Origin of the sequence: Streptosporangium sp. NPDC051023, from assembly GCF_040689595.1 — a bacterium.
GTDB lineage: Bacteria > Actinomycetota > Actinomycetes > Streptosporangiales > Streptosporangiaceae > Streptosporangium.
In genome coordinates this window covers 57,672-115,342 of sequence record NZ_JBFBCE010000024.1, presented here as the reverse complement: position 1 = coordinate 115,342, position 57,671 = coordinate 57,672, and the positions used below count along the sequence as shown (strand labels likewise).

General features: G+C 69.7%; 49 protein-coding genes and 1 pseudogene (1 of these 50 only partly in view). 26 read left to right on the top strand and 24 right to left on the bottom strand.

From position 1 onward, the window contains the following. Positions 1-6 precede the first annotated feature (6 nt). The 3 genes from AB0395_RS18190 to AB0395_RS18180 form a co-directional block, all read right to left on the bottom strand. Positions 7-891 (bottom strand): glycoside hydrolase family 16 protein, encoded by an 885-nt coding sequence (locus AB0395_RS18190; RefSeq protein ID WP_366281902.1) that lies wholly within the window; start codon positions 889-891, stop codon positions 7-9. Then, positions 888-2,960, bottom strand: a complete 2,073-nt coding sequence (locus AB0395_RS18185; protein WP_366281900.1) for an acyltransferase family protein — start codon at positions 2,958-2,960, stop codon at positions 888-890. The genes AB0395_RS18190 and AB0395_RS18185 overlap by 4 nt, the downstream gene beginning before the upstream one ends. 100 nt (positions 2,961-3,060) lie before the next feature. Further along, positions 3,061-4,440 (bottom strand): glycosyltransferase, encoded by a 1,380-nt coding sequence (locus tag AB0395_RS18180; protein WP_366281898.1) that lies wholly within the window; start codon positions 4,438-4,440, stop codon positions 3,061-3,063. Positions 4,441-5,264: 824 nt separating this feature from the next. Here AB0395_RS18180 and AB0395_RS18175 point away from each other — a divergent pair. Continuing rightward, positions 5,265-6,362 (top strand): ring-opening amidohydrolase, encoded by a 1,098-nt coding sequence (locus AB0395_RS18175; protein ID WP_366281896.1) that lies wholly within the window; start codon positions 5,265-5,267, stop codon positions 6,360-6,362. Here the strand turns inward: AB0395_RS18175 and AB0395_RS18170 are convergent, their stop codons facing one another. Continuing rightward, positions 6,363-6,572, bottom strand: coding sequence for a hypothetical protein (locus AB0395_RS18170; protein WP_366281894.1), 210 nt, complete (start codon positions 6,570-6,572; stop codon positions 6,363-6,365). Between the two features lie 165 nt (positions 6,573-6,737). Here AB0395_RS18170 and AB0395_RS18165 point away from each other — a divergent pair, with 165 nt between their 5' ends. From AB0395_RS18165 to AB0395_RS18140, 6 genes are all read left to right on the top strand, one after another. Continuing rightward, positions 6,738-7,292, top strand: a complete 555-nt coding sequence (locus AB0395_RS18165; protein WP_366281892.1) for an SseB family protein — start codon at positions 6,738-6,740, stop codon at positions 7,290-7,292. Between the two features lie 7 nt (positions 7,293-7,299). Continuing rightward, positions 7,300-8,256, top strand: a complete 957-nt coding sequence (locus tag AB0395_RS18160) for an A24 family peptidase (protein WP_366281891.1) — start codon at positions 7,300-7,302, stop codon at positions 8,254-8,256. Positions 8,257-8,344: 88 nt separating this feature from the next. After that, a complete protein-coding gene (gene aroC, locus AB0395_RS18155; RefSeq protein ID WP_366281889.1) occupies positions 8,345-9,523 on the top strand; it encodes a chorismate synthase in 1,179 nt (392 codons plus the stop codon). A gap of 67 nt (positions 9,524-9,590) precedes the next feature. Then, positions 9,591-10,094, top strand: a complete 504-nt coding sequence (locus AB0395_RS18150) for a shikimate kinase (protein WP_366281887.1) — start codon at positions 9,591-9,593, stop codon at positions 10,092-10,094. Further along, entirely contained in the window at positions 10,091-11,167 is a 1,077-nt protein-coding gene (gene aroB, locus AB0395_RS18145; protein ID WP_366281884.1) for a 3-dehydroquinate synthase, read from the top strand. Before AB0395_RS18150 ends, aroB begins: the two co-directional genes overlap by 4 nt. Positions 11,168-11,222: 55 nt before the next feature. After that, complete coding sequence (locus AB0395_RS18140; RefSeq protein ID WP_366281918.1) at positions 11,223-12,014, top strand: SGNH/GDSL hydrolase family protein; 792 nt, start codon at positions 11,223-11,225, stop codon at positions 12,012-12,014. A gap of 72 nt (positions 12,015-12,086) precedes the next feature. On the opposite strand, the gene AB0395_RS18135 is transcribed toward AB0395_RS18140, so the two are convergent. Next, entirely contained in the window at positions 12,087-14,084 is a 1,998-nt protein-coding gene (locus AB0395_RS18135; protein ID WP_366281916.1) for an ATP-dependent DNA helicase, read from the bottom strand. 309 nt (positions 14,085-14,393) lie between these two features. Here AB0395_RS18135 and AB0395_RS18130 point away from each other — a divergent pair, with 309 nt between their 5' ends. The 3 genes from AB0395_RS18130 (at position 14,394) to AB0395_RS18120 (ending at position 19,420) form a co-directional block, all read left to right on the top strand. After that, the gene (locus AB0395_RS18130; RefSeq protein WP_366281882.1) at positions 14,394-15,779 is read left to right on the top strand and encodes a hypothetical protein; all 1,386 of its coding nucleotides are present in this window, start codon (positions 14,394-14,396) and stop codon (positions 15,777-15,779) included. A 148-nt stretch (positions 15,780-15,927) separates the two neighbouring features. Next, positions 15,928-17,511: a Na+/H+ antiporter gene (locus AB0395_RS18125; protein ID WP_366281880.1), complete on the top strand. Its 1,584-nt coding sequence runs from the start codon at positions 15,928-15,930 to the stop codon at positions 17,509-17,511. A gap of 319 nt (positions 17,512-17,830) precedes the next feature. Then, on the top strand, positions 17,831-19,420 hold the full coding sequence (locus AB0395_RS18120) for a glycosyl hydrolase family 18 protein (protein WP_366281878.1): 1,590 nt from the start codon (positions 17,831-17,833) through the stop codon (positions 19,418-19,420). A gap of 68 nt (positions 19,421-19,488) precedes the next feature. Here AB0395_RS18120 and AB0395_RS18115 read toward each other — a convergent pair whose 3' ends face one another. Beyond that, positions 19,489-19,746 carry a UBP-type zinc finger domain-containing protein gene (locus AB0395_RS18115; protein ID WP_366281877.1) on the bottom strand — a complete coding sequence of 86 codons (258 nt, stop codon included), beginning with the start codon at positions 19,744-19,746 and terminating at the stop codon, positions 19,489-19,491. A gap of 312 nt (positions 19,747-20,058) precedes the next feature. Here AB0395_RS18115 and AB0395_RS18110 point away from each other — a divergent pair, with 312 nt between their 5' ends. From AB0395_RS18110 to AB0395_RS18090, 5 genes are all read left to right on the top strand, one after another. Further along, positions 20,059-20,460 (top strand): hypothetical protein, encoded by a 402-nt coding sequence (locus AB0395_RS18110; protein ID WP_366281875.1) that lies wholly within the window; start codon positions 20,059-20,061, stop codon positions 20,458-20,460. A 132-nt stretch (positions 20,461-20,592) separates the two neighbouring features. Then, positions 20,593-20,934 (top strand): DUF202 domain-containing protein, encoded by a 342-nt coding sequence (locus AB0395_RS18105; RefSeq protein WP_366281873.1) that lies wholly within the window; start codon positions 20,593-20,595, stop codon positions 20,932-20,934. Further along, positions 20,931-21,254: a DUF202 domain-containing protein gene (locus AB0395_RS18100; RefSeq protein ID WP_366281871.1), complete on the top strand. Its 324-nt coding sequence runs from the start codon at positions 20,931-20,933 to the stop codon at positions 21,252-21,254. Before AB0395_RS18105 ends, AB0395_RS18100 begins: the two co-directional genes overlap by 4 nt. A gap of 123 nt (positions 21,255-21,377) precedes the next feature. Next, the gene (locus AB0395_RS18095; RefSeq protein WP_366281869.1) at positions 21,378-22,112 is read left to right on the top strand and encodes a hypothetical protein; all 735 of its coding nucleotides are present in this window, start codon (positions 21,378-21,380) and stop codon (positions 22,110-22,112) included. Positions 22,113-22,193: 81 nt separating this feature from the next. Then, a complete protein-coding gene (locus AB0395_RS18090; RefSeq protein WP_366281867.1) occupies positions 22,194-22,952 on the top strand; it encodes a rhomboid-like protein in 759 nt (252 codons plus the stop codon). Between the two features lie 116 nt (positions 22,953-23,068). On the opposite strand, the gene AB0395_RS18085 is transcribed toward AB0395_RS18090, so the two are convergent. Then, entirely contained in the window at positions 23,069-23,725 is a 657-nt protein-coding gene (locus AB0395_RS18085; protein ID WP_366281866.1) for a lytic transglycosylase domain-containing protein, read from the bottom strand. A 324-nt stretch (positions 23,726-24,049) separates the two neighbouring features. Next, positions 24,050-24,340, bottom strand: a pseudogene (locus tag AB0395_RS18080) (lytic transglycosylase domain-containing protein); the annotation flags it as partial. 348 nt (positions 24,341-24,688) lie between these two features. Between AB0395_RS18080 and AB0395_RS18075 the strand changes: the two are divergent. After that, positions 24,689-25,174: a glutathione peroxidase gene (locus AB0395_RS18075; protein WP_366281864.1), complete on the top strand. Its 486-nt coding sequence runs from the start codon at positions 24,689-24,691 to the stop codon at positions 25,172-25,174. Here the strand turns inward: AB0395_RS18075 and AB0395_RS18070 are convergent. Next, positions 25,146-26,144 carry a LacI family DNA-binding transcriptional regulator gene (locus tag AB0395_RS18070; RefSeq protein WP_366281863.1) on the bottom strand — a complete coding sequence of 333 codons (999 nt, stop codon included), beginning with the start codon at positions 26,142-26,144 and terminating at the stop codon, positions 25,146-25,148. The two genes, AB0395_RS18075 and AB0395_RS18070, sit on opposite strands and share 29 nt — an antisense overlap. Before the next feature lie 177 nt (positions 26,145-26,321). Here AB0395_RS18070 and ugpC point away from each other — a divergent pair, with 177 nt between their 5' ends. Then, the gene (gene ugpC / locus AB0395_RS18065) at positions 26,322-27,542 is read left to right on the top strand and encodes a sn-glycerol-3-phosphate ABC transporter ATP-binding protein UgpC (protein WP_366281861.1); all 1,221 of its coding nucleotides are present in this window, start codon (positions 26,322-26,324) and stop codon (positions 27,540-27,542) included. Between the two features lie 167 nt (positions 27,543-27,709). On the opposite strand, the gene AB0395_RS18060 is transcribed toward ugpC, so the two are convergent. Further along, complete coding sequence (locus AB0395_RS18060; protein ID WP_366281859.1) at positions 27,710-28,462, bottom strand: SDR family oxidoreductase; 753 nt, start codon at positions 28,460-28,462, stop codon at positions 27,710-27,712. A 109-nt stretch (positions 28,463-28,571) separates the two neighbouring features. Here AB0395_RS18060 and AB0395_RS18055 point away from each other — a divergent pair, with 109 nt between their 5' ends. The 5 genes from AB0395_RS18055 to AB0395_RS18035 all read left to right on the top strand — a co-directional run bounded on the left by AB0395_RS18055 (position 28,572) and on the right by AB0395_RS18035 (position 33,049). Then, positions 28,572-29,717 (top strand): PQQ-dependent sugar dehydrogenase, encoded by a 1,146-nt coding sequence (locus tag AB0395_RS18055; RefSeq protein WP_366281857.1) that lies wholly within the window; start codon positions 28,572-28,574, stop codon positions 29,715-29,717. A gap of 463 nt (positions 29,718-30,180) precedes the next feature. Next, a complete protein-coding gene (locus AB0395_RS18050) occupies positions 30,181-30,357 on the top strand; it encodes a hypothetical protein (RefSeq protein WP_366281856.1) in 177 nt (58 codons plus the stop codon). Further along, positions 30,354-30,515, top strand: coding sequence for a hypothetical protein (locus AB0395_RS18045; protein ID WP_366281854.1), 162 nt, complete (start codon positions 30,354-30,356; stop codon positions 30,513-30,515). The genes AB0395_RS18050 and AB0395_RS18045 overlap by 4 nt, the downstream gene beginning before the upstream one ends. Continuing rightward, the gene (locus AB0395_RS18040) at positions 30,505-32,283 is read left to right on the top strand and encodes a DUF4012 domain-containing protein (protein ID WP_366281853.1); all 1,779 of its coding nucleotides are present in this window, start codon (positions 30,505-30,507) and stop codon (positions 32,281-32,283) included. The genes AB0395_RS18045 and AB0395_RS18040 overlap by 11 nt, the downstream gene beginning before the upstream one ends. A gap of 178 nt (positions 32,284-32,461) precedes the next feature. Next, on the top strand, positions 32,462-33,049 hold the full coding sequence (locus AB0395_RS18035) for a hypothetical protein (protein WP_366281851.1): 588 nt from the start codon (positions 32,462-32,464) through the stop codon (positions 33,047-33,049). On the opposite strand, the gene AB0395_RS18030 is transcribed toward AB0395_RS18035, so the two are convergent. From AB0395_RS18030 to AB0395_RS18010, 5 genes are all read right to left on the bottom strand, one after another. Next, on the bottom strand, positions 33,027-34,385 hold the full coding sequence (locus AB0395_RS18030) for a polysaccharide biosynthesis tyrosine autokinase (RefSeq protein WP_366281849.1): 1,359 nt from the start codon (positions 34,383-34,385) through the stop codon (positions 33,027-33,029). The two genes, AB0395_RS18035 and AB0395_RS18030, sit on opposite strands and share 23 nt — an antisense overlap. Before the next feature lie 5 nt (positions 34,386-34,390). Further along, on the bottom strand, positions 34,391-35,479 hold the full coding sequence (locus AB0395_RS18025; protein WP_366281848.1) for an MraY family glycosyltransferase: 1,089 nt from the start codon (positions 35,477-35,479) through the stop codon (positions 34,391-34,393). Then, positions 35,476-36,429, bottom strand: a complete 954-nt coding sequence (locus AB0395_RS18020) for an NAD-dependent epimerase/dehydratase family protein (RefSeq protein WP_366281847.1) — start codon at positions 36,427-36,429, stop codon at positions 35,476-35,478. The genes AB0395_RS18025 and AB0395_RS18020 overlap by 4 nt, the downstream gene beginning before the upstream one ends. A gap of 177 nt (positions 36,430-36,606) precedes the next feature. Next, on the bottom strand, positions 36,607-37,608 hold the full coding sequence (locus AB0395_RS18015) for an NAD-dependent epimerase/dehydratase family protein (protein WP_366281845.1): 1,002 nt from the start codon (positions 37,606-37,608) through the stop codon (positions 36,607-36,609). A gap of 37 nt (positions 37,609-37,645) precedes the next feature. Further along, on the bottom strand, positions 37,646-38,809 hold the full coding sequence (locus AB0395_RS18010; RefSeq protein WP_366281844.1) for a glycosyltransferase: 1,164 nt from the start codon (positions 38,807-38,809) through the stop codon (positions 37,646-37,648). A gap of 528 nt (positions 38,810-39,337) precedes the next feature. Between AB0395_RS18010 and AB0395_RS18005 the strand changes: the two genes are divergently transcribed. Further along, the gene (locus tag AB0395_RS18005; protein WP_366281842.1) at positions 39,338-40,597 is read left to right on the top strand and encodes a hypothetical protein; all 1,260 of its coding nucleotides are present in this window, start codon (positions 39,338-39,340) and stop codon (positions 40,595-40,597) included. Here AB0395_RS18005 and AB0395_RS18000 read toward each other — a convergent pair. The 3 genes from AB0395_RS18000 to AB0395_RS17990 are packed head-to-tail and all read right to left on the bottom strand — an operon-like array spanning position 40,581 to position 44,104. Further along, the gene (locus AB0395_RS18000; RefSeq protein WP_366281841.1) at positions 40,581-41,891 is read right to left on the bottom strand and encodes a hypothetical protein; all 1,311 of its coding nucleotides are present in this window, start codon (positions 41,889-41,891) and stop codon (positions 40,581-40,583) included. The two genes, AB0395_RS18005 and AB0395_RS18000, sit on opposite strands and share 17 nt — an antisense overlap. Positions 41,892-41,900: 9 nt before the next feature. Continuing rightward, positions 41,901-42,989 (bottom strand): glycosyltransferase, encoded by a 1,089-nt coding sequence (locus AB0395_RS17995; protein WP_366281839.1) that lies wholly within the window; start codon positions 42,987-42,989, stop codon positions 41,901-41,903. After that, positions 42,986-44,104, bottom strand: coding sequence for a glycosyltransferase family 4 protein (locus tag AB0395_RS17990; RefSeq protein WP_366281837.1), 1,119 nt, complete (start codon positions 44,102-44,104; stop codon positions 42,986-42,988). The genes AB0395_RS17995 and AB0395_RS17990 overlap by 4 nt, the downstream gene beginning before the upstream one ends. Before the next feature lie 517 nt (positions 44,105-44,621). On the opposite strand from AB0395_RS17990, the gene AB0395_RS17985 reads away from it, so the two are divergent. After that, positions 44,622-46,835, top strand: a complete 2,214-nt coding sequence (locus AB0395_RS17985; RefSeq protein WP_366281835.1) for a hypothetical protein — start codon at positions 44,622-44,624, stop codon at positions 46,833-46,835. A gap of 140 nt (positions 46,836-46,975) precedes the next feature. After that, positions 46,976-50,581, top strand: a complete 3,606-nt coding sequence (locus AB0395_RS17980) for a DUF4082 domain-containing protein (protein ID WP_366281833.1) — start codon at positions 46,976-46,978, stop codon at positions 50,579-50,581. 94 nt (positions 50,582-50,675) lie between these two features. Here the strand turns inward: AB0395_RS17980 and AB0395_RS17975 are convergent, their stop codons facing one another. The 5 genes from AB0395_RS17975 to AB0395_RS17955 form a co-directional block, all read right to left on the bottom strand. Further along, on the bottom strand, positions 50,676-52,805 hold the full coding sequence (locus AB0395_RS17975) for a DUF4082 domain-containing protein (RefSeq protein WP_366281832.1): 2,130 nt from the start codon (positions 52,803-52,805) through the stop codon (positions 50,676-50,678). Positions 52,806-52,998: 193 nt separating this feature from the next. Beyond that, positions 52,999-53,697: a class I SAM-dependent methyltransferase gene (locus tag AB0395_RS17970; RefSeq protein WP_366281830.1), complete on the bottom strand. Its 699-nt coding sequence runs from the start codon at positions 53,695-53,697 to the stop codon at positions 52,999-53,001. An 87-nt stretch (positions 53,698-53,784) separates the two neighbouring features. After that, entirely contained in the window at positions 53,785-54,762 is a 978-nt protein-coding gene (gene rfbB / locus AB0395_RS17965; protein ID WP_366281828.1) for a dTDP-glucose 4,6-dehydratase, read from the bottom strand. After that, entirely contained in the window at positions 54,759-55,826 is a 1,068-nt protein-coding gene (locus tag AB0395_RS17960; protein WP_366281826.1) for a glucose-1-phosphate thymidylyltransferase, read from the bottom strand. The genes rfbB and AB0395_RS17960 overlap by 4 nt, the downstream gene beginning before the upstream one ends. 135 nt (positions 55,827-55,961) lie before the next feature. Beyond that, on the bottom strand, positions 55,962-56,363 hold the full coding sequence (locus AB0395_RS17955; RefSeq protein WP_366281915.1) for a GtrA family protein: 402 nt from the start codon (positions 56,361-56,363) through the stop codon (positions 55,962-55,964). A gap of 139 nt (positions 56,364-56,502) precedes the next feature. Here AB0395_RS17955 and AB0395_RS17950 point away from each other — a divergent pair, with 139 nt between their 5' ends. After that, the gene (locus AB0395_RS17950) at positions 56,503-57,510 is read left to right on the top strand and encodes a glycosyltransferase family 2 protein (protein WP_366281824.1); all 1,008 of its coding nucleotides are present in this window, start codon (positions 56,503-56,505) and stop codon (positions 57,508-57,510) included. Here AB0395_RS17950 and AB0395_RS17945 read toward each other — a convergent pair. Then, positions 57,404-57,671 carry the 3' portion of a GNAT family N-acetyltransferase gene (locus AB0395_RS17945; RefSeq protein WP_366281822.1) on the bottom strand. 584 nt of this gene lie beyond the right edge of the window, so the window shows 268 of its 852 coding nt (coding positions 585-852); the start codon falls outside the window, past its right edge — the gene reads right to left on this strand; the stop codon is at positions 57,404-57,406. The two genes, AB0395_RS17950 and AB0395_RS17945, sit on opposite strands and share 107 nt — an antisense overlap.

The window sequence follows — 57,671 nt, the reverse complement described above, 5'->3', positions numbered from 1 at the left end:
GGCTCCTCACCCCCGTCCTGCGGTCCTGGTCGCCACGGAGACGTAGTCGACCAGCATGGGCCTGCCGGAGACGGTCGCGGCCGTCGGCCCGCCGCCGAAGGCCGAGGGGAGGCCGCCGCCCATGGCGACGTTCAGGATCAGGAAGAAGCCGTGCCCGGTGGCCGCCTGCCAGGTCGCCGGGTCCATCCGGGTGGCCGCGACGGCGAGGACCTGGACGTCGTCGAGGTACCAGCGGATCTCGGTCGCGCTGATCTCGACGCCGTAGCGGTGGAAGCCGCCGTGACAGGTGGGGCACGGCCGCTCGCCGGAACCGATGCCGGAGGGCTCGGCGCACGGCCCGCCGGGCGTCACCCCGCAGTGCATGGCGGACATGACCGAGGGGCGCCCGTTCACCGCCTCGACGACGTCGATCTCCCCGACACCGGGCCAGCCGGTGTAGCCGTCGCGCAGCCGGGCGCCCAGCATCCAGAACGCGGGCCAGTAACCCGCGCCGTCCGCCTCGGTCACCCCGGGCAGCTGGATCCTGGCCTCGACCCGCAGCACGCCTCCCGGCGGGGGCCTGAAGTCGGACCGAACGGTCTCGACCCGGCCCGAGGTCCAGGACCCGTCGCGCAGCAGGGGGGTGACGGCCAGGTTTCCCCGGCCGTCGAGGGAGACGTTCTCCGCCGAGTCGGTCATGGTCTCGATCTCCCCGGTGCCCCACCGGGGCGCGGGGCACCCGGGATAACAGGTGCCGACGTCGTGCCGCCAGCCCGCGGGCAGCGGCGATCCGGCCGCGCCGTCGAAATCGTCGCGGAACACCTCGGTCCACCCCGGGGGCTCCTTCTGGCCCGGCCCCGAGCACCCGGCCAGAAGGACGATCATGGCGAGGATCGCCTGGGCGAGCCTCACAGCACGGTGGGGATGAGGTCGAGATCCTCCAGGTCCTGCTCGATCCGTGGTGCGAGCCGTGCCGCGAGGGTGTCGGTGATGTGCGCGTCGTCACGGTAGAGCACGATGCCGTCGAGCGCGGCGGGACAGGTGTCCCCGCTGTCCGGGCACAGGAGCGGGACCATGTCGAGCAGGCGGACGCCTGGACGTTCCCCCGCGACGATCTGCTGGGCCAGCGGGTCGGGGCGCAGGCCGTCGCGGCGCGGGAACGCGCAGTCCTTGACGGGCCTGCCCGATAGGCAGGCGGGCACGTCCTTGCCGGGCAGCGGGGTGTCACGCAGGTAGACCAGCGAGGCGCCGAGCCGCGACAGCGGAGTGAGCGTCGCGTCCCAGGCACGGGTCAGCGCCGCCGTGTCGCTCGCGTACGCGTTGAGCGAGGCCACCAGGATCATCCGGGGCGGCGACTCGCCGGCCAGCCGTTTCAGGGCGTAGTCCCGCCAGGCGTTGCACTCTCGGTACTCCCGGCCGAGGCGTGGATCGACGACCGTGAGCCGGGGCAGCGGGCAGCCGGGCTTGGTGAGGACCTCCAGCGCCCACCCCCTCCGTACGGCGATGCGCTCCGCAACGGCGAACCACTGGCCCGCGTGGGAGTCGCCGATCAGGACGATCCTGTCCTTCGAGGCGGGGTTGCCGAACAGGCACGGCGGACTCGTCGTCGCGGTCAGTGCGATCTCACAGCCCGCCGACTTGGGGAAGTCGGTCCTGGCCTCTGCGGGCGTCGGGTGCAGCGCCGTACCGGGAGCACCCGCGGGACCCGAGGCGTCGACGGTTCCGGCGACGGTTCCGGCCACGGTGACCCGGGTGGCCGTCGCGCCCTGCACCACCCCGCCGTTGAGCAGGAGCGCGGCGGCCACCGGGACGGCCATCGCGCTGGTGCCGAGGGCCAGGCCCCGCCTGGGCAGCGCGGAGACGACCTCCGACAGTCGCAACGGCCGCTCGACCAGCCTCAGCGTCAGGAACGCGGGCAGCGCGGAGGCCAGGATCAGCGCCAGCCGTACCGGCCACGGCTGTGTGCCGAGCGCCGCCTCGGTGAGGACCAGGACCGGCCAGTGCCACAGATACCAGGAGAACGAGAGCCGCCCGATCGCGCGGACCGGGGCCCAGGAGAACGCCGCGGAGACCGGTGAGCGGAACAGGATGACCGCCGCCGTGCCCAGCGTGGGCACCAGGGCGGCCGTCCCGGGGTAGGGGGTCGCAGGGCCGATCCCTGCGATTGACCAGGCGATCGCGGCGGCCCCCGCCAGGCCCAGAGCCCCTCCGGCGACCCGGAAGGTGAAGCGCAGGCGCCGCTCGGGCCCGCCCCGTGCGTCCCCGGCGTCCTGACGGCCCTCGCCGCCGTCGGGACGCGCGCTGTACGGCATGAGCAGGGCGGCCAGGGCTCCCACGCCGAACTGCCAGGCCCTTGAGGGGGAGGAGAGATAGGCGAGAGGGGCGCTGACGCCGGTCCACCACAGGGACAGCGCGAACGAGACGCCGGTCAGCGTCACGACGGCGACCGCGATCGCGGGAAAGGGGCTGCGGCCGAGGCGGCGGGCCAGCAGGACCAGCACCAGGAGCAGCGGCGCCCACAGCAGGTAGAACTGCTCCTCGACGGCCAGCGACCAGTAGTGCAGCAGGGGGCTCGGGTCCCGCTCCGCGGCCAGGTAGTCGGTCTGGCCCGCGACGAACCGCCAGTTGGCGATGTACAGGGCGGCGGTGACCACGTCACCGGCGACGTCGCCGCCGCGCAGGGGCGGCAGCAGCAGCCAGGCTCCGGCCGTCGTGGCGAGCAGCACCACCCCGGCGGCGGGCAGGATGCGCCTGGCCCGCCTGGCGTAGAACTCGGCCAGCGAGAAACGACCGGTGGCGGAGACGTCGCGCAGCAGCAGGCCGGTGATCAGGAAGCCGGAGATGACGAAGAACACGTCGACCCCGACGAACCCTCCGGCCATGCCGGGCACGGTCGCGTGAAAGGCGAGCACGGCCAGGACGGCCACCGCTCGCAGCCCCTCGATGTCCGGCCTGAAGCCGAGACGATAGCGGGAGGTCACGGCAGCAGCGGTGGCAGTACGGCGAAGCCCGAGGCGAGCAGGACGCCGAGCAGCAGCAGGACGGTGATGGCCAGGGCCTCTGGCCAGCGCAGACGGTGGTTCAACGGAGGATCCTCCACAGGTCACGGATGAGGGGGAGGGCGATGTACGTGGTGCCTACGGCGAACAGGGTCAGTGCCCAGTACTCGCCCCAGCCGTAGACGGGGGCGCGCAGCGCGATGCCGATCCAGGTGGCGGCGGTGGTGACGGTCAGCCAGACAAAGGCCATGCGGGCGACGGAGGAGACCAGCGTGCTCTTGCCCGCTGCGGCGCCGCTCGGCACCCACGCCGCGGCCTGGTTGCGCACCGCGTGCACGATGGAGATCAGGTGGCAGTAGGCGTACAGGGTCTGGGCGCGGGTCACCTCGAAGCGCCAGCGGCTCACCGAGACCGCGGGCAGCAGCACCAGCGCGACCCAGAGCGGCCCCACGAACGGGATCATGTGCCATGCCCTGACCTCCTGTGGGTAGAAGGTGAGCATGACGAGCCCGGGGAGCGGGACCGCGGCGATGTTGGCGGCCGAGACGAAGTAGCTCAGGAAGCCGCTGTAGTAGGAGAGCCGTACCCGCCACGCCATCGGCGTGCGATGGAAGTCGCGGTCGAACAGCAGGCTCATGCAGCCCATCGCCCACCGGTACTGCTGGGCGATGTAGGAGGCGACGTTGTCAGGGGACAGCCCCTTCGCCAGCAGCACCGGGACGTACTTGGTGCGGTAGCCGTGCTTCATCAGCTCGACGCTGGTGTAGATGTCCTCGCTGTGGTCGATCCTGGGGAAGCCGCCGATCTCCTTCAGCGTTGAGCGCCGGTAGACCACGTTCGTGCCCACGCAGATGGCGCCGCCGTCGGCGTCCCTTGAGGGCTGCAGCCACCGATAGAACATCTCCTGCGCAGCTCCGGCCGTTCGCTGCAGCCAAGGCATGTCCGCCGTGGTGTCGAAGTACTGCGGCGACTGGGCCACGGCGATTTTCGGGTCCTCGAGATAGGGGACCAGATGGGACAGGAAATCGGGCCTGGGGCAGAAATCGGCGTCGAAGACCGCGACCACCTCTCCCGAGCTGATCGAGAGGCCGTGGTTGAGGTTGCCCGCCTTCTTCATGTGCCCTAGGTCGGAACGGGAGCTGTAACGGAAGCCGTGGTGCCCGGCCAGTTCTGCGACCTCGGGACGCGCGGCGTCGTCGAGCACCCAGACCGTTACCGGACCGTTCCACAGCAGTGCTGACACATGGTTGAAGGTGTTGTCCAGGATCTCCATGGGCTCGCCCCTTGTCGGCAGGAACACGTCCACAGACGGGAACCGGGCGGGCCGCCACGAGCGGACGAGCAGCTCATGGGACTCCCAGGTGGTCAGCCGCTGGCGCTGCCCGTCGACGAACGACATCGTCCAGCCTGTGAGATTCAGCGCCAGTGCGGCGAAGAACGGCCACAGCGCGGGATGGCGCATGGAGAAAAGGAAAAGCGTCCCCGCGGTGAATGTCAGGGAAAGGGGTACCGACAAGAGTACCCAGCGCTTTTGTGGTCCGAAATAGAGCTTTAGTTCGTCGTCCGACGGAGGCTGTGGAAGATATTGAACGGCCTTGTCGGGAGGTGATTCGAGTACTGCGAGCATGCGGAGAACCCCGATTTCTCAGCTGCGTGGGGCGGCTCGTTTCCCGCCGCGACCCCAACTGTAAACAAAGTTATTGGTGTCGCGTGCGCCGTCGGATGATCTAGAAGGAAACGCCGCGTTAACTGAGTGCGATTCCGTGCTGTGAAATATCCGTTGATGTTCCATCAAATAGTGATATGTCCAACTCATTGGGCATGTGGGTGTGTTGCAGATCACAGGTTGACTCGGTGTGAGGGACGGCGATTCCTGTCGAAGAAAAGTGCCTCGTTGGGTGAAAGATGCCCGTGAGTCGGGTGAGGGGGACCGTTAGCGTCCCCATGCGGGAGAACGATTGCCGATCATGATGGGCGGTGGAACCACGGCCACTCGCGGCATGCGCGACATGTCCATCACCGGTAACAACCTCCACATACGTCCGTCTTATCCCTTCCCGGGCTGTGATGTGCCCTTCCCTCCGTGTCAGGTCTCGTCCTCGTCTCCGCAACCGTTCTTCCGCCGGCGCGTCTCGTCGGCCGGCGCGACGTCCGGAGGCGGTCGTCCCGCTCGGGAGCGCCGGAGCGCCGGAGCCCGGGACGCCGGAGCGGCGGTCACCGGAGAGGCGGGCACCGTGGTGCGAGAGTGATTGACGTGTTGCGTCGAAGGATCGAAAGGTGACAGGGATGCCCGAACCGATTGAAGTGCGCAAGGTGCCGATCGAGAGCGTGACCGACGCCTCGGGACTGGCCCGGCTCATCGACGACGGGGTGATCGAGGCACACCGGGTGCTCGCGGTGATCGGCAAGACCGAGGGCAACGGCGGGGTGAACGACTACACGCGCATCCTGGCCGACCGCGCCTTCCGCGAGGTGCTCGCGGCCAAGGGGCACCCGGCTCCGGAGAACGTCCCGCTGGTGTGGTCCGGGGGCACCGACGGCGTTCTCAGCCCGCACGCGACCATCTTCGCAACCACGGCGAACGCCGAGCCGAGCGGGGAACCGCGCGTCAGCGTCGGCATCGCGATGAGCGACGTCATCCTCCCCGAGGACATCGGCCGTCCGGCCATGGTGGAGAAGGTCGCCGCGGGTGTCCGGGAGGCCATGAGGATCGCCGGGATCGACGACCCCGCCGACGTTCACTACGTCCAGACCAAGACGCCCCTGCTGACCCTGGCCACCATCAACGACGCCAGGTCCCGGGGCAAGGACGTGGTCGTCGAGGACACCGGCCCCTCCATGGACATCTCCAACTCGACCACCGCGCTCGGCATCGCGGTCGCGCTCGGCGAGATCGAGATGCCCGCCGCCGAGCAGATCCACCGTGACCTGTCGCTCTACTCCTCCGTCGCGTCCTGCTCCTCCGGTGTCGAACTGGACCGGGCGCAGATCGTCGTCGTCGGCAACGTCCGCGGTATCGGCGGACGCTACCGGATCGGGCACTCGGTCATGAAGGACGCGCTGGACGCGGACGGCATCTGGGAGGCCATCCGCTCAAGCGGCATCGACCTGCCGGAACGTCCCCACCCCTCCGACCTGGACGGCAGGCTGGTCAACGTCTTCATGAAATGCGAGGCGGATCCGTCGGGCAGCGTCAGGGGGCGCCGCAACATCATGCTCGACGACTCCGACGTGCACTGGCACCGCCAGATCAAGGCCGCGGTCGGCGGCGTCGCGGCCAGCGTCACCGGAGACCCCGCCGTCTTCGTCTCGGTCGCCGCGGTCCACCAGGGCCCCAGCGGCGGCGGCCCGGTGGCCGCCATCGCCGACCTGGGCCAACGTTGATCAGTGTCGTAGTGCGTAGACGGTCCAGAAGATGCCGACGGTCAGGGCGAAGCACAGGATCTCCACCGCGCGGCGGGCCACGCGCGAGGCCCGTGCCTCCCCGGCCTGAGACTCCGGGACGTGCGATGGCGACGTTCGCGAGACCCCGGTCTCGCATGTCGTCGTCTCCGGCTGCCCGGTCGTTGAATCGCGCTCGGCCGTGTCCGGCATGATCCGCCCCTCTTCCCGCTCTCGCGATCTCCCGTTCTCGCGTCCGGTGCGGGCATCGTGGCCCGCCATGGGACCCGGGGACATGAGGCCGGTGTCCTGGTTCGCCCGGGACACCGGGCCGTGGCGTTCCTGCCTGTCCGGTCGTCGCGGGTAGGCTCCGGGTTCGTGCCGAGCATTCCCCAACCTCTGGTCCCCGGCGACGACGGTTCCGCCGACGCCGCCGTCTCGTCCGCGCTCGCGGCCTTCTCCGCCGGTACGGCTGACGCGGGCGCGGTGATAGCAGCCCTCGGCGGCGCGCGGCTGCTCGTTCCTGTGGTCGCCCTGCTGACGGAGTCCGAGGTCGGTGAGCACGGGCTGCGGCAGGAGAAGGAGAGCGAGATGGCTCTGCCGAAACTCGTCGGCAAGGACGGGCGGGAGGCGGTGCTCGCCTTCACCGGGACCGAGTCCCTGAAGCTCTGGCGCCCCGACGCCCGCCCCATCCAGGCGACCACCCCGCAGGTCTGCCAGGCGGCGGTGCACGAGAACGCGGCCGCGGTGGTGATCGACGTCGCGGGACCGGTGTCCTTCGTGATCGAGGGGGGCGTCCTGCGGGCGTTCGCCGCGGTCGAGTCGGGAACCGTCGACCAGTTGGGGCCCGAGGTCACCGTGGCGCGGATGGAGCAGGCCCCCGCCGCCCCCCGGCGCCGCCGGTTCGGCTGGCCGCTGCGCGGACGAGGCTGATCTCCGCGTGAGCCTCCTGCCCGTCGTGGCGGCTTTCGCCGGTTCGCCGCTCGGGTTCTGGACGAGGACCCTGGTGGTCCGCCATTCGGTGGCCGAGAGAGAACCGCTCCGATACGCCTGCCCGCGATGCGAAACCCCGCTGCCCAGAATCGCGCTCCGGAGACGCCCTGAGGAGACGGGGGCGCCGGAAGGGACAGGGACACCGCCGGAGATCGTGAGCGGGGGCCGTTCCGAGAGGGACGGGGCGTCCGGTAGGCAGGACGGAGGCTTCGCGGGGGCGGGGGCGCGCCTGGGCGCGGGCACGGCGAGGTGGGGGCGGCTCGCGCCGTTCGCCTCGCTGGCCGCAGGGCGTTGTCCCGGGTGCCGCCGGCGGATCGGGCCGCCCCCATTGACGGTCGAGTTCGTCACCGCCGCGCTGCTGACCGCCCTCGCCCTGCGCGCCCCGTCACCCGTGTGGCCCGGCGCCGTCCGCGTGACGCCACGGCCCGAGGTGGCGTCGGCGGGGGAGTTGCTGGCCTACGGATGGCTGGCCGTCGTCGCCGTCGGCCTCGTCTTCGTCGACGTCGCCGTTCACCGCCTTCCCGACCGGCTCACCCTCGCCGCCTGCCTGGGGACGGCGGCGCCGCTCACGGTGACGGCCCTGCTGGAGGGCCGCCCCGGCGACCTGCTCAGGGCCCTTTTCTGCGGACTCGCCCTCGCGGCCTTCTACCTGCTGCTTTTCGTGATCAATCCGTCCGGGATGGGGCTGGGCGACGTCAAGCTCGCGGTGAGCCTGGGCATCGCGCTCGGCTGGCTCGGCTGGAACGCGCTGGTCACCGGGGCCTTCCTGGGCTTTCTCGCAGGCGGTCTCTACGGCGGCGCGCTGCTGGTCGCGCGCAGGGCGAGACGCGGCAGCGAGATCCCCTTCGGCCCTTTCATGATCGCCGGAGCCTTCGCGGTCATCCTGACCGGCATGGGCGGGTGACCGCGGGAGGCGAGGAGGACACGCCGTCACCGTCTCAGCCAGTGAGCTTCGGCCATTCCAGTGGGCGGCACGTGGAAGACTTGTCATCATGTTGCGCTGGTTGACCGCCGGGGAGTCCCACGGCCCCGAGCTCGTCGCGATCTTGGAAGGCCTGCCCGCCGGAGTGGAGGTGACCACGGCCGATATCGACCGAGCGCTGGCGAGACGCCGCCTGGGTTACGGCCGCGGTGCCCGGATGAAGTTCGAGCAGGACGTGGTGAACGTCGTCGGCGGCGTGCGGCACGGCCGTACGCTCGGCAGTCCCGTCGCCATCCGGGTGGGCAACACCGAGTGGCCCAAGTGGGAGACCGTCATGGCGGCCGACCCGGTCGATCCCGCCCTGCTGGAGGGCCAGGCCCGCAACGCGCCGCGTTCGCGTCCCCGCCCCGGCCACGCCGACCTCGCGGGCATGCAGAAGTACGGCTTCGACGACGCCCGTCCCGTGCTCGACCGGGCCAGTGCCCGCGAGACCGCCGCGCGGGTCGCGCTCGGCCAGGTCGCCCGAAGCTTCCTCAAGCAGGCACTCGGCGTCGACATCGTCAGCCACGTCGTCTCGATCGGCGGAGCGCAGACCACGCCGGGCGTCGTTCCCGGCCCCGATGACATGGACGCCGTCGACGCCGATCCGGTGCGCTGCGCCGACTCGGCGGGCAGCGCCGCCATGGTCGCCGAGATCGACAAGGCGCACAAGGACGGCGACACCCTCGGCGGCGTCGTCGAGGTGCTCGCCTACGGGTTGCCGCCGGGGCTGGGCAGCTACACCCACTGGGACCGCCGCCTCGACGCGCGCCTCGCCGCCGCGCTGATGGGCATCCAGGCGATCAAGGGGGTCGCCGTCGGCGACGGCTTCGAGACCGCCCGCCGCCCCGGTTCCCGGGCTCATGACGAGATCGAGAACACCGCGGACGGCGTCCGCCGCATCACCAACCGCGCGGGCGGCGTCGAGGGCGGCATGACCAACGGCGAGCCGCTGCGGGTCAGCGCGGCGATGAAGCCGATCTCCACGGTGCCCAGGGCGCTGGCCACCGTCGACGTGCTGACCGGAGAGGCCGCGAAGGCCCACCACGAGCGTTCCGACGTGTGCGCCGTCCCGGCCGCCGCGATCGTCGCCGAGGCGATGGTCGCGCTGGTCCTCGCCGACGCCGCGATCGAGAAGTTCGGCGGCGACTCCGTCGAGGAGGTCGCCCGCAACCTGTCCGGCTACCTTTCCTCGATGGTGATCAAGTGAGCGTGCGAACCGGCGGGCGGAGCCGATCCGGCTCCCGAGCCGCCGGGCCGCGGGCGGAGGAGGCACAGTGAGTCCCCGCGTAGTCCTGGTCGGCGCCCCTGGAGCGGGCAAGTCGACCGTCGGCAAGTTGCTGGCCGAGCGGCTGGGGGTCGCCTTCCGCGACACCGACGCCGACGTTGAGGCCACGGTAGGCAAACCGGTCGGCGACATCTTCGTCGAGGACGGCGAGGAGCGCTTCAGGGAGCTCGAGGCGCAGGCCGTACGGCTGGCGCTGGCCGAGCACGGCGGCGTGCTGTCCCTCGGCGGTGGCGCGGTGCTGGCCGAGGCCACGCGGGAACTGCTGGGCGGTCACTCGATCGTCTACCTGGAGGTCGGCCTGTCGCAGGCCGTGCAGCGGGTCGGTCTCGCCTCGGCGCGGCCGCTGCTCGTGCTCAACCCGCGCAGCCAGCTGAAGAAGCTGATGGACGCCCGCCGCCCGATCTACGAGGGACTGGCCAAGATCACCGTGGCCACCGACGAACGCGACCCCGACGAGGTCGTCGAGGAGATCGTGAAGGGACTCGAACCGTGACGACCTCCAGGATCAAAGTCGGCGGGGAGGCCCCCTACGACGTGGTGATCGGCACCGGCGTGCTCGGAGAGCTTCCCGGGCTGCTCGGTCCCGCTGTCCGCACCGTCGCCGTGGTCCACCCGGTGAGCCTGCCGGAGATCGCCAGGCCCGTGTGCGGCGCGATCGAGGCGGCCGGATACCAGGTCGTCCCGCTGCCGGTGCCCGACGCGGAGCAGGCCAAGACGGTCGAGGTCGCCGCTGCGCTCTGGTCGGACTTCGGCCGTCACGGCGTCACGCGGTCCGATGCCGTGGTCGGCGTCGGCGGGGGAGCGACCACCGACCTGGCGGGCTTCGCCGCCGCCACCTGGCTGCGCGGTGTCAAGGTCGTGCAGGTGCCGACCACGCTGCTCGGCATGGTCGACGCGGCGGTCGGCGGCAAGACCGGGATCAACACTCCCGAGGGTAAGAACCTGGTCGGTTCCTTCCATCCTCCGGCGGGCGTCCTGTGCGACCTGGCCACGCTGGTCTCCGTGCCTCGGGACGACTACGTCGGCGGCCTCGCCGAGATCATCAAGGGCGGCTTCATCGCCGACCCGGTGATCCTGTCCCTCATCGAGGAGGCCCCGCAGGAGGCCAGGCACCCGGAGGGGCGGCACACCCGCGAGCTCATCGAGCGGAAGGTCCAGATCAAGGCCGACGTGGTCGGCGCGGACCTGCGCGAGGGTGGTCTGCGGGAGATCCTCAACTACGGCCACACCCTGGCCCACGCCATCGAGCGGGTCGAGCGCTACCGGATCCGGCACGGCGAGGCCGTCGCCATCGGCATGGTCTACGCCGCCGAGCTGTCCCGCCTCGACGGGCGGATCGGCGCCGCGGTTGTCGAACGCACCCGGTCCATCCTGACCTCCGTCGGACTGCCCACGGCCTACCGCCGTGACGCGTGGCCCGAGCTGCGTGAGCACATGCGCCTGGACAAGAAGAGCCGCGGCGCCAAGCTGCGCTTCGTCGTCCTGGACGACCTGGCGAAGGTGTCCCCGCTCGAGGACCCGCCGGAGGAGCTGCTCGAGGCGGCGTACGAGGAGATCGCCCGATGAGAAGGGCGGCCCTGTCGGCGCGCGCGGTCGCGCCGCGGGCCGTCACGGAGACGCCATAGTGGGCTACCGCTCCTTCGTCGCTCTGGGCGACAGCTTCACCGAGGGCCTGAACGACCCGGGCCCCGCGGGCGCGCACCCCGCGGAGGCCGGGCCCTACCGGGGCTGGGCCGACCGGGTCGCCGAGCGGCTGGCCGCGCTCGACCCGGAGTTCCGCTACGCCAACCTCGCTGTGCGGGGCAGGCTCATCGACCAGATCGTCGAGCACCAGGTCCCGCGCGCCGTCGCGATGCGGCCCGACCTGGTCAGTCTCTGCGCCGGAGGCAACGACCTGCTTCGCCCGGGCAGTGACCCCGACAGGATGGCCAAGAAGCTGGCGGGAGCCGTGCGGGACCTGCGGGTCACCGGCGCCGAGGTGCTGCTGTTCACCGGCGTCGACCCGCGTGACACCCCGATCATGCGCCGGGCTCGCGGTACGTTCGCGATCTTCTACATGCACGTCAGGTCCATCGCCGACCTGTACGGCTGCCACCTGGTCGACCAGTGGTCGATGCAGGGCCTGCGCGACTGGCGCGCCTGGAGCGACGACCGCCTGCACATGAACGAGGAGGGGCACCGGATGGTGGCCGCCAAGGTGTGCGACGTGCTCGGGATCGAATGCGACGACGACTGGCGCAGGGTTTGGCCGCCGCGTGAGCGGGCGGCGTCCGGGGTCAGGCGCCGCGAGGACGCCCAGTGGGTGCGCGAGCACCTCGGTCCCTGGGTCGTCCGCCGTCTACGCGGGCGCTCCTCGGGCGACGGCCTCGCCCCCAAGCGCCCCGATCTGGGCCGCTTCCCTGACCGCGACTGACCGCGACGTCCTTCCTCCGGGGCGGGGCCCTTGCCCCGGCTGCGGTGTCTTCCCCCGCGCCCTCGGCCCCGGCTAGGCCTTCCCGAGGCGCCTGAGCGCGTCGCGGACCTTGAGCGGGTCGTTCGTCGGCCAGAAGGGCGGCAGCGAGTCGCGGAGGAAACCGGCGTAGCGGGCTGTGGCGAGGCGGGGGTCCAGGACCGCGACCACCCCCTTGTCGTGCTGGCTGCGCAGCAGGCGGCCCGCGCCCTGGGCGAGCAACAGGGCGGCGTGGGTCGCGGCGACCGACATGAAACCGTTGCCACCCTTGGCGGTGACGTGGCGCTGGCGAGCCGAGCTCAGCGGGTCATCGGGACGCGGGAACGGGATGCGGTCGATGATCACCAGCCGCAGGGACGGCCCCGGCACGTCCACGCCCTGCCACAGGGACAGGGTGCCGAACAGGCAGGTCGGCTCGTCCTCGGCGAACTGCTTGACCAGCAGCATCGTGGAGTCGTCGCCCTGGCAGAGCAGCGGCACGCTGAGCCGCTCCCGAAGCGCCTCCGTGGCGGCCTTGGCGGCGCGCATGGAGGAGAACAGGCCGAGGGTCCGGCCTCCCGCGGCCTCGATCAGCTCGATGATCTCCTCGAGGTAGGCCTCGGGCAGGCCGTCGCGTCCCGGCTGGGGCAGGTGCTTGGCGATGTAGAGGATGCCGCTGCGCGGGTGGTCGAACGGGGAGCCGACATCCAGCCCCGCCCAGCCGGCCTTGGCGTCCTTGCCGTTCCCGAGGCCCCACTGGCGGGCCAGGCCGTCGAAGGCGCCGCCCAGGGCCAACGTCGCCGAGGTCAGGACCACCGTACGGTCGCCGAAGAGCTTGTCACGGAGCATTCCGGCCACGGTGAGCGGGGCGATCCGCAGCAGGGGCGGGCGCCGGTCGGTCGCCGCCTCAAGCCAGACCACCTCGGCCCTGTCCACCTCCTCCGCGTGACCGAAGGCATCCAGCATCCGCTGCGCGGTGTCGTGGACCTCGTCGAGGGCGGTGAAGGCCGCCTTGCGCAGCCCGGCGCTCTCCGGGTCGTCCTTGTCGCCGCCCGACCTGGGGCCCATCGCGGTGATGCAGGCCCAGGCCGCGTCGCGGACCAGGGCCAGCGTCATCCCCAGCACCTGGGGGAGCTCGTCGAGGCGCCCCGCGGGCGCGGCGGCGAGCAGGGCCTTGAGGTCCTCTCCCGCCTCCATGAGGCGGTCGGAGATCGCCTGCTCGATCAACCGCCCGACCCGGCGCACCGTCACCGCGACCATGGCCTCCGACAGCTCGCCGCTCACCACCGACGTGACCCGGTCGACCAGCTCGTGAGCCTCGTCGACCACGACCACCTCGTGCTCGGGCAGCAGCGGGAAGTCCTCCATGGCGTCGATGGCCAGCAGCGCGTGGTTGGTGACGACGATGTCCGACTCGCCCGCGCGGCCCCGGGCCAGCTCGGCGAAGCACTCCATACCGCTCGGGCAGCGCGCCACGCCCAGGCACTCCCGCGAGCTCACGGAGAACTGCCGCCAGGCCTGCTCGTTGACGCCCGGGACCAGCTCGTCGCGGTCACCGGTCTCGGTCTCCTGGGCCCACTCCTGGATGCGCTGGACCATCCGCCCGGTCGCGTTCACCTCGCGCGGGTCGAAGAGCTGGTCCTGCTCCTCGTCGGGCCAGCCCGCACTGGCCTTGTAGCGGCACAGGTAGTTGCGGCGGCCCTTGAGGATGGCGAACGTGGGCTGGTGCGGAAGCTGCGGGGTGAGCGCCTCGGAGAGCCTGGGCAGGTCGCGGTCGACGAGCTGGCGCTGCAGCGCGATGGTCGCCGTCGAGACGACCACGGCGCCCTTGGAGGTCATCGCGTGCCGGATCGAGGGGATCAGATAGGCCAGGGACTTGCCGGTGCCGGTGCCCGCCTGGACGGCGAGATGGTCTCCCGAGCTGATCGCGTGCTCGACCGCCCGCACCATCTCGATCTGGCCGGGGCGCTCGACCCCGCCGACCGCCGCCACGGCGGTGCTCAGCAATTCCTCGACCGGGGGCAGATCCACCGCGGGGGAGGCGGCGGAGGACACCGTCGAGGAGACGTCTTCAGCGGGAGCGATCGAGTCGGTCGGCACGACAGCCAACCGTACCGGCTCCCCCTGACAACCGAGGCTGGCTCCGGGGAGTCATCTCATGGACGCATCCCGGTATTCCGGAACGTGAGCCTCGCACCGCGTGGCAAACTGGCTGGATCATCCGGATCACCGACCTCGTAAGGTCAAAGAAGATCGTCCATCTCGGTGTCGCCGAGACGGAAGGTGGGGACGGAAAGACCGGTTCGGTAGGGTTTCCCGAGGTTGAGTGGACGAATAAAGGCTGGTTAAAGCACTATGTCCTCCATGTCGGAAGTTGTCCCGTTGCCGTCGTTCGGCGAGGTGTTCTTTGACGAGCGTGGCCAGGAGCGGGTGCTCCGGGTCACATGGCACGAAGGCACCCTGGTGCTGAGCCTGTGGCGCGGTGAGATGTGCACCGCGAGTTTCCGCATGCCCATGAACGACGTCGGGCGTCTGGTCGACACCCTTGACCAGGGTTTCGTCGAGGCGGGGGGGCAGTACCCCGACGAGGTCGGCGAGCCCGTCCACCAGGCCGACCACGCCGGCTACCAGGACCACGGGGAGTTCCCCGGCACCGGGCAGTACGCCAGGCCTCGGCCTGAGGACTACGCGAGCCCGCAGCAGTACCCCGACCCGGCGGCGACTCAGGTCGTCTCCGCGGAGGAGCCGCGCCCGGTCGCCGCGCTCAGCCCGACCGACGTGCTCGTCGCGAGGGGAGCGGTCCCGCCTCCGGACCGGTCCCAGGAGCGCCCGGTCGCCGGGTACGGCCCAGCCGACGTGGTGCCGCGCGAGAACATGATCGTCAACGACTCCCTGTCCTACGGGCAGCCGCAGCCCGCCGAGCCGCTCGGGCTCGGCGCGGGAGAGCCCGCGTACCAGATGCCCGGCGACCTCTACGCGTCCCAGCAGCCCGATCCCTACGGCGTCTCCCCCCAGCAGCCGGACCCGTTCGCCCCGCAGGGACACCGCCCCGACCCGTACGGCACGCCCCAGCAGCCCGATCCGTATGGCGCCCCGTCCCGCCAGCCCGACCCGTACGGCGCACCCTCCGCGCAGCCCGACCCGTACGCGCCGCAGGGCCAGCAGCCCGACCCGTACGGCGCACCCTCCGCGCAGCCCGACCCGTATGCCCCGCAGGGACACCGCCCCGACCCGTACGGCGTGCCCCCCCAGGCCCAGCAGCCGGATCCGTACGGCGTGCCGTCCCAGCAACCCGCCGACCCCTACGCCACCCAGGCCGTCAGGCAGCGCCCCGTGGATCCCTTCACGCCGCACGCCGACCAGTTCCCCACCTCTGGCCACCCGGCGGGCCCCGACCCCTATGCCTCCCCCGGACACTCGACCGACCCCTCGGGCTTCCCGGCCCAGCAGTCGCCGTACACGACGGGCCAGCCCGACTCCTACGGCTACCCGGCCCCGGCGCAGCCAGACCCCTACGCGTTCGGCGGCCAGCAGGCGGGCCATCCGGCGGACCTGCGCGACCTGTACGGCTCGCCGCCCGCCTATCAGGAACAGGACGTGGACCCCTCCGACCCGCTGGGCATCTTCGGAGGACAGCAGTCCGACCAGAGGCGGTCGCGTTCTCGCGCCCAGGATCCGTCGCACTCGACCGGCGAGCGGCTCCGCCCTGAGCGGCACCGCGACGACCGGGAAGAGCGCCGCGACTGGTGACCCTCGACCGGTGAGACGCTGAGACGGCGGGAACGGCCGGCGCCGTGGTGGACATCGCCGCTCCCTGTACCGCTCGCAGGGTTGGGCACGCGCTGGGCGATGAAGGCCGTCCCGTAGTCTGATCACCCATAAGCGGGCGAGGAGTGGGATGAATCAGGCGTCAGCCGTACAGCTTCTGGTTGTCCCGATCATCGCGATCGCGGTGGCCGCCGTGGCCAGGCGCAGAGGATGGCCCTCCCCCCTGCTTCTGGTGCTGGCAGGACTGGTGCTCTCGCCGTTCGTGCCGGGCTACGAGCTGGACCCCGAGCTGATCCTGCTGGTCTTCCTGCCGCCCCTGCTCTACTCCGCCGCCATAGACAGCTCCTACCTGAGGCTCAAGGCGGTGCGGCGCCCGGTCGCGCTGCTGTCGATCGGGCTGGTGCTGTTCACCACACTGGTCATCGGCTGGGTCGTCCATCTGCTGCTGCCGTTCCTGCCACTGGCCGCCGCCTTCGCGCTGGGCGCGATCGTGGCGCCGCCAGACGCGGTCGCCGCCGTCGCGGTCGCCCGCAGGCTCGGGCTGCCCCGCAAGGTGGTCGCCATCCTGGTGGGGGAGAGCCTCTTCAACGACGCGACCGCGCTCACCGCCTACCGGGTCGCCATCGCCGCCGCGATGGGGGAGGGGATCAGCTGGCTGGACGCCGTGGGCAGGTTCCTCTACTCGGCGGCGGGCGGTGTGGTCGTCGGGCTCGTGCTCGCCTGGTGCCTGACCCGGATACTGCTCAAGTTGCGGGACGCGCTGGTCGAGAACACCGTCATGCTGCTCATCCCGTTCGGTGTCTACCTGGCGGCGGAGGCCGTGCACGTCTCCGGTGTGATCGCCGTGGTGATCGTCGGCCTCTACATCGGCCACCACATGCCCAGGGCGGGCTTCGGCACCCGTCTGCTGTCGGACGCCGTCTGGCGGGTCGTGGACTTCTTCCTGGAGACGATCGTCTTCGCCCTGATCGGCCTGCAACTCTGGCCGATCATGACAGAGCTGCGGGGCGAGAACCCCTGGCAGCTCACCGGCATGGCACTGGCGGTCTTCGCCGCCGCCGTGCTCTCCAGGATCGTCTGGGTCGTGCCCAGCATCTACCTTCCCAGAATCCTGTCCGGCGGGGTTCGCAGGCGTGAGCCGCATCCGCCGCCCTGGCAGAACGTGGTCATCGTCAGCTGGGCGGGCATGCGCGGGGTGGTCTCCCTCGCCGCGGCCTTCGCCATCCCATCCGGGTTCCCTGGCCGGGCAACGCTGCTCTTCCTCACGTTCGTCGTGGTGATCGGCACCCTGCTCGTCCAGGGGATGTCCTTCCCCGCGCTCATCAGGCGGCTGCGGATCTCCAACCAGGAGGAGATCTTCAACGACAACCTCTCCGAGGCCGCGGCCCAGCAGGCGGCGGCCGACGCCGAACTGGCCCGGCTCGACGAACTGGTCGCCGAAGACGTCGCCGACGTGCACCAGGAGGTCGTGGAGCAGCTCAGGTCACGGGCGGAACGCCGGGCGCTCACCGCGTGGGAACGTCTCGGCGGCGGAACGGGGCCGCAGGGCGAGGAGACGCCGAGCACCGTCTACCGGCGGCTGCGCAGGGAGATGCTCGCGGCGGGTCGCGAGGTGTTCGTACGGCTTCGCGACGAGGGCCGCATCGACGACGAGGTGCTCAACAGGGTCATGCACGAGCTCGACTTCGAAGAGGCCACCCTGGAGCGGGACTAGGGCGTGCTTGTTTGCGACGCCTGGCGGCGTCGCGGGCTTGGGCGCCCCAGTGCCGGTGCCTTCCCTCGTCGCTCATCCGCTGCGGGCTGGGAGACGCGAGCGTACGGGAATCTGGACGGCCTGGAGAAAATCGGGCACGGAGCTGCAGATGTTGACATTGTCGGAATTGAACATGTCATGGACATTGACCTAATTTGTCTCGATAATTCCTTGAACCTGTTGCTCGCGAGTCCCCCCACCGCGGCCTCGCAACCCTCCGCTGCGTCGTCAATGCCCGGTGACTTTTCGTGTCCGGGCGACAGAAGGGTTGTCACCCCCCATGAAGCGAATCCCCCGCCTGATGGCGCTGGCAGTGTCATTACTGCTGGCCACCGCGGGCGTCCTTATCACACAGACATCCGCACAAGCGGCCAATCTGCTGGTGAATCCGGGTTTTGAAACCGGAGCCCTCTCGCCCTGGTCCTGTACCGGCGGTTTGGGGTCGGTCGTCAGCTCCCCGGCTCACTCCGGCACACAGGCACTCGCCGGTGCGGTGAGCAACTCAGACACCGCCCAGTGCACCCAGTCCGTGAGCGTCCAGCCGAACACCGCCTACACACTGAGCGCCTGGGTCCGCGGCAGCTACGTGTACCTCGGCGTGAACGGCGGCTCATCCCGCTGGACCTCGTCGGCGACGACGTACACGCAGCTCACCGTCTCCTTCACCACCGGGGCCAACCAGACCAGCGCCGTGGTCTACCTGCACGGCTGGTACGGGCAGGGCACCTACTACGCCGACGACGTCAGCTTCGACGGACCCGGCGGACCCTCGCCGTCGCCTTCCCCCACCCCGACGGTCTCGCCCACGGTCTCGCCCTCGCCGACCGTTTCGCCCTCGCCCACGGTCTCGCCCTCCCCGACGGTCTCGCCTTCGCCGACCGTCTCCCCCTCACCGACCGTCTCGCCGACCGATGGCACGTGCGCGGTGAAGTCGAGGCCCGCGGGCAAGGTCATCCAGGGGTACTGGGAGAACTGGGACGGCGCGATCAACGGTGTGCACCCGCCGTTCGGCTGGACCCCGATCAACGACCCCCGCATCCTGCAGCACGGCTACAACGTGATCAACGCCGCGTTCCCGGTCATCCGCTCCGACGGCACCGTCCTGTGGGAGGACGGGATGGACGCCACCGTCAAGGTCTCCACCCCGGCTGAGATGTGCGCGGCCAAGGCCGCCGGTGCCACGATCCTGATGTCGATCGGCGGCGCGACGGCCGGCATCGACCTCAGCTCCAGCACCGTCGCCGACAAGTTCGTCGCGACCGTCGTGCCGATCCTCAAGCGGTACAACTTCGACGGCATCGACATCGACATCGAGACCGGTCTGTCCGGCGCCGGCAACATCAACCAGCTGTCGGCGTCCCAGTCCAACCTCATCCGCATCATCGACGGCGTGCTCGCCCAGATGCCCTCCAACTTCGGCCTCACCATGGCCCCGGAGACGGCGTACGTGACGGGTGGCAGCGTGACCTACGGCTCCATCTGGGGCGCCTACCTGCCGATCATCAAGAAGTACGCCGACAACGGCCGCCTCTGGTGGCTGAACATGCAGTACTACAACGGAAGCATGTACGGCTGCTCCGGTGACTCCTACTCCGCGGGCACGGTTCAGGGCTTCACCGCCCAGACCACCTGCCTGAACAACGGCCTGGTCATCCAGGGCACCACGATCAAGGTGCCCTACGACAAGCAGGTCCCCGGCCTGCCTGCCCAGCCCGGAGCCGGAGGCGGCTACATGGCGCCCTCCCTGGTCTCCCAGAGCTGGAACGCCTTCGGCGGCCAGCTCAAGGGTCTGATGACCTGGTCCATCAACTGGGATGGATCGAGGAGCTGGAGCTTCGGCGACAACGTCAAGGGCCTGCAGGGTCGCTAACCGATGGCCAAAGGCCACTCCCGAACGCCTGGGAGTGGCCTTTGGCCTGCGAGGACGTCGCGGTGGGGCTAGCCGATGAGGTTGTCGGCGTAGCACCACCGCCAGGTCTCGCCCGGTTCGAAGGACGCGACGACCGGGTGGCCGATCTCCTTGAAATGGGCGGTCGCGTGCTTGCTCGGTGACGAGTCACAGCAGCCGATGTGCCCGCACGAAAGGCATTTGCGTAGGTGAACCCAGCTTCCTCCGGAAGCGAGACACTCCTCGCACCCCTCGGGCGTGCGAGGGGACGGGTCCTGGGCTTGTTCGAGGTGGGCGCAGGTGGACATGTTCCCCCTTGTATGGATCTCTGAGCTGATCGTACGGCCAGAGCCGTTCTCCCGCTCGTTCGCCTCTTCCCACGCCCCGGCCCGCGAAGCGGGGCCGGTTCCGGTGGGGATCGCCCGGACGGCGTCACAGGCGGCCCGCAGCGGTGATTGACGATGGCGCAACGGGCGACTCCACTTTACTTCTCCGCCTTCCGCACGTCCGGGGTCCGTTCCCGTGGCCCCGGGCGGAGACAGGCGGGGCGCGGATTGCGGCGGGGTGACAGACCGGTGCGGTCGCGCCTGCCGTACCGGGGGATTGGGTAGGGTCTGGGCATGCGACCCCTTCCGCGACGAATCCCCGTCCTCGCCGCCTCGGCGCTGGCCGCTGTTCTCATCACCACCGGATGCTCGGAGATCCAGCAGGTCTCCGACGGTGTCGACAAGGCCCAGCAGTGTCTGCAGGCCACGGGCATCGTCACCGACACGGTGAAGAAGATCGCCGGTCTGGCCGACGACCCCGACGCGATGGAGAAGGCGTTGAACGACGGGGCCGCCAAGCTGGGCGACCTGGCGGACAAGGCGTCGAACACCACGCTCAAGGAGGCCGCCGACGGGGTCGCGAGCAGCCTGGAGAAGCTGAACGTGACCGACGCGAACAGCGCCGTCGACGCCGCGCAGCAGGTCGCGACCGACTCGGTGAACTGGATCAAGCAGCTGACCGCCGCCTGTAGCTGAGGTTTGACGGCGCCCCGGGACCCGGGAGGGAGAGGCCTCTCCGGGCGGGCGCCCGGGGGGGCCGGACTGCGAAGAGGCTTTCCGCAATCCCGGGTTCTCGATGGGGAATATGGCTGAACTAGCGTCGGCAATATGGACCCATCTCGGGACGAACCGGACCCCCGATTCACCCTTGCGAACGAACGTACCTTTCTGACCTGGCTGAGTACCTCGCTGGCGCTGAGCGCGGGCGGTGTCGCCATGGCCGCCGTCTCCGCCGACGTCTTCGTCCCCTGGATGCGGACCGTGCTGGCGCTCACCCTGGTCTCGCTGTCGGCCCTGTGCGCCGCGATGGCCTACCCTCGCTGGCGCAGGGTCCAGCGCGCCCTGCGCAACGCGGCGCCGCTGCCCGCGCCCGCCATCGCCCCCATCCTCGGGTACGGCGTGGCGACCGTGGCCGTGCTCGCCCTGATCCTCATCCTGATGGGCCGATGATCCCGCTCTGGGACGAGGGCCTGCAGAGCGAACGGACCCGGCTGGCCTGGGTCCGTACCGCCGCGGTGCTGGCGGTGGGCAGCCTGGGCGCGGGAGGCGTGGCGCTGCGCGCCGGAGTCTCCCCGCTCACCGTCGTCCCCTTCGCCCTGGCCGCGGTGAGCGGCGCTCTCCTGCTCGCCCGCACCGGCATCCGCTACCGGCGCGTCCAGCACGCCCTGCACGAGGGCAGGCCTCTGGACGACCGGGCCGACGCCGTCATCGCCTGGCTCGGCACGATGGCCGTCGCCGTGGGAGCCGCGGTCTTCGCCGTCATCCGCTGACTTCCATGTTTTTCCTCCATGAAGGAAAAACATCTGCTTTGGGCGCACATATCCAGCCGGTGGGCTATTGATCCCCTGCCCAGGTACTCCTGGTTCGCGGAAAATGCGGAAAGATAGCGCAGCATGTCACGCTTCGATGATCTGCCCGGCTACGCGGCGTCGATCGCTCCGCTGATCGACGCCGTTCACCTCGGCGTCCACATCGCGAGCAGGCCGCGCGGCCGGGAGCTCGTCGAGCGATGGGAACTGCACGCGGACCTGCTGGTCGATCTCAGATACGTGCTTCCCGCCCGGCCGCTCACTCCCGGCGGGCTGACCGCGCTCTATCGCTACAACCCCTTCGACGACGCCGAGGTCGCGGTTCAGATCGCCCAGGGCACCCTCGCCGCAGGCCGAGGCGGCACGCTGCGCGCGACCGGCAGGGCGCTCGGCTTCATCACGGAGCTGTACGGGCTGCACGCGGCGGTGACCGGGGAGATGTGGGAGGCTCACGCCGACCGGCTGCCCGAACTGGCCGACCTCGCCGGGCGGCTCGTCGTGGCCGCCGCGGGCAGCGGGGGCAGCGGGGGTGAGGCCTTCGCCCAGGCCGCGCCGCCGTACGAGCCGGAGGGGACGCCCGAGGGGGTGCTGCTGTTCAACCGGCTGGCCGCGCTGCGCTACCACCGCGCCGACGCCCATGCCGCCGCCTGGCAGGACGCCGGTCTCACCGCCGCCCAGATCGTCGGCCTGGCCTCGGGGCCCTTCCGCGACCGAATCGAGGCCGAGACGAACCACAGGGCGGCCGTGCCGTACGAGACCCTGACCACCAAGGAACGTCAGGCCCTGCTCCTGGGCCTGAGCGTGCTCGACGGATCCTAGGTTGTGCCTTTTGGCGGCGTCGCGGGCACGGGGACGGCTCGCCTATCCCCTCTGGGTAAAGTGGGCGGCGGGGGGTCGCTGATGATCACGAGCTTCCTGGTTGTGACACTCGCGTGGTACGCGCTTCGAGGGCTGGCCCGGTGGTGGGCATGGGCCGGGCGTGTGGTCGGGCGGCTCTCGCCGTACACGCGCGGGCTGCACGCGTGGGTGCTCGCCGCCCCGGCGACCTTCGTCTACATCGCGGTGTTCACCAGCTCGACCCTGTTGCAGAAGACGGCCCCCAGGGCGCTCATCAACCTGCTCACCACCATCCAGAGCACCAACCTCGCCCATCTGAGCACCCGGCCGCTGATCGCGCTGGCCGACAGCGCGCTCTGGGTCGCCGACAAGGGGTCGGGGCTGGTTTTCTACGTTGCGGTCTTCGCCTCCGTCGTGGCATGGGCGGAGCCCAGGTACGGCACGCCGCGGATCATCGTGATCGTGCTGTGCGGGCACGTGTTCGGGTCGCTGCTGACGGCCGTGGTCGAGTGGCACGCGATCGAGACGGGAAAGGCCCCGGCCAGGCTCGCGCACACCACCGATGTCGGCGTCAGCTACATCATGGTCGCCGGGTGCGCCGCGGCGGTGGTGCTGATGCGCGGCCGGTGGCGGATCGCCGGAGCGATGGCGCTCGGGGCCGGGGTCGTGCTGCCGGTGTTCGTCACGCACACGATCTGGGATCTGGGACACCTGTTCGCCACCGCCTGCGGCCTCGCCGCGGCCCTGCTCAGCCTCCGTCTCGCCCCGCCCCGCACCCCGCCGGACGTGCGCCCCTGCCTGCCCGGCCGTACGGTGCCCTGAACGGGGTGGCGGCGCGTGCCCCGCGTGTGCTCGAGCGGCTCGAAAGGTGACGCCCGGGACCCGGCGGTCCCGGGCGTCGGAGGAGTGTTCCCTTCCCCTGGGCACTCCTCGTGCGGTCAGTACCAGTTGCTGGACCGGAAATGACCCCAGGCGCCGCACGGTGACCCGTAACGGCTCTTGATGTAGCGCAGTCCCCAGTGGATCTGCGTGATCGGATTCGACCGCCAGTCCACGCCCATGCCGCTCATCTTCGAGCCCGGCAGAGCCTGGGGGATGCCGTAGGCACCCGATGACGGATTGTGTGCCTCGTGGTCCCAGTTGCTCTCCCTGGTCCACAGACTGTCCAGGCACTGAAACTGGTTCTGGGACCATGAACGGCGGGAGACGAGGCGAAACGCGATCGCCTTGTTCCTGCTCCTGGATGTTCCCGCGACCGCCCTGACCTTCGGCCGAGCCCTGGTGAACCAGACGGCCCGGTGAATCCTCCTGGCCGACGACCTCGCGGCCGACGCCGCGGACTCCTCGGCCTGCCTGATCCCCTCGGTCGTTTCCGACTCCTCGGCCGTGCCGACCTCCTCGCTGAGGCCGACGCCCTCGGCCGTGCCGACCTCTTCGGTGAGACCGACGCCCTCGGCGGTCCCGACCTCTTCGGTGAGGCCGACGCTCTCGGCCGTGCTGATGTCCTCAGCCCGTCCGATCGCCGCCGATCCGATCACGGTCGAGGCGGCGAGCATGGTCAGAACGGTGTTGCGCAGAACACGGTAGCTGTTCACTTTCATCCTTGTCCGCTGGCCGCGTGCGGGAGGGCTCGGGGGACCTTGGTCCCTCGTGCGCTTGACGATCCGGCGCCCGTGGCTCGGGCGGGGACGCCCGCGTGGTCTCGCCGGCCCGTTTCCGGCATGAGACACCGCGACGTGTTTCTCTAGGCGGCTTTCTAGTACGCCGGGGGAGCGGCGACAGGTGCCTGCGACACGCGGAGGGAAGGTGTTTGCCCGATCTTCGCGGTCTACGGGTGGTTCGGCGGGGACCGCCTGACCGCGGGTGATTTACCTGGGGGGCACAGGGAAGTGAAAATCACCCCGCCTTGGGGTTTGGATCTAGTACCAGCCGCGTGACTGGAAGTGCGACCACGCTCCGCACGGCGAGCCGTAGCGCTGCTTGATGTAACCCAGGCCCCATCTGATCTGTGTCTTGGGGTTGGTTCGCCAGTCGTGGCCCGCACTGGCCATCTTCCCGCCGGGCAGAGCCTGGGGGATGCCGTACGCACCGGAGAAGCGGTTGTGCGCCCTGTGGTTCCAGTTGCTCTCCCGGGTCCACAGCCGGCTGAGACAGCCGAACTGGCCCTTGCTCCAGCCTCTGGCGGACACCATGGGCGCCGCGATGGCCCGGTTGCTCAGCTGTGCGAAGGAGGCCGCCGAGGCGGACGCGAAGGAGGCCTGCGCGACCGTGGCGGTGGTGCTGACGGCGAGCGCCGAGGTGACCAGCAGCACGCTGGTACGGCGTAGCGTCGGCATAGGAAAGTGGCCTTTCGCCGGGTTCGGGGGACGCCGTCACGATGCCTCAGCGATTCCCGGCCGACCAGGTCGACATGATTTGTCAACGCTCTTGTCAAAGATCGGTTAGAAAAGGATCAGTTGCCTGGTGAGGGGGGCGGCGCCTCGCCTGTGGCGTCTATCACATTTCACCTTTTGGGCGACATAACTCTTAAACATGACAGCGGGATTAGGGTGCAGATCATGAGTATTCGTGATATTCCTCTCCACACTCTCACCGACGTGCCGACCACGCTCGCCGAGCTGGCGGGAGACAAGGCCGTCCTCGTCGTGAACGTCGCCTCCCGGTGCGGGCTGACTCCGCAGTACGCCGGGCTGGTCGAGCTCCAGAAGGCCTACGGCGAGGCGGGGTTCACCGTCGTCGGGGTCCCCTGCAACCAGTTCATGGGGCAGGAGCCCGGCAGCCCGGAAGAGATCCAGGAGTTCTGTTCGACCACCTACGGTGTCGACTTCCCGCTGCTCGCCAAGGCGGACGTCAACGGCGAGGGGCGGCACCCGCTGTACGACTCGCTCACCCGGACGCCGGACGCCGACGGCGAGGCGGGGGACATCCAGTGGAACTTCGAGAAGTTCCTGGTCTCGCGGGACGGGGAGGTGCTGGCCAGGTTCCGCCCGCGCGTTGAGCCCAACGACCCGGCCGTCATCGCGGCGATCGAGAAGTCCCTCTAGGCCCGCAGCTCCCTCTGACGATCAGCTCGGTCGGCAGGAGCACGCCGCGCGGGCGCCTGCCGCCCGCGCGGAGCACCAGCTCGGCCGCGCGGTAGCCGATGTCCCGCGCGGGCTGGGCGATCACCGTCAGCGGGGGAGAACACAGCTCGGCCCAGGGCACGTCATCGAACATGACCAGCGAAAGGTCCCTCGGCACCCGCAGATCGAGCTCTCTGGCGGCGAGCACGGCCGCCTCACCCAGCAGGTTGCCCCCGGCCAGCACGGCGGTCAGGTCGGGGCGGTGCTGGAACAGCCCCGCGGCGGCGGCGTACGCGGAGTCCCTGGTGCCGCGGGCGAGCACGATCAGCTCCTCGTCGACCAGGGCTCCGAGCGCCTGCCGGAAGGCGGCCAGGCGCTGCTTCTGCCCGGGGCCGCCAAGGTAGGCGATGCGACGGTGGCCCAGCCCGGTCAGGTAGTCGATCGCGGTCCGCACGCCCGTACGATCGTCGGCCAGCACCGAGGGCACCTCGTCCCGCCCGGCCGCGTTGCGGTGCGCGAACACCGTGGTGAGCCCCGCCCGCAGGGTGGGGGCCCAGATCTCGGAGTCTCCAGAGGGCACCGCGATCACCCGGTCGACGCCCTGTTCGAGCAGCATGCCGATCAGCTCGGCCTCGCGTTCCTCGTCGTCGCCCGTTGTGCCCAGGATCACCGGCTCGCCCGCGGAACGCGCGCAGGCGAGCACGCCGTCGGCCAGGCGCCCGTAGAAGGTGTCGGTGATGTCGGGCAGCAACAGCCCGATCCCCCCCGAGCGCTGCTGGCGCAGGTTGCGGCCGAGCGCGCTCGGCCGGTAGTCGAGCTGGGCCGCGACCGTCAGTACCCGCTCCCTGGTCTCGGGGCTGGCCGATCCGCCGGACAGGACCCGCGACACCGTGGCCACCCCGACCCTCGCCGCCTCCGCGACGTCCTTGATGGTCGTACGACGCATGTTCATGGAAACGATTCCATCATGTTTTCCGTATTCGATCCAGTGCGGAGAGATAACGGAGGCCGCATTGACTAGGCAGTACCGGGCAAGGCCTTGACATGGATCATCCTTTCCTGTGAGATGCATGAAAACGTATCCATGTCGGGTGAACGCGGGGTTGGCCCGAGGCGCTAAGGACTGTCCATGGCATCCATCGTTCTCAGCAAAGTCGACAAGATCTACGCAGGCGGTGTAAAAGCCGTGAACGGCCTTGACCTTGAGATCAAGGACGGCGAGTTCATGGTGCTGGTCGGCCCGTCCGGCTGTGGCAAGTCCACCGCCCTGCGCATGATCGCCGGCCTTGAGGACATCAGTGGCGGTGAGATCGCCATCGGCGGCCGGGTGGTCAACCACCTGCCTCCGAAGGACCGCGACATCGCCATGGTCTTCCAGAACTACGCGCTCTACCCGCACATGACGGTCGAGGAGAACCTCGCCTTCGGCCTCAAGCTCCGCAAGATGCCCAAGGCGGAGATCTCCAAGCGGGTCAACGAGGCCGCCAAGATGCTCGGCCTTGAGCAGTACCTCAAGCGCAAGCCCGCCGCCCTGTCCGGCGGTCAGCGTCAGCGTGTCGCGATGGGCCGCGCCATCGTGCGCGAGCCGCAGGCCTTCCTCATGGACGAGCCGCTGTCCAACCTGGACGCCAAGCTCCGCGTCTCCATGCGCGCCTCCCTCAACACCCTGCACGATCGCCTCGGCGTCACCACCGTCTACGTCACCCACGACCAGGTCGAGGCCATGACCCTCGGCGACCGCGTCTGCGTCCTGCGCGACGGCCTGCTCCAGCAGGTCGACACCCCGCAGAACCTCTTCGACAGCCCGGTCAACCTGTTCGTCGCGGGCTTCATGGGCTCACCGTCGATGAACTTCGTCAACGCCGAGCTGGTCCGCGGCGACGGCGGTGCCTTCGTCTCCTTCGCCGGCCTCAAGCTGCCGGTGCCGAACGAGAGCTTCGCCGACAAGCCCGGTCTCGACCAGTGGTTCGGCAAGAAGGTCATCCTGGGTATCCGGCCCTCCGACTTCGACGACGCCGTCGCCGCCAACGGCGCGGCCGGGAGCTGGAGCCGCCTGCAGGTCCGTGCCGAGGTCACCGAGGAGCTCGGCTCCGAGATCAACGTCCTGTTCCTGATCGACGCCCCGCCGGTTCAGCACCAGGACACCGTCGCCGCGGCCGACGCCGGTGAGGACGAGGAGGCGACCCTGCCGCTGGTCGGCGACAAGTCGCTGTGGACCGCCCGCGTCAACTCCCGCAGCCACGTCCGTCCCGGCCAGACCGTCGAGCTGGTCGTCGACACCCGCAACCTGCACTTCTTCGACCCGGTCTCCGGCCTGGCGATCGGCCACCCGGCCAACCTCCACGTCTGACCGGTCCCGCAGACCGGAAGGGCCCGCGCCGCAACCCCCTCCTGCGGCACGGGTCCTTCCACCGTCCTGGCGGCCCTGTCCGTCCTCCGGGCGCCCCGGCGGCTCTCCCGCGCGTGGCGGCCGGTGCCGGGCGCGGGCTCTGTCCGCGGGCCGTACGGCCAGCCGCGCTACTTGCGGCCGAGGCCGCGGGAAAACCGGGCCGCGAGGCCGCGGGGGATCAGTTTGCCCACCCCGACGATGACCTTGTAGCGCAGGTCGGGCACACTCACCCGCTTGCCGAGGGCCAGGTCACGCATGGCCTCGTTCACCACGTCGTCCGCCGACAGCCATAGGAAGCTCGGGATGCCGGAGGTGTCCATCGAGGCGCGCTCGTGGAACTCGGTCCTGACGAACCCCGGGCACAGCGCCATCACCCGCACGCGGGTCCCCACCAGCTCCGCGGCCGTCGACTCGCTGTAGTTGACCACCCACGCCTTCGAGGCGCTGTAGGTGCCGCGGTTGAAGAACGCCGCGACCGACGCCACGTTGACAACCGCGCCCCGGTCACGCTTCCGCATGCCGGGCAGCGCGGCCAGCGTCAGCCGCAGCACCGCCTCGCAGTGCACCTTCAGCATCCGCAGCTCGTCGGAGACGGAAACCTCGAGGAACGAGCCGGGGTGGCCGAAACCGGCGTTGTTGACCAGCAGGTCGACTCCCCGGCGGAGCCGCCCCTCGACCTTCTCCAGGCCCTCCTCGGTGGCCAGGTCGGCGGCGAGCACCTCGGTCTCGACCCCGTACCGCAGGCGCAAAGTCTCAGCGGAGGCGGTCAGGCGCTCCTCGTCGCGGGCGACCAGGATGAGGGAGAATCCGTCCGCGGCCAGACGGCGGGCGAAGGCGGCACCGATGCCGGCCGTCGCGCCCGTGATCAGTGCTGAAGGCATGCCCGCAGTCTAGATCCTGAGATCGGGCGCGTTCACCGGCTCGCCGGGTCCGGAAGAACGCCGGGTCCGACGTCCGGCGCCGGGGGAGCGCGTCACTCATGATTGAAGCATGAGGAACACGTCGATCTTCCGCAGGACCGGGCCCGCCGTGCTGTGCGCGGTGCTGATGGCCTCCTCCGCGGCCTGTTCCACCTCCGCCCCCGCCGCGTCCGGTCCCGCGGCCCTGCCGTCGGTCTCACCGGTGCGGTTCATCGAGTTCGCCCGGCTCGACATGCCGGTGGCGATGGCCGTGCGCAAGGGCGACCAGACGCTCTACATCGCCGAGCAGACCGGACGACTGCGCGCGGTGAGGGATGGCAAGGTCGTGCCGGACCCCGTCGTCGACCTCTCCTCAGAGGTGAGCGACGGAAACGAGCAGGGTCTGCTCGGCGTCGCCTTCCACCCGGACGGCGACTTCCTCTACCTCGACTGGACCGACGCCGACGGGAACACCCACGTCACCGAGTGGGCCTTCGCCGACGGCAAGGCCACCGCGCGCAGGGACGTGCTCTTCCAGCGGCAGCCGTACGCCAACCACAACGGCGGGCAGCTCGCCTTCGGGCCTGACGGCTACCTCTACATCGCGTTCGGCGACGGCGGCAGCGGGGGAGACCCGCAGGGCAACGGCCAGAACACGGGCACCTGGCTGGGGAAGATCCTCAGAATCGACCCGCGCGGCACACCGTACCGGGTGCCGGGAGACAACCCCTTCGTAGGCACGAGGGGAGCCAGACCCGAGATATGGGCCTACGGTCTGCGCAACCCCTGGCGGTTCTCCTTCGACAGGAAGACGGGCGATCTGTGGATCGGCGACGTCGGCCAGAACTCCTGGGAGGAGGTCGATTTCGCACCGAAGGGAAAGGGCGGCGTGAACTACGGATGGAATCGCAAGGAGGGAAAACATCCCTTCAAGGGAGAGGCGGAAGCGGGAACGGTCGACCCGGTCATCGAGTATCCCCTGCACGAGGGAGGGAACTGCTCGGTCATCGCGGGTTTTGTGTACCGGGGCACACGCATTCCCGATCTGGCGGGGCGTTTTCTCTACGGTGATTTCTGCGCGGGATGGGTCAGGTCCGTCGCCGCGGACCGTCCCGGGCTCGGCGAGGACGTGGGCCGGGTCGAGCAGCTGTCGTCCTTCGGGGAGGACCACGAAGGCGAGCTTTACGCCCTCAGCCTCGGTGGTTCCGTCTACCGGCTCGAGGCGGGCGCCCGCTGATCCCGCCGCTTCCCTGGCCTTTTCACGGGCTCCGCTCCCCGTGACCTTCCGTTCGACCGATCCCGCGCCTTTTCCGCGCGGGGCACGGCCGTGCCGGACGTTCGTTCATCCAGCGTCAACGGACGGAGAACAGTCGGCGATCCTTCGGTAAGGCCCGCAGGTCGTGGGGGCTCCCCTTTCCGGTGGTCGATATAACGGGTTCCGTGGAGATGTCGCTCATATTTCGAATGACATCGCCTAGAGCCTGAATTCAACGCTGGCGGGGAGTTTGAAATGGCTGGAAAACACGCGATACCCGTTCTTCTCGGAGTGGCGCTGGGGACGGCCGGGCTGATGCCCGTGACCACGGGAACAGCGGCCGCGGAGACCTGCGCGTCCACTGCGGCGTCCATCACGCACATGAAGCCACCGCCCTACCCACCACGCCCGCCACATCCCCGCCCGGGCGGCGGCGGCGGTCACGGTGGTCACGGCGGCGGCGGTGGTCACGGTGGTCACGGTGGTCACGGCGGCGGTGGTGGCGGTGGTGGCGGCGGCCGTGGCGGTGGCGGTGGCGGCGGCGGCCGTGGTGGCGGTGGCGGCGGCGGTGGCGGTGGCGGTGGGATGGCGGTCCAGGAGCAGGGAAGGCTCCGCGTCGTGACGCCGGAGAGCCGCGAGTCCGGCAACCACTGGTCCGGCTACCAGGGTTTCACCGACCGTAGGTTCACCGGCCACCGCTTCGCCGACCACGAGCTCTCCGACCAGTTCGCAGAACATCTGAGGAAGCTTTCCGGTCGCCACTCCTCCAGTGCCGAGTAGGAAGAGGCGACGAGTCGTCGCGGCGGGTCTGCTGATCCCGGCCTTCGCGCTCGCGCTGGCCGGGAGCTGGTCGGCCTACCTGGGCCTGAGCGTGCGGGACCGGCTCGAGGAGACCAGAAACGCGCTGCTCAGGCTGCGCATGCTGGCTGACGCGGGCGACCTCGGCTCCATGGCCGGGGCGCTCGCGCAGGCGCGGCGGCCCGCGGCCGAGGCACGGCGGCTGACCAGTGGCCTGGACTGGGCGATGATCGCGCAGGCCCCTCTGGTGGGGAAGGGCGCGACCACCGTGCGCGGGCTCGCCGAGACCGCCGCGGAGCTGACCGACGTGCTGACCGGCGTCCAGGAGGCAGGGGCCGCGCTCGTGGCGGCGAGAGCACGCTCGCTGGGGGACATGCGGCAGACGCTGGCCGCCCTCGACGCGGCGGCACCGGTTCTCGAGGCCGCCGCGACCCGGCTCGCCGGAGTGGATACCCGCCTGGCGGCCACCCCGGCGCGGACCGGGATAGACCTGCTGGACCAGGCGCGCGCGACCGCGCTCGGCGAGGTCGACCGGTTGCGCGGCTGGCTGGGTGACGCGGCGACCGCCGCCGCCCTGCTGCCCCCGATGCTGGGGCACGAAGGATCGCGCCGCTACTTTCTGGCCTTCCAGACCAACGCCGAGGCGCGGGGCACCGGAGGTCTGGTCGGCGCGTTCGGCGTCCTGGAGGCGGAGCACGGCGAGATCGGCATCGGCGGTCTTTCCGCGAACACCGGCCTCGGTGAGAGCACCACCCCCGTCGCCGACTACGGCCTCGACTACCGCGCCCGCTACGGGCGGGACGCCACCAGGATGCTGTCCGTTTCCAACCTCTCCCCGCATTTCCCGTACGCCGCAGGCACCTGGGCCGAGCTGTGGGAGCGGCAGAACAAGCGGCGTCTCGACGGCGCCGTCGCCACCGACCCGGTCGGTCTTTCCTACCTGCTGGAGCTGATCGGGCCGGTCGTCCTTCCCAGTGGGGAGACGCTGACCGCGCAGAACGTCGTCGATCTCACCGAGCGCGAGGCCTATGCCCGCTATCCGGACCCCAGGGAACGCAAGCGGTTCCTCGTCGAGGTCGCGGGCACGGTCGGCGACGCGCTGACCGAGTCCTCCGTGGGACCGAACAGGCTGTTCACGGTGCTGTCCCGCATGGTGAGCGAGCGGAGGATCCAGGTCTGGAGCCGCAGGGAGGCCGAGCAGCGGATGCTGTCCGAGACCCCGCTCGGTGGCGTGCTGCCGCAGCGCCCCGGGCCGTTCGCCGGGCTGGTGGTCAACAACTCGGCGGGTGGCAAGCTCGACTACTATCTGGACCGCTCTGTCCACTACGAGCTGGGCCCGTGCCAGGGGGGCCTGCGGCCGGCGAAGGTGCGGGTCAAGCTCGTCAACGACGTGCCGCAGGGTGAGTTGCCCGTCTACGTCACCAACCGTCTCGACTCCCCGAAACGCGTGCACGCCGCCGGGTCCAACCTGCTGTGGGTCTCGTTGTACGCCGGGGCCGGGACGAAGCTTCGCGCCGCGCGGCTCGACGGTGACCGTGTGCGGCTCATCAGCGAGGTCGAGCGTTCCCACCCCGTCTACTCCACGCTGCTGGAGCTGGGGCCCCGGCAGTCCAGGACGCTTGAACTCGACCTGCTGGAACCCGCCTCCGCCGTGCCGCCGGTGACCCCGGTGCAGCCGCTGGTCCGTCCCCAGCACACCGAGGTCGTCCAGGACCCGGCGGGCTGCCCGGTCGCGGGCGAAGCTCCCTGACGGCACCGGCCAGGAAAGCGCAAAATCCGACGTGCCGGGGGCGGGTGGCCGTACCGGGAGGTCTACCGTCGCGCTCAGCGAGGGATGGGCACCCGCGCCGCCGAGGACCGCACCACCGAGGATCGCGCCGCCAGGATGCGAAGGCCGGGATCCACGACGCCGGAGGGATGTACGAGCGGTGCCGACACCACGGGAAGACGCCGGTTTCCACATCCTGTTCGTGTGCACCGGCAACATCTGCCGCTCTCCGCTGGCGGAACGGCTGGCCAGGCGCGCGCTCGAGGGGTGTCCGGAGTTCGGGGTGACCAGCGCGGGCACCCACGCCGAGCCGGGAATGCGGATGGCCGAGCGGGCGCGCCAGGTCCTGGTCCGCCTCGGCGGTGACCCGGAGGGCTTCGTCTCCCGGCCGCTGACCGGGGAACTGGTCGCCGCCGCCGATCTCGTGCTGACCGCGACCGCCAGGCACCGCGCGGAGTCGGTGGCCGGGCACCTGCCCGCCGCGACGCGGGCCTTCACCATCGCCGAGTTCGGCACGCTCGCCCAGGCCGTGTCGGAGGAGGCGGTCACCGGGCATGACGACCCTGTGCTGCGGGCCCGCGCGTTGGTCGCCGAGGCACGGTCGCTGCGCGGGCTGGTCCGGGTCGACCGGCCCGATGTCCCCGACCCCTATGGGCGCTCCCGGCGGGCGCACCGGGCGGCGGGACGGATGATCGCGCTTTCGCTGGCCGTCCCGCTCCGGCTGCTCACACGCTCGTCAGTGTCTTGACCTTGGGGTCGTACCCGTAGCCGTAGTGCCGGTTGCTCCTGGCCGGGGTGAAGTTCAGCACGCTTCCCACCACGCGGGCGTTGATCGAGGACAGCGCGTCGACGGCGCGCGCGAGGTGCTCCCGCCGGGTCTTGCCGTATCGCGCGACCAGCAGCGTGCCGTCGGATATCGCCGCGAGCGTCGCGGCGTCGGTGACGGGCAGCAGCGGCGGCGCGTCGATGATCACCATGTCGTACGTCTCGCTCAGCGTGGCGAGCATCTGGCGCATGCCCCGCGATGCCAGCAGCTCGCTCGGGTTCGGCGGGATCCTGCCGCTGGGCAGGACCGACAGGTTCGGCTCGCTCCAGGTCTGGACGGCCTCCTCCAGCCGTGCCTTGTCGATCAGCACGTCCGTCAGCCCGACCGCCCCCTCTATCCCGAGGTAGCCAGGGATGCTTGGGCGGCGTAGGTCGCCGTCCACCAGGATCACCCGCCAGCCGGCCTGCGCCAGCGTGATCGCCAGGTTGGCCGAGGTCGAGGACTTGCCCTCGCCCGGCAGGCAGCTGGTGACCACGAGCGACTTCGGCTGCCGGTCGATGCCGATGAACTGCAGGTTCGTGCGGAGCGAGCGGAACGCCTCCGAGCGAGAGGAGCGGCCCTCCTTTCTGACGATCAGGGGATGACGCCGCGCGTCCCGCTCGTAGTCGATGATCCCGAGGACCGAGCTCTTCGACGCCTGCTGCAATGTCTCGCTGGACTTGATGGTCGTGTCCAGGCGGTCGCGCAGGACGAGTGAGCCGATGCCGACGAACAGCGCGATCGCGATGGCGATCGCCAGGTTGACCGTCGGCCTCGGGCTGATCGGGACGGTGGGGACGTCCGCCTGGTCGACCATCGTGACCTTGACGGTCGGGCGGCTGTTCGGTGTCGGGCGCTCGATCTCGTTGATCATCCGGGAGAACGCCTCGCCCAGCGCGTTGGCCGTTCGCGCGGCGCGCGCCGGATCGGTGTCGGAGACCGTGGCACGCAGCAGAACGGTCGAGGGAACGGCCTCGACCGTGATGTTCGCCTGGATTCGCGCCACCTCCTCACCCGAGGCGATCTGACTGACCACCCGGCGGCTCGACAGCAGGGTGGCGTAGGACTGCACCCTCTGCTGCGACAGCATCCCCGCCTGGTAGGCCGTGGAGAGACTGCCCTCCTTGTCGTAACCGGAGACCAGCATGGAGATCGTCGCGACGTACTTGGGTGGCGTGTTCGCCGTCACGGTGAACGCCGCGGCCACGCCCAGGGCCAGCGACAGGAGGATGAGCAGCCAGTTCCTGCGCATGAGCCGTATGTAATAGAGCAGATCCACCGTATTCAGTGCCTTCCTTCGGAAGAGGCCATGGCCGTGCTTTTCGTACGGCGCACGCGGGGGGTGGGAGCGGGATACCGGCCCGGCGCTCTCACCAGGAACGTCACGAGCGCCACACCGGCGCAGGCGAGCCCCGCGAGCGAGACGGTTCCCGGCACCCAGCCGAGCAGGACGTGCATTCCGAGCAGGCTCGTCGCCGTGGTCGCGCCGCTCATGACCAGCGCGATCTGACGCGGGGTGAAACCGGCGGCGACACAGCGATGCGCCAGGTGGTCGGGACTCGCGATCAGCCAGGGGCGTCTCGCCCGCTGACGGGCGACGATCGCCAGACAGGTGTCGAGCGCCGGGATGAAGGTGAACAGCAGGAGCCCCGGTACGGCCTTGACCGGCTCCACCTGCCCGAAGACCGTGACCGCGCACGTGGCCAGGGTGAAACCGATGAACAGCGAGCCCGCGTCACCCATGAAGATCCGGGCGGGGTTCCAGTTGTGGGCGACGAAGCCGAGACAGCCGAACGCCATGGACAGCAGGAGCAGCGCGACGGCCTGCTGGCCCGCGATGAGCGCGGTGACGGCCAGTATGCCCGCGCTGGCGGCGCTGATGGTTCCGAGGACGCCGTCGGTGTTGTCGATCATGTTGAACGAGTTGGTGACGAACACGATCCAGATCAGCGTGCCCACCGTGTCGATCCAGTTGCCGAAGAACTCGACGCCGCTGAAGAACTCGACGCGCACTCCGGAGGCCACGACCAGGGCCGCGGCGACCGTTTCGACGGCGAGCCGCCACACGGGTCTCAGCGGCCTGCAGTCGTCGATCACCCCGAGCAGGGAGACGAGCACGCCGCTCATCATGATCATGACGATCTGGAGGTTCCAGTCCCGGATCAGCGTCGCCGCGGGCAGGAGCGTTCCCCCCACGATGGCGATGCCTCCGAGATAGGGCGTCGGGCGGCGATGCGGCCTGCTCGCCGCCGGGCGGTCGACGATCTTGAGGCGCAGCGCGAACCGCCGGGTCAGCTCGGTGAACATGGCCACGAGGACGAACGCCGCCGCACCCGTTGACGCGGCGACGGCGAGAGACCCTCCGGAGATCACTGTGATCTCCGGACGTTCGTCGTCACCGTCTGCTCGAACCAGTCGACTGTGCGCCTGAGCCCGAGCTCCAGGGAGACCGGGACGATGTCGGGAAACAGCAGGCGCAGCCGGTCGCAGGACGCCCGCGAGTCCCGGATGTCGCCCTTTCGCGGTGGCTCGTGGCGGATTTCGAGAGGCCGTCCCAGCACCCCGCTGAGCTCCCGTGCCAGTTCGAGCAGCGACACCTGGATGCCGTGGGCGACGTTGACGGGGGTCTCGCTGGTCACCTCACGCATGACGGCGTCGACGAGCACCGCGACCACCGTCTCGGCGAACGTGAAGTCCCTGGTCTGCAGGCCGTCGCCGTGGACGCGCAGGGGGTCGCCCCGGAGCGCGGCGTCGACGAAGGCGGGGACGACCGCGGCGTACGCGTGGTCGGCGGGCTGGAAGGGGCCGTACACGTTGAAGAACCGCAGGGCCAGGGCGCGCATGCCGAAGCTGGCCGCGTAGGACAGGGTGTACGCCTCCGTGGCCAGCTTGCTCGCGCCGTACGGGCTCAGCGGCCTGGTCGGGAGGTCCTCGTGTTTCGGGTTCTCCGCGCTGTCACCGTAGACGGCGCACGAGGAGGCGACGACGGCGTACGCGCCCTCGGCGCGGCAGGCCTCCAGCACCCGCAGGGTGCCCGTCGCGTTCACCTCGTGCGATCCTTCGGGATCGTCGACCGACATCGCCACGGACGGGCGGGCGGCCAGGTGCACGGCCGCGTCCGCGCCGCTCATCACCTCCTTCAGCAGGGAGCGGTCCAGAATGTTGCCGTGGACGAAGTCGGCCCTGGTGTTCCTCAGGTTCGCCAGGGAGCCGGAGCTCAGGTCGTCAAGGACGAGGATCTGGGAGACATCGGGGCGCCGGGACAGTTCCTCGCACAGGTTCGCGCCGATAAACCCAGCCCCACCGGTCACAACGATCTTCACAGTCACCTCTCGGTAGCTTGGCAGTCACGTACATGATCAGCGCGCCCTTCCGGGCCTTTCCGGCTGTCCGGCACGCGCGTTCTCAGAGGTCTCCGGGGGGAGGCGGGCCGGGCAGGACGCCGCGGCCCGCGGCTCGGGGCGACGGCGTCCCGGATGGGGCGTCTTGCGGCCTTCCGGTCACACGTTCGCCGGGTCCTTCACGGCGGCCGTCTCGCGCCGGGCGTGGGCGATGGTCTCCACGAGGATGTCGTCGAGCGTCCTGCGGGGCTCCCACCCGGTGAGCATGCGGAGCTTCGTGGTGTCGGGAACCCTGCGGGTCATGTCCTCGAACCCCGCCACGTAGGCCTCCGCGTACGGGATGAGGTCGACTCCCGCGGTCGATCCGGTGAGTTCGATGACCGACTTGGCGAGCTCCAGGATGCTCACCTCGTCCGGCGAGCCGATGTTGAAGGTCTGGCCGATCGCGGCCTCGTGGTCGAGGAGCCGCAGCAGCGCGTCGGTGACGTCCGCGACGTGGGCGAAACAGCGGGTCTGGGTGCCGTCGCCGAACACCGTCAGAGGTACACCGCGCAGGGCCTGCTCGACCAGGCGCGGGATGACCATGCCGTAGGCCGGGCTCTGCCGGGGGCCGACGGTGTTGAACAGCCTCACGACGATCGTGGGCAGGCCGCGTTCCTTGTGGTAGGCGTTGGCGAGGATCTCGTCGACGGCCTTGGCGGTGCTGTAGGCCCATCTCACCACGGCGGGGCTGCCGAGGATGCGGTCGGCGTCCTCCCGCAGCGGGCCGGAGGAGTTCTTGCCGTAGATCTCGCTCGTGCTGGTGATCATGAGTTTTTTCCGGTACCGGTGCGCGGCCTCGATGACGATCTCCGAACCGCGGATGTTGGTCGTCAGGCAGCGCAGCGGCTGTTCGACGATCAGCTTGACGCCGACCGCCGCTGCGAGGTGGACGACCACGTCGCACTGATGGATCAGCTCGTCGACCATGAGCTCGTCCAGCACCGACCCCTGTACGAAACGCAGTTCGGGGTGGGGGCTGAGATTGACGAGCCTGCCGGTCGACAGGTTGTCCAGGACCACGACGGAGTCGCCGCGGGCGAGCAGGGCGTCGGCCAGGTGCGACCCGACGAACCCGCTGCCACCCGTCAGCAGGTATGTGGTCTTAGATGTTTCGCTCACGTGCTTCCCCTGTTGGATCCGTAAGAGATTTGGTCGGTCAGGTACGCGCCCGGGAGTCCTGGCGCTCCTCGCTCAGTGATCGGTAGAGGGCCTCGGTGTCGGTGACGAAGCGTTCCGCGCCGAACGAGGAGTGTGTCCACCTGCGGGCGGTTTCCCCCATTTGGCGGGCGAGCACCGGGTCCGACAGCAGCCGCACGGTCTGCTCCGCCAGTTCCTCCGCGTCGCACGCGGCCAGCAGGCCGGTCTCGCCGTGCCTGACCACCTCGGCCACGCTTCCCACCCGCGTGGAGACGGCTGGTTTTCCCGCCATTCCCGCCTCGATGAGCGTCAGCGGCGTGCCCTCGTTGTCGGAGGTCAGCAGGACCACGTCGGCGGCGGCGTAGACCGTCTCCACATCCTTTTTCCAGCCGAGGAGGCGGAAGGCGTGCCGGAACGGTGCGATGCTCTGTTCGACCTCGTCGCGAAGCTCGCCGCCTCCGCAGATGACGAAGTGGCAGTCGGGGATCCGCCGCAGCACCGCGTCGGCCGTGTCGACGAGCCGATCCAGCCGCTTCACCCGGGTGAGGCGGCCGACGAAGGCGACCACGGGGGCGTCGGGCGGAAGCTCCAGCAGGGATCGGGCGGTCGCCCGGTCGGGGACGGCATCGAGCTGAATGCCTGGCGGAATGACGACGTACTGTTCCGGACGGCCGATCCCGGCTTTCAGCAGGTCGTCGCGAACCTGGAAGCCGACCGTTTCGAGGCGGTCGGACATGGAGGCGAGAAACCGCTCCGCCTGAACGTAGAGGTATCGCTTCGGCCCTGAGAAGTATCCGTACAGGAGATGGCCGTGAAACGTGTGCACCCGCGCCGGGCCTACACCGGACAGGCGTGCCGCCAGCCGGCCCAGGGCTCCGGCCTTCGCCGTCCGGGTGTGGACGACGTGCGGCCGGAACTCGCGCATGACCGTGATCAGGTGGGTGAGCGCGCGATAGTCGTCGGTCGGCCTGATCGATCTGCCGAGGCCGGGAACCCGGTGCACCGGGACGGCGGTGTTTCGCAGTCGCATGAGGTCGCTTTCGTCCACGTCGACGTAGCCCGTGTAAACGCGGTGGTCGAACTCCTCCGAGTTTCGTAGCTGGTGTAGCTCGATGACGTGCCTGGCGGCACCGCCGCTCATCCTGGCGATGATCTCCATGACACGAATCCGACTGTCCCGCATCACGTGCTCCTCAACGATGGATCAGAGACATGTCGGAGAAGCTAGCGGGGGATTCAACCCGTTCGGCGTTGCCATAACGGTGGTGGTGAAATGTTTCCCTATCTCCTACCTGTACGTGATCCAGGCGCGATAGGCGGCGGGCGGGGCCGGAGGGGGCTGAAACGGGAGGGAGTCATTGGTTTTCGAGAACATTACCCCTGCAGCACGCTTGTTTATGGATTTAGCCGTCCGGCGCGTGTACCTTTTCCGGGGCGAAGGTGGGAGCTTTCGGTCGCCATGATGATGATTTCTCCGTATATCTGCTTGCCGAAGCATCCGCAAGGTGGGATGTGGTGAAACGGAAGATAGAAGCGAAATGCCGGGATCGGTGCGGAACGGGATGCCCCCGATGGGTGGTGTCGTGACGCCGTATCAGCGCTGCCGCCGACCCTGTGAGCTGGGCAGTGGTGCCGGTGGGCGGAGGAGACGTCCTCGACGGCCAGGCATTCCCCGGTAGGTGACTTTAAGGCGGACTGGAGATGGTTTTTCATGGAGTACATTGTCGTTGCTGCCGCCGTGGTCGCGCTTATCTTTCTTGTCCGTGCGAACTTCGACGTGGATGTGGCTCGGCGGGCGCTGCCCGTGCTGCTCGCCGCTTTCGCCGCGAGGCTGGTCGTCCATGTCCTGCTCATGCGAAGCGGGAGCGCCTGGTACGGCGGTGACAACCTCACCTACGAATCCATATCAATGGCGATGGCGGAGGAGTGGAAAAGGGGGGGCATCTATTTCGTCGCCCCCGAGCAGGTTGGATCCCTGAAATCCGTCGCGGTCCCGTGTAATCTGTTCGCGCTCGTTATCTACCTGTGCGAGGGAAAGGCCCCGCTGGCCTGCACGGCGGTCGTCGCACTCCTCGCCTGCGGACTGTGCGTCGTGATGTACAGGTTCGCGCGCCTCCTTGGCGCGGACGAACGCTCGGCGTTCATTCTGCTTGTCATTTCCGCGTTCACGCCCGCGTTCCTCGTGCACACGTCCGACATGTTCAAGGACGGCTTCAACGCCTTCCTCGTCGTGGCCTGCCTCGGCCTCGCGTGTTCGAACATGAGGCGTTTCGACATCCGTAAGCTGATCGTCCTGTGTCCTCTTCTGTGGGCGCTGTGGCACGTCCGCCCCTACATGGTCTTCATGTGCGGTCCCTCGCTGGTCCTCAGCCTCATGGGCTCGAAGCGGGCCCCGTCCTTCCGCGTCATGGCCGTCCTGTCCGTGGTGCTCGGCGCTGTTCTCGCCCTTTTCGGGATCGCCGCCGACGAGGGCCCTATCGGGACGATGCAGGAGCAGCTCGAGTACGGGCAGTCGGACGATCTCCGCCGTGCCGTCGCCAGCGAGGAGTCGGGGGTGACGTTCGAGGACAGCGGCAGCCCGTGGGGCGCGCTCGGTCCCAAACTCCTCTACACGCTCCTGTCGCCTTTCCCCTGGATGGAGGGGACCATGACGCTGCAGCTCGGCAAGATCGAAGTGATCGTCTGGTACTACCTTCTCTACAGCGCCGTGCGCGGGGCCCGCAGGCTGTGGGATCACGACCGCAGCATGTTCTGGACCCTCCTGCTGTTCATCGTTCCCAGCATGGTCGCCTACGCGACCACCATGGCCAACATCGGTCTCATCTTCCGCCAGCGCATGCCGATCATCATGGTCACCAGTCTGCTTTCCGCGGTCGCCTGGAACAGGGCTCCCGAGGGAGGACAGGCGGCGGCACCGGGGGAGGAACGGCGGGGGGAGGAGGAGTGGTCTCCCGCTATCCGCCCTCGTTGACGATCCGGCGCAGCAATGTGATCCACACGGTCACGCCGAGCACGGCGACGGTCAGGGCCCCGCACGCGTAGAGGAGCGAGGTCCCGAAGGCATCCGAGGCGATCCGGCCCGCGGTGAGAAGCGCGCCCAGCAGGAGGAGCCCCTCCGCGGTCAGGTAGCCGAGCCGCCAGCTCGGCCTGCCGACGGCGAGGGGAAGAACGTTCGACCAGCACACGAGCCCCCGCACGCACTCGGCGGCCAGGATCAGCGCGGCGACCGTCCCGATCTCGGCGTACTGGTGCCCGTACATCATCCCCAGGACGTCGTTGACGACCGGGAGCGTCACCGCGAGGCAGGCCGCGCCGGCCACCGCGAGCATCAGGGTCGCCCGGACGAGGTCCCTCCTGATGAGCACCCTGCCGTCCTCCTCGGCCGCCGCCTGGGCCAGCCGGGGGTAGAGCATCGCGGCGACCGGGATGACCAGGTTCGCATACAGCCGTCCCGGGGCTGTGGCGATCTTCAGGATGGTCGCCAGGCTCGGGCCGCCGAGCATGGCCGCGACGGCCAGGATCCCCGAGTCTGAGACTCCGGCGACGAAGGTCCCGACGGAGGCCTTGACGGAGAAACCCGCCAGGTCCGCGGGGAACCGGACGTGCGCCGTCGCGGGCCCGAGCGCCGCGAGGAGCACCCGCGTCGCCCGCCCGTACAGCACCGCCGCCATCACCAGCGCGCCCAGCGCCTGACCTGCGAGGTAGCCCAGGGGGCCACCGGCGAACAGCCCGCCCATCGTCAGCCCGGACGACACGACCGCGCAGCTCAGGCGGATCAGGCCGAGGTCGCGAAGCCGGTCGGCCAGTGCGAAGGCCGCGCCCGCGGTGCCGTGCGAGGCCATGGCCCCGCGCGTGGCGATCGCGAGACAGAGCATGAGCGCGAACTCGTCCGTGGCGAGGCCGAGCGGGCGGGCGGCCGCCGTCCCCAGGAGCCCGACGCAGGTCGCGGCGACGCCGATCACCACGTCCCAGCGCAGCAGGCGAAGGAACAGCGCGGAGCCGTGACCGCTGCGCCGTTGTTCGATCGGGACGAACCGCTGTGCCGCGTCCTCGGGCCGGGGGTCACACAGCAGGAACCAGATGCTCGCCAGGGACTGGGCGAAGATGACCTGTCCTGATCTCTCCGCTCCGGCGGAGCGGACCAGGGCGATGAGGGTGAGCGAGGGCAGGATCGCCTCGCTCAGGCCCGCCGTGGTCAGCGATGTGAAGGTGCGCAGATGGCGCCCGCCGGGCGGGCGCATTCGCGGGAGCACACGTTCAAGCACTTTTGCCATCTATGGGCAGATCTCATCGTAAAGGCGGTCGAACCACTCCGCGGCCACCCCGATGTCGACCTGGTCCGCGCTGTCCCGGGCGCCGTGGCAGAGACGGGCGTGGACCTCGGGACGCATCGCCCGCGCCACGGCCGCGGCGAGCGCCTCGGCGTCCCCCGGTGCGGTGAGTATGCCGTTCCACTCCGACTCCACCAGATCGGGCACTCCGCCGACGAAGGTGGATACGACCGGGACGCCCGCGGCGAGCGCCTCCATGACGACGACCGGGAGCCCCTCGTACGAGGAGCTGAGCACGAGGAGGTCCGCGGCCGCGATCAGGCGGGCCGCGTCGGGCACGTGGCCGAGCAGGCGCACGTTGTCCAGCCGCAGTTCGGCGACCTGGCGGGTCACCTGCTCCCTGAGCGGGCCCGACCCGGCGAGCAGGAAAACCGCGCGGGCGTCCAGCTCGCGGACCCGCGCCGCGGCCTCGACGAGCAGGCCGTGGTTCTTCGGCGGACGGAAGTTGCCGGTGTGCACGATGAGGAAGGCATCGGGAGGAACGTTCCACTCCTGTCTCGTCCGCTCCGCCTCCGCGGCCCAGCCGCGCTGCCGCGTCACGCTGACGCCGTGGATCCGGGTGACGAGGCCGCGTGAGCCCCAGCTCGTCGCGGCCCTGGCCACCTGCGGGGAGACCGCCACGGTACGGATGTCCAGCCATCCCGTCGCCCGGTCGAGCGCCATCGTCGGCAGGCGGTACCGCACGCTGTGGACCGTCGAGACCAGGGCGGGCCTGGGGCTCCACAGGCGGGAGGCGGGCCGCAGCAGGGACGCGGGAACGGGGGAGTGGACGTTGAGCACGTGGGGCCTGAGCGACCTGACAGTCCGCACCAGGTGCGCCCACCGCAGGTGCCGCGGGGAGGGGGTGAGGTCGACGACCCCTATACCGGCCGACCGCAGCCGGTCGGGGAGCTCTTGGGAGGACGCCTGCTGGCACACGACGGTGTAGCGCTTGCCGGTCGCGGGGGCGGCGAGCAACCGCTCGACCAGCAGGACCTCGGCCCCTCCCACGTCCAGCGACTTGATCACCTCGCAGACGTGCGGGCCTTTCATGACACCTCCACGGGAAGGGGGGACGTCCTGCCCGCCATGAACCTCTCGTACCACTCCTCGATACGGTCGGCCACCAGCGGCCAGTCGAGCCCGGAAACGGCCGTCCTGCCGCGTTCGGCCAGGTGAAGGCGGGTCGTCTCGTCGTCGAGCACCGCCCGCAGGTGCGTCACCAGTTCCTCGGCGGACTCGCTGCGGAACACCCGGTAGGCACCGCGGTCCTCGACGATCGGGTCGAGCGTGGCGTCCGAGGAGACGATGACGGGGGTTCCCAGGGCGAGGGCCTCCAGGGCGGCGGTGGGGATGCCCTCCCCGATGGTGGGAAAGCGTCGTGAGGAGAGCACGAAGGCCTGGGCCCTGCTCACCAGCGCGTAGACGTCGTCGCCGGAGATCTGCCCGGCGAACCTGATGCCGGACTCCGGGCCCGCGAGCTGCTGCAGATGGGCGCGTTCCGCGCCTTCGCCCACGATGACGAGACGAGCGTGCGGCCGTACGGCCCGCAGCTCGCGGAAAGCCCTGATGGTCAGGGCGTGGTTCTTCACCTTCTCCAGCGAGCCGACGCTGACGACCAGCCCGGGTTCGACGGAGCTCCGGGCCCGGAAACCGGCCAGATGGCCGAGGTCCAGGCCGCTGGACATCGTGCGGATCCGCCTGCCGGGCACCCCGGCGCGGAGCAGGTCGTCCGTCGGCCGGGTGCCGATCGAGATGAAGCCGTCCACCTGGCGGAAGGCCCACGGCATGATGGGCCGGTGGCGCGAGGTGAGCGCGCCGTGGACGGTGACGACGACGGGGATCCCCAGGCGCCGCGCGGCGGGGCCGAGGGCGAGCGCCTCCCGGTGGTCGCCGTGCACGTTGACGACGTCGATCCGGCCCGCGCGGGCGAGCGAGTGCGCGCACTCCATGGCGAAGGCGGTCACGTCGGACTTCCTGGAAATGACCTGGCTCACCCGGGTCGGCGTCAACGGCAGTGTCTCCACGCCGTCCGGCACCCGCCCGTGCCGATGGGCGATCACCACCCGGTGGCCGCGGAGAAGCTGCTCCTGGGCGAGGCGCGCGGTGTAGCGCTCCTTCCCGCCCCGTTCTGGAGGTAGCCGATATCCGATATGGAGAATTCTCATGTCACCCTCTTTTCGGGATGGTGCTCCGGTCGTGCCGCGTCCTGTCGGGTGGTGAGGCCCGGCCGTCGTCGCGGCAGGGCGGGGAAAGGTTCCGAGATTCCCTCCGGAGTGAGGACTGTGGTGTTCCCGCCGGTCGTCCCGGCTTTTTTCGCGCATGTCCCACGAGGTCAGAGGTGACAGCGGCGCTGGCCTGTGAATCGTACTGGTGAACAACCGAAAGGGCCGTCATTTACCTTGTTCCGGGGGTTTCGATAATGAAGACCTGCGAATGCGGGCTGTCACCCCCGATCCCGCAAAATGACCGGCAAGAAACGGCCGGAGACCGGGGCATCGGCGGGTTGGGGGTGGGGCTACCAGCAGGCTTGGCTCCATGGACACGACCTCTCCCGCTCGCGGTTTCACGCTGAGTTCCCCGGAGCATGCGCCTGCCGTTCCCGGAGGCGGCGGAGGAGAGAACCATTCCCCGGGCCGGAGACTGTTCTCCCCGCCCGTTTCGAGATGGCTTCCCGCGGCGTCCATGGCCGTTTTCACCGTCGCCGCGCTGACTTTCTACGGCGTTTCCGTTCCGGAGATGGCCCTTTTCGGCGTTTACCTCGCCGTCGGGCTTACGTTTCCCGGCATGCTGCTCGTCCGGGCGTTGTACGCCGGGAAGCGGACGCTGGCCGAGGAGATCGCGCTCGGCTTGACGACCGGGTACGCCGTCGAGCTTTTCGCCTACATCGCCGCGTGCGCCCTGGGCAGGCCGCTGCTGGTGCTGGCGTGGCCGGTCACCGTCTACGCGCTCTTCCTGACCGTCCCCTCGCTCCGCACGCACCTGAGGGGAACGGCCACACGGGAAAGGACGCCCCTCCGGTGGTCCTGGGCCCTCGCCCTGATCTTCGGATACCTGCTCCTGTGGAGCGCGGGCTCGTTCTTCAGGACGCACGCCCTCACCTGGCCCGGGCTCGGCGGGGCCTTCGTCGACATGCCGTTCCACCTGGCTCTGACCGGCGAGCTGAGGAACCATGTGCCGCCCACGGTGCCGATGGTCGCCGGAGAGCCGCTCGCCTACCACTGGTTCGTCTACGCCCACCTGGCCTCGGCGAGCTGGATCACCGGAATCGAGCCGATGGTGCTGCTGTTCCGGCTCGCCATGCTGCCGATGCTGGCCGCGATCGTCGTGCTGGTCGCGATGACGGGGCGGCGGATGACCGGCTCGCACGCGGGCGGGGCACTGGTCGCCGCGGTCACGGTCTTCGTGGCGCCGCCGAGCCTCTACCTGGGCACGAACGGGGTGTTCACCTGGGGAGGGGTGACCGACCTTGCGTGGACGAGTCCCACCCAGACCTTCGGCTCACTCATCTTCACCCCCGTCGTGCTCCTGTTGTTCGACCTCCTGGAGCGCAGGCGCAGGACCGTGGGGCGCTGGCTCCTGCTGGGCCTGTTCCTCGCGGCGGTGATGGGAGCCAAAGCGACCTATCTCCCCCTCCTGGGCGCCGGACTGGTCGCCGTGGCCGTCGTCGAGACGATCAGGCGGCGCAGGCCGCCGGCCCCCGTGCTCGCGGCGCTGGCGATGACCGCGGCCTGCTTCGCCTACGCGCAGTTCGTGCTGTTCGGCCGCCACAACCAGGCCACGGTCGTCTCCCCCTTCGCCTACATGCGCACCGCCTGGGACGAACTGACCGGCCTCGGCGGGCAGGCCGTCCCCCCGCAGGCCTCCGTGCTCGGCCTCGCGCTGGTGTTCGTGCTGTGCTGGACCGTCACCTGGGGCGGAATCCTCGGGCTGCTGACCCGGCCACGGCTGCTGCTGAGCCCTCAGATGGTCCTCATGCTCGGCATGGCGGGCGCGGGACTCGGCACCATGTTCCTGCTCGGGCACCCCACCAGGAGCCAGCTCTTCTTCCTCTGGGGCGCCTACCCCTATCTGGCGACCCTCGCGGTCTGCGGGATCATCGCCGTGCTGCGCAACGCGCGGACGTCGCTGCGGGCCATCCTGGCCGCCGCCTGCGCGGGGACGCTCGCCGTCTACCTGATCCCCGTTCTGTGCGGGGTCAGGGTCCCCCTGAAGCCGGGCCAGCCCGACTCCCTTCTCTACCGGCCCTACCTCGCGTTGCTGGCGGTCGTCGTACTGGTGGCCGTGCTGCTGTGGCGCAGGACGGGGGCACGGCGCGCCTGCGCCCTGACGCTCGTCATGTGCGCGGCCATCGGCCTGCCCGCCGACCTGCACTCCCGCGTCCTGTCCACGGCGGACCGCCTGGCGGGGAACGCCCCGTTCACCACCGCGACGACGACGGCGGGGCAGGCGAGCATCACATACGGCGCGCTGGCCGCCGGACGGTGGCTGCGCGACCACTCGGATCCGGACGACCTGGTCGCCACGAACGACCACTGCATCCTGGGCTACCAGGACCCCTGCGACAGCCGGCACTTCTGGGTGGCCGCGCTGGCCGAGCGGCGGGTGCTGGTCGAGGGCTGGGCGTACACGGCGACGAACCTCGACCGCTGGCGCCCCGGCATGCCGCTGATGCAGCTGCCGTTCTGGGACGAGGAACGGCTCCGGCTGAACGAGGCGGTCTTCGACACCCCGTCCGCGGCCACGCTCCAGCGCCTCAGGGAACGCTACGGAGTGCGCTGGCTCGTCGTCGACGAGCGGCGCAGGGGGCCGGAGACGAGAATCGGCGACTTCGCCGACCTCCGGTTCCGCTCCGGTGAGTACGCCGTCTACCGGATGCGTGACGAGGCGGGCACGTGACCCGCGAACCACCTGAACCCATTTGAACCGAGCCAAGCGCACAACACCACCCGCAGCGCCCAGAAAATCCGATCTTTCAGTCGCCCGTGACCTCGCTCAGCCACAGAGGTTCGCCGGGGCAGCACAACCGGGAGTCGCAAGTGTCAGTGAGTGAGGGGAGGACCGGCCTGATGCGCCGGAGCATGCTCCGGATCGCGTCGGTGGTCCTCGGCATCGGAGTCGTGGCCCTGATGGGCATGATCGGCACCTCCAAGACCGTCGTCAAGGCCAAGCCCGCCATGCACACCGCGCCCGACCGGGTCACCGTCCAGCCCATCTCCGCCGAGGAGGAGCCGGAGCCACGCCCGGACGCCGGAGGGGACAGTACGGAGGAGGCCGGAGGGGACAGTACGGAGGAACAGGAACGCCTGCGGATCGCCGAGCGGATCAGGAACGCCGGAGTCACGCCGGTGAGGAAGGCGCGGCACGGCAGGGGGAAGGCGCTGGCCTGCCCGGAGACCTCGGTCATCTGCCAGGAGAACGCCCTGCCGGGCAACCCGGCGAGCGAGTGGCAGATCACAGGAGCGGGCGACAGCAACATCCAGGGCTACGGGACCACGATGAGCGTCGCCCCGGGCGAGACCGTTCACTTCAAGGTGAACACCACCTCGACGAACTACCGGGCGGACATCTACCGCATCGGCTACTACAACGGCATGGGCGCGCGGAAGGTGGCGACGATCACGCCCTCGGTCACCCTGCCCCAGACGCAGCCTGCCTGTGCGACCGACTCGACGACCGGCCTGATCGACTGCGGCAACTGGGCGGAGTCCGCCTCGTGGGCCGTACCCGCCGACGCCGTCTCCGGCGTCTACATCGCCAAGCTGGTACGGCAGGACGCGACGGCCGGGACCAGTCACATGATCTTCATCGTCCGGGACGACACCAGGGGCTCCGACCTGCTGTTCAAGACCTCCGACACCAGCTGGCAGGCCTACAACGCCTATGGCGGCAACAGCCTGTACGCGGGAAGCCCGGTGGGGCGCGCCTACAAGGTGAGCTACAACCGGCCGTTCACGACGGCCTGCTGCTCCTGCTGCGCCGGTGAGAAGAACACCTGGTTCTTCAACGCCGAGTACTCCATGGTCAGGTGGCTGGAGGCCAACGGCTACGACGTCAGCTACACCTCCAGCATCGACACCGCGACCAGCGGGAACGAGCTGCTTGAGCACAAGGTGTTCCTTGCCGTCGGGCACGACGAGTACTGGAGCAACGAGATGCGGGACAACGTGCACAACGCCGCGGCCAACGGCGTCAACCAGGCCTTCCTCTCCGGCAACGAGGTCTTCTGGAAAACCCGGTGGGAGAACAGCGTCGCGGGGCCGAGCACGTCGTTCCGGACCCTGGTCTGCTACAAGGAGACGCACGCCAACGCCAAGATCGACCCGAGCGCCCAGTGGACCGGCACCTGGCGTGACCCGCGCTTCTCCCCGCCGTCGGACGGCGGCAGACCGGAGAACGCGCTGACCGGGACACTCTTCATGGTCAACGGCGGTCTGAACATCGCCGACCAGATAACCGTCCCCGCCGAGTACGGTCCCATGCGCCTGTGGCGCGACACCGCCGTCGCCGCCCTCGCACCCGGTGAGGTCGCGACCTTCCCGCACGGGACGCTCGGCTTCGAGTGGGACGAGGCACCCGACAACGGGTTCGCCCCGGACGGGCTGGTGAAATTCTCCCAGACCACCGCGACCGTCCCCAGCTACCTGCAGGACTTCGGCAGCACGTACGCCACGGGCGTGGCCACGCACAACCTGACGCTCTACCGGAACCCGAGCGGGGCGCTCATCTTCGGCGCGGGGACCATCCAGTGGTCCTGGGGGCTGGACTCCGCCCACCAGGGAGCGAGCACGCCCACGGACATCAACATGCAGCAGGCGACCGTCAACCTCCTCGCCGACATGGGCGCCCAGCCCGCGAGCATCCAGCCAGGTCTGGTCCCGGCGACGGCCTCGACCGACACCCAGCCGCCGACCTCGGTGATCACCAGTCCGTCCGACGGTGCCTCGGTGGAGAGCGGGCAGACCCTCACCATCCAGGGGACGGCCGACGACACCGGTGGCGGTGTTGTCGCGGGGGTCGAGATCTCCCTCGACGGCGGCACCCAGTGGCACCCGGCGACCGGGCGCACCAACTGGTCCTACGACTGGGCTCCTCCGAGCACCCCGGGAAACATGACGATCAAGGTACGCGCGATCGACGACATCGGGAACATCCAGAGCACTCCGACCAGTGTGACGGTCAACGTCGTCCGCCACTGCCCCTGTAGCATCTGGGAGTCGACCACCGTTCCGGGCATCGCCTCGACGGGCGACACGGGCTCGGTCGAGATCGGGGTGAAGTTCCAGGTCGCGAACGCGGGCTACATCAGGGGGATCAGGTTCTACAAGGGGTCGGCGAACGTCGGAACGCACGTCGGCAACCTCTGGAGCGCCTCCGGGCAACTTCTCGCGACGGCGACGTTCACCGCCGAGACGGCGGCGGGCTGGCAACAGGTCGACTTCCCGGTGCCGGTCCCGGTGAGCGCGAACACCACGTACGTCGCCTCCTACTTCGCGCCGAACGGAAGGTACGCCCTCAACCTCTCGTATTTCACCTCGCAGGTCGTGAACGGCCCGCTGACGGCGCTCGCCAGCGGCGCGAGCGGGGGCAACGGCGTGTACGCGTACGGTTCGAGCAGCATCTTCCCCTCGAGCACCTACCAGTCCGCCAACTACTGGGTCGACGTCGCGTTCACGCCGTTCAACACCGTCTGGGACAACACGGCGACCCCGGCCGTCACGTCCCCTCCGGACACCGACGCGGTCGTGGTCGGCACGAAGTTCAGGGCGGCCACGACCGGCACGATCAGAGGCGTCCGCTTCTACAAGGGAGTGCAGAACACCGGCACCCACGTCGGGAGCCTGTGGACCACCGGCGGGCAGCTGCTCGCCAGCGTGACCTTCTCCAATGAGAGTGCGGTCGGCTGGCAGGAGGCGTACTTCAACTCGCCCGTCTCGGTCTCCGCGGGCACCACCTACGTGGTCTCCTACAAAACCGTGACGGGGCACTTCTCTTACACGCTGCAGTACTTCAACTCGCAGTACGCCAACTATCCGCTCTTCGCGCTCGCCGACGGCGACGACGGGGGCAACGGCGTGTACGCCTACAGCTCGGCCAACACCTTCCCCTCGAACACCTACCAGGCCACCAACTACTGGACCGACGTGGTGTTCGCGCCGTCGAGCTCCGTGTGGGACGACACGGCGACTCCCGCGGTCCTGTCGCCTCCGGCCCCCGAGGCGGTCGTGCTCGGCATGAAGTTCAGGGCGACCACCGACGGCATGGCCAGGGGCGTCCGGTTCTACAAGGGCACGGGGAACACCGGCACGCACGTCGGGAGCCTGTGGACCACCGGCGGGCAGCTGCTCGCCAGCGTGACCTTCTCCGGCGAGAGCGCGTCCGGCTGGCAGCAGGCGTACTTCAACTCGCCCGTCCCGGTCTCCGCGGGCACCACCTACGTGGTGTCTTACCACACCACGACGGGGCACTTCTCCTACACGTTGCCGTACTTCGTCGGTCAGCAGGTCAACTACCCGCTCATCGCGCTCGCGGACGGCGCGGACGGCGGCAACGGCGTCTACGCCTACAGCTCGACCAACGTCTTCCCCAGCAACACCTACCAGTCCGCCAACTACTGGGTGGACGTGCTCTTCGACGTCGGATAGGGGAGAGCCGGCCACGGCCGGAGAGCGACCGAGACCATCACACCGGGCGGTTCCCGCCAAGCCCGGCGTGATGGTCTCACCTACATCATCTCTGTCAGTCGATGTCGAACGCGACGTCGACCCAGTAGTTCGTGGCCTGGTAGCCGCTGCCGGGGAAGGCGTTCACGGCACTGTAGGCGTAGACGCCGTTGGGGCCGTCATCGCCGTTGGCGAGCGCGGTGAGCGGGCCGCCGGTGTGCGCCGTGTCGAAGTAGTGCGCCGTATAGGAAATATGGCCTGACGTCGTGTGATACGAGATGACATATGTGGTGTCGGCATTGATCGCGACCGGCGACGCGAAGTTCACCTGTTGCCAGCCGGAGGCGGACTCGCCGGTGAAGGTGGCCTCCGCCAGGAGGTCGCCCGAGGCGCTCCACAGGCTTCCGGTGTGCGTGCCGGTGTTGTCCGGGCCCTTGTAGAACCGGACGCCCCTGACCCTGCCGTCGGTGACCGCCCTGAACTTCGTGCCGACCACGACGGCGCTGCCGTCGGGGTCGGATGTGACATCGGGGGTCTCCGAGGTGCCCCACAGGCCGTCGAACGGGGTGAACACCACGTCCACCCAGTAGTTGGTGGAGATGTAGGACTTGGTGGGGAAGACGCTGGTCGAACCGTAGGCGTACACGCCGTTGTTGCCGTCGACGCCGTCGGCGAGCGCGGTGAGCGGGCCGTTGGAGTGCGGCGTCTGGAAGTACTCCAGCGTGTAGGAGAAGTGCCCCGCCGAGGTGAGATACGAGGTGACGTAGGTGGTGTTCGCGGTGACGGTGACCGGGGTCGCGAAGTTCACCTGTTGCCAGCCGGAGGCGGACTCGCCGGTGAAGGTGGCCTCCGCCAGGAGGTCGCCCGAGGCGCTCCACAGGCTTCCGACGTGGGTTCCGGTGTTGTCCGGGCCCTTGTAGAACCGGACGCCCGTGATCGTGCCGCTGACAGCCGCCCTGAACTTCGTGCCGAGCACGACCGCGCTGGAGACCGGATGGGACGCGACGGCCGGGGTCGCCGCGTCGTCCCACAGGCTGCTCGTCACGGTCTGGAGGACCTGGGGCGACTTGCTCGGGGCGAAGTGGACGATGCCCTCGCTGGAGGAGGTGTCGCCACCCAGGTAGACGGCGATGATCGGATGCTGCCCCGCGGGGAGGGCCGAGGTCGCGAACGTGGCCTCGCCGGAGAGGTCGACCGAGTCCGTGCCGAGGACGGTCGAGCCCTCCTTGAAGGCCACCGTGCCCTGCGGGACGAGCGTCCCCGAGACCGGGCTCACCGTCGCGGTGAAGGTGACCGCCTGCCCGCTCCGCGAGACGCCGGCCGATGTGGTCAGGGCCGTGGTGGTCGGCGGGTCGTTCGGCACCGTGACCCGGGTTTTCGGCGGGGTCGAGGTGCCCTGCAGGGTGACCGTGCCGTTGACGGAGAAGACGCGGCCGAACACGGCGGCCCCGCTGCTCACCGCGGCCGAGCTCAGCGACAGGACGTTCCCGCGGAAGGTGGAGAAGGTGCCCAGCGTCGCGGCGGTGCTGAGCTGCCAGAAGACGTTGTCCGCCTGCGCGCCGCCGGTGAGGGCGATGTTGCTGACGTTCGAGGTCGACAGGGTCGAGGCCTGGAAGATGAAGACCGCGTCGGGATCGCTCTGCGCGTCGAGGGTGAGCGTCCCGGTTATCGAGAAGCCCCCGCCCGCGGTGGTGTAGACGCCCGGGGCCAGGGTCGTCCCGCCGAGCTGGGCGGCCACGGTCGCGGTCGGCGTCCGTCCCGCGGCGTCGTTGTAGGCGGCGTTCAGGGCGGTCTTGGCCTGCGCCGCGATGGGGTCGCCCGCGTAGGTCGTCCCGTTCACCACGCCGGGCGGGAAGCCGGTCACCGAGCTGCCCGGGCTCACCCCCAGGTTGCCGGTGACCGTGGTGAGGTTCGTGTTGGCGACCGAGCTGGCCAGGACCGCGAAGGAGCCCGCGTAGCCGAGGTTCACCGGCTGCGCCGCGCTCGCGCGGCCGGGTGTGCCGGCGACGACGCCCATCGCCAGGACGCCCGCGAGGGCGATCACGAGGCAGCGGCGGCCCGTACCGCGGGGGACTCGGGGGAGGAGACGACGGCGCACACCGCCGGTGCTCCACGGGGATCGCGCGTGGCGGCCCTTCGCGGCCGCCCTCTCCAGGCGCGAGGCGGGCCGTCCTGTGGCCGCCTCGCGGTCATGTTTCGTCGGCACGGCCGTGACGGCCGATCGTATCCGCGGGTTCCCGGTTCGCGCCCGGACGGTCAAGCCGCGGTCATGGGGGTGTCTCACACAGTAGTTGTACTGCAGATATATCTTACTGTTATGATGCGATCACGCTATGTAATGCTAACCTTTCCGGGGCGATGTCCCCGGTGGTCACTCCAGTCACAGCCCGGCTGTCCCGTCATCGGAGGCGGTGCGCGCTCACGACGAGGGAGACCCCCGGCAGTGACTTGACCGGCAGAAACCTCTCGGCCACGATCACGGCGGTGAGGGCCGCGTTGACCAGGGGTGGCGTCTCCATGACGTCCGATCCCGAGGTGTGCTTCCTGCGCCGTGCCACGACCGGTCTGAGCAGGACGTTCCAGCTCCACATGCGGTCGATCACCAGGCCCGCTCCGGTCAGCAGGGCGCCCAATCCGTCCCGGGTGTAGCGGCGGACGTGGCCGGACGCCACGTCGTGCGCCGACCACAGCGCCATGTCGCAGGGGACGGTGATCAGCGCGGCCCCTCCCGGCCTGAGCACCCGCACCAGCTCGCGGGCGGCCAGGTCGTCCTCCTGGATGTGCTCCAGCACGTCGAGGGCGAGCACCAGGTCGAACCCGCCGTCCGGCAGCGGCAGGTCCCGCGCGTCCGCGTGCACGGCCTCCAGGCCGCGCTCCCTGGCCAGCTCGACCGCGGTCTCCGAGTAGTCGGCGACCAGTGCCTTCCAGCCGTGCTCGACGAGCACGCGGGTGTTGCCGCCCCCCGCCGCGCCGAGGTCGAGCGCGCGGCCGGGTGCGCCGAGCCTGCGCAGCTCACGGGCCAGGATGGCGCGTCGCTCGCGATACCACCAGTGCCGGTCCTCCAACTCGACCGTGCGGCGAATCTCCGTGGCTTCCATGGGCCCTCCTGGATGCGGTGCGTGTGCGGGAAGAGGGGATGCGTGCGGGCGGCGGGTACGCGGGGGGAGGGAGAGGGCGCGCGGCGGTCACCGGCCCGCCGCCTTGAGGCGGCGCCACCAGTCCGGGTTGTCGCGATACCACCGCACGGCTTCGGCGAGTCCCTCGTCGAAGCCCACCCTGGGCTCGTAGCCGATCGCCCGTATCTTGCCGCTGTCCACGCTGTAGCGCAGGTCGTGCCCCGGCCTGTCCCGCACGTGGGAGACCATCTCCCAGCCGACGCCGAAGGCCGCCAGCAGCCGCTCGGTGAGCTCCCTGTTGGTCAGCTCGACCCCGCCGCCGATGTTGTAGACCTCGCCGGGCGAGCCCTTGTCCAGCACGAGCTGGATGCCCCTGCAGTGATCGTCGACGTGCAGCCATTCGCGGACGTTCAGGCCGTCGCCGTACAGCGGGACGGGCTGCCCGTCGATCAGGTTGGTCACGAAGAGCGGGATGAGCTTCTCCGGATACTGGTAGGGACCGTAGTTGTTCGAGCAGCGGGTCACCCGCACGTCGAGGCCGTAGGTCCTGTGGTAGGCGCGGCAGAACAGGTCGGCGCCCGCCTTGGCGGCCGAGTAGGGGGAGTTGGGCAGCAACGGCTCGGCCTCCGTCCACGAGCCCGCGTCGATGGAGCCGTACACCTCGTCCGTCGAGACCTGGACGACCGTGCGCACCTCGGCGTCGAGGGCCGCCTGCAGGAGGCGTTGCGTGCCCTGGACGTTGGTGGGCACGAAGTCCCCGGGACCGGTTATCGACCGGTCGACGTGGGTCTCCGCCGCGAAGTTCACGATCGCGTCGTGGCCGGGCGCGACCTCGGCGAGCAGCCGGGCGTCGGCGATGTCCCCCCGCACGAACCTCAGGCGCGGGTTCTGGACGACGGGGACCAGGTTCGCCAGGTTGCCCGCGTAGGTGAGCTTGTCCAGGACCGTCACCTGGGCGTCCTCGTACCCGGGATGGCGTCCCGACAGCAGGGACCGGACGTAGTGGGAGCCGATGAACCCGGCCCCGCCGGTGACCAGGATCCTCATGACATCACCTGGATCCTGCTGTGGTCGCCGACCATGAGCTGGTTCGCGTTCGGCACGCCCTCGGCCCGGACGACCTCGACGTTCCTGCCGATCAGGGAGTAGGTGAGCCCGGAGACGCCTCTGATGGTCGAGTCTCCGAGCACGATGCTGTACTCCACCTCCGCGCCCTCCACCACGCATCCCTCCCCGATCGAGGTGTAGGGGCCGATGTAGGAACCGTTGATCCTGGCGTGGGCGCCGATGACCACGGGCCCCCGGATCACCGAGTTCTCCACCGAGGCGCCGGGGGCGATGACGACGCGCCCGGTTATCTCGCAGGGACCGTCGACGATTCCCCGAATGTCCGGCTCGATCGCCTCCAGGACGATGCGGTTGCACTCCAGCATGTCCTGCAGCCTGCCCGTGTCCCTCCAGTAGCCGCTGACGAGGTGCGAGTGGACGCGGCCGCCGTTGGCGATGAGCCACGTGATCGCGTCCGTGATCTCCAGCTCGCCGCGCGCGGAGGGTCGGATCGCCCTGACCGCCTCATGGATGGCGGGCGAGAAGGTGTAGACCCCGACGATCGCGAGATCGCTGCGCGGGTGCTCCGGCTTCTCCTCGAGCCTGAGGATCTCGCCGTCGGGCCCTAGCTCGGCGACCCCGTAGAACTGCGGCTCCTCGACCTTCGTCAGGAGGATCTGGGCGTCGTGCTCCGCCTCGCGGAACGCGTCGACCAGGTCGCGGATGCCGTCGACCAGGAAGTTGTCGCCCAGGTACATGACGAACGGCTCGTCCGCGAGGAACTCCCTGGCGATCAGGACGCAGTGCGCCAGCCCGAGCGGAGCCTCCTGGGGGATGTAGGTGACGTCGAGCCCGAACGCCGAGCCGTCCCCGACGGCCTGCCGGATCTCCGGTCCCGTGTCGCCCACGATGACGCCCACCTGGGTGATCCCGGCGTCCCGTATCGCCTCGAGCCCGTAGAAGAGCACCGGTTTGTTGGCGACCGGGACCAGCTGTTTCGCCGAGGTGTGGGTCAGCGGCCGTAGCCTCGTCCCCCTGCCACCGGCCAGAACGAGTGCCTTCATCGCTTTTCGAGGTCCTTCCGCGAAGAACGCATGGTCACAGTGACCACCTGTCCATCCGAACCTACGGGGGCGCGTACTCGATGGATCTTCGCCGTTCTCCGCCTTTGCCGAAGGACGTGATTAATGTTGCCCTGATCAGATGTTCGCCCGCCTGCGGAACGTCCACTTTCGGTGGATGACATAGGTCAGCGGGGGGTTCACGGCTATTATCAGCAGCTGGGCGATCATGATGGGAATTCCGGCCAGCTCGACCAGGAGCGGCAGCCCGACGAAGGACGCCACGAGAAAACTCAGGCCGACCGTGTAGAACCGCAGGTAGCCGGGGAGCCATGGCTCTCCGGAAACGCGGAAGACCACGATCCTGAACCAGGGGTAGACAATCGCCACGGTTATCATGTGGCTGGCAAACGCCAGGAAAAGATAGGAGACCCTGCCTTCAGTCACCAGCAATGCTAGATAAAGGAGGGCGTAATACACCGCGGCCGTTACGGCGCCGGCCAGCAGATATGTGATGCGCTGGCCACCAAGTGCCGACATGGAGGATGGCCGTCCGAAATGTGAATCCCTGTTCCGGGCGGATCTGGTTTCCAGTTCAACCATAAAGCGGTCACTCCGGATCGTGGTGGGACGGAATCAAATTAACTGTAGTCGGCCGCGATGAACAATCGGAGGATTGATGTCGGTGTCGGTGGTTATTCCGTGTTACCGTTCCGCGCGGACTCTTCCGGCGCTGGTGGCCAGGCTCATGCCGGTCCTCGCCGGTCTCTCCGTCCGGCACGAGGTGATCCTCGTCGTTGACGGCAGCCCGGACGACACCTGGGAGACGGCCGTCGAGCTGGCCCGCGGGACCGACGGCGTCCGGGCGCTTCACATGTCCCGCAACTACGGTCAGCACAACGCGCTGATCGCCGGTATCCGGGAGGCGGAGTTCGAGGTCGTCGTCACCATGGACGACGACCTGCAGCACCCGCCGGAGCAGATCCCCCTCATGCTGGCGGCGCTCGAGGGCGACCGCCTCGATCTGGTGTACGGCGTCGCGCACCAGGAGGAGCACGGGTTCCTGCGGAGCGTCGCCTCCCAGTCGGTCAAGGCCGGGATGGCGGGTGCCCTGGGAGTCCAGGCCGCACGGACGATCAGCGCCTTCCGGGCTTTCCGTACACGCCTGCGCGATGGGTTCGAGGGGTTGTCCGGGCCGCACGTGTGCATCGACGTGGCCCTGTCGTGGGCCACGACGCGAGTCGGTTCGGTGAAGGTGCACATGATGGAGCGTGACCACGGCCGGTCCAACTACACGCCACGCCTGCTGGTCCGGCACGCGGTGAACATGCTCCTCGGCTACAGCACCGCCCCCCTCAGGGCGGCGAGCTATCTCGGATTCCTCATCGGCGTCGTCGGCCTGGTGCTGGGCGTCACCGTGCTGTGGCGCTTCGCCGTGGGCGACACGACGGTCGCGGGGTTCACCACCGTCGCGTCGATGATCGCGATCTTCTCCTCCGCCCAGCTCATCTCCATCGGCGTGCTCGGCGAGTACGTCGGCCGCATCCACGGTGGCGGGATGGGCAGGCCGACCTACGTGGTCAGTGAGCGTGCGGGCCCGTTGGCCGCCCTCGACTTCCCCCGGAGGCCGGGGGGCGCGGGCGTTCCGATGCGCGCCGGGGTCGGCTCCGGGTCAGATGAACGGTGAGGAGGGTGTGGGCGGGTTCGAACCCGTACCTCGCCCACGCCCGCTGCACCCGGGTGTTGTGCCCCTGGGTCGAGATGACGACCTCGGCCGCGCCGCGGGCCAGCGCGCGCTCCTCGACCCCTCTCAGCAGGTGGGCGTACAGGCCCCGGCCCTGCGCCTGC

Excerpts from the sequence above, each read along its gene's own strand:
- AB0395_RS18180 (WP_366281898.1), bottom strand. The coding sequence starts at position 4,440 with ATGCGCCATCCCGCGCTGTGGCCGTTCTTCGCCGCACTGGCGCTGAAT.
- AB0395_RS18175 (WP_366281896.1), top strand. The coding sequence starts at position 5,265 with ATGCCCGAACCGATTGAAGTGCGCAAGGTGCCGATCGAGAGCGTGACC.
- AB0395_RS18170 (WP_366281894.1), bottom strand. The coding sequence starts at position 6,572 with ATGCCGGACACGGCCGAGCGCGATTCAACGACCGGGCAGCCGGAGACG.
- aroC (WP_366281889.1), top strand. The coding sequence starts at position 8,345 with ATGTTGCGCTGGTTGACCGCCGGGGAGTCCCACGGCCCCGAGCTCGTC.
- AB0395_RS18130 (WP_366281882.1), top strand. The coding sequence starts at position 14,394 with ATGTCGGAAGTTGTCCCGTTGCCGTCGTTCGGCGAGGTGTTCTTTGAC.
- AB0395_RS18125 (WP_366281880.1), top strand. The coding sequence starts at position 15,928 with ATGAATCAGGCGTCAGCCGTACAGCTTCTGGTTGTCCCGATCATCGCG.
- AB0395_RS18120 (WP_366281878.1), top strand. The coding sequence starts at position 17,831 with ATGAAGCGAATCCCCCGCCTGATGGCGCTGGCAGTGTCATTACTGCTG.
- AB0395_RS18115 (WP_366281877.1), bottom strand. The coding sequence starts at position 19,746 with ATGTCCACCTGCGCCCACCTCGAACAAGCCCAGGACCCGTCCCCTCGC.
- AB0395_RS18110 (WP_366281875.1), top strand. The coding sequence starts at position 20,059 with ATGCGACCCCTTCCGCGACGAATCCCCGTCCTCGCCGCCTCGGCGCTG.
- AB0395_RS18105 (WP_366281873.1), top strand. The coding sequence starts at position 20,593 with ATGGACCCATCTCGGGACGAACCGGACCCCCGATTCACCCTTGCGAAC.
- AB0395_RS18100 (WP_366281871.1), top strand. The coding sequence starts at position 20,931 with ATGATCCCGCTCTGGGACGAGGGCCTGCAGAGCGAACGGACCCGGCTG.
- AB0395_RS18095 (WP_366281869.1), top strand. The coding sequence starts at position 21,378 with ATGTCACGCTTCGATGATCTGCCCGGCTACGCGGCGTCGATCGCTCCG.
- AB0395_RS18090 (WP_366281867.1), top strand. The coding sequence starts at position 22,194 with ATGATCACGAGCTTCCTGGTTGTGACACTCGCGTGGTACGCGCTTCGA.
- AB0395_RS18075 (WP_366281864.1), top strand. The coding sequence starts at position 24,689 with ATGAGTATTCGTGATATTCCTCTCCACACTCTCACCGACGTGCCGACC.
- AB0395_RS18070 (WP_366281863.1), bottom strand. The coding sequence starts at position 26,144 with ATGAACATGCGTCGTACGACCATCAAGGACGTCGCGGAGGCGGCGAGG.
- ugpC (WP_366281861.1), top strand. The coding sequence starts at position 26,322 with ATGGCATCCATCGTTCTCAGCAAAGTCGACAAGATCTACGCAGGCGGT.
- AB0395_RS18060 (WP_366281859.1), bottom strand. The coding sequence starts at position 28,462 with ATGCCTTCAGCACTGATCACGGGCGCGACGGCCGGCATCGGTGCCGCC.
- AB0395_RS18055 (WP_366281857.1), top strand. The coding sequence starts at position 28,572 with ATGAGGAACACGTCGATCTTCCGCAGGACCGGGCCCGCCGTGCTGTGC.
- AB0395_RS18010 (WP_366281844.1), bottom strand. The coding sequence starts at position 38,809 with ATGCGGGACAGTCGGATTCGTGTCATGGAGATCATCGCCAGGATGAGC.
- AB0395_RS18005 (WP_366281842.1), top strand. The coding sequence starts at position 39,338 with ATGGAGTACATTGTCGTTGCTGCCGCCGTGGTCGCGCTTATCTTTCTT.
- AB0395_RS17995 (WP_366281839.1), bottom strand. The coding sequence starts at position 42,989 with ATGAAAGGCCCGCACGTCTGCGAGGTGATCAAGTCGCTGGACGTGGGA.
- AB0395_RS17990 (WP_366281837.1), bottom strand. The coding sequence starts at position 44,104 with ATGAGAATTCTCCATATCGGATATCGGCTACCTCCAGAACGGGGCGGG.
- AB0395_RS17985 (WP_366281835.1), top strand. The coding sequence starts at position 44,622 with ATGGCCGTTTTCACCGTCGCCGCGCTGACTTTCTACGGCGTTTCCGTT.
- AB0395_RS17970 (WP_366281830.1), bottom strand. The coding sequence starts at position 53,697 with ATGGAAGCCACGGAGATTCGCCGCACGGTCGAGTTGGAGGACCGGCAC.
- rfbB (WP_366281828.1), bottom strand. The coding sequence starts at position 54,762 with ATGAGGATCCTGGTCACCGGCGGGGCCGGGTTCATCGGCTCCCACTAC.
- AB0395_RS17960 (WP_366281826.1), bottom strand. The coding sequence starts at position 55,826 with ATGAAGGCACTCGTTCTGGCCGGTGGCAGGGGGACGAGGCTACGGCCG.
- AB0395_RS17955 (WP_366281915.1), bottom strand. The coding sequence starts at position 56,363 with ATGTCGGCACTTGGTGGCCAGCGCATCACATATCTGCTGGCCGGCGCC.
- AB0395_RS17950 (WP_366281824.1), top strand. The coding sequence starts at position 56,503 with ATGTCGGTGTCGGTGGTTATTCCGTGTTACCGTTCCGCGCGGACTCTT.